Genomic DNA, 54,321 nt, shown 5'->3' with positions numbered 1-54,321 from the left:
CGGCCGCGTCCGCGGACAGGGCTGATCCGTGGCAGGGGACGAGGACAAGGAGAGCAAGACCGAAGCTGCCACCGAGCGGCGCGTCCGCGAAGCGATCGAGAAGGGCGACATCCCGTTCTCGCGCGAGGCGCCGGTCTTCGCCTCGACGCTGGGCCTGCTGATCGCGCTCGCCCTGTTCGCGCGCGGGCAGGCGGCGCAGCTCGCGGGCGATTTCGCGCCGATCCTCGACGATCCGCGCGGATTCTCCCTGGAGACCGGCGGCGACGCGATGCTGCTCCTGAGCCGCGTGGCGATGGCGGCGGGCCGTTTCCTCCTGCCGATCCTGCTGATCCTGGCGGTGTGCAGCCTCGCGGCCTCGCTGCTGCAAAACCTGCCGCGCCTCGTCGTCGATCGGATCACGCCGAAATGGTCGCGGGTCTCGCCGATGGCGGGCTTCTCGCGGATCTTCGGAACTTCGGGTCAAGTCGAGTTCCTGAAATCCGTCGTTAAATTCCTTGCGGTCAGTGTCGTCGCCCTTCTGCTCCTCCGCTCGGAGCGGACAAGAGCCGTGAACGCCATGTTCGTCGATCCGAGCCAATTGCCCGAACTGATCCTGACGGTCTCGATCCGGCTCGTCTCGGCGGTGGCCATCGCCACCATCGTGATCGTGGCAGGCGACCTCGTCTGGGCCCGCCTGCGCTGGCAGCGCTCGCTCAGGATGTCGCGCCAAGACATCAAGGACGAGCACAAGCAGACCGAGGGCGACCCTTCGGTCAAGGCGCGGCTGCGCTCGCTCGCACAGGACCGTGCCCGCAACCGGATGCTCGCCAACGTCGATCGCGCGACCGTGATCATCGCCAATCCGACCCATTTCGCGGTGGCGCTGCGCTACGAGCCCTCCGAGAACCCGGCCCCCCTCGTCCTCGCCAAGGGGCAGGATCTCATCGCCCTGCGGATCCGCGCGATCGCCGAGGAAAAAGGCATCGCCGTGATCGAGGACAAGCCTCTCGCAAGGTCGCTGTACGATGCTGTGCAGGTCGATCAGACGATTCCAGCAGAATTTTACCGCGCCGTGGCGCAGATCCTTTTCTTCCTTTTCGCGAGAGCCCGATGACCCCTCAGGTCCAACGTTTCGCGCCAGGGCCGTCGGCTGTCCCGCACGCCTATGCGGCCGCCGAGCAGATCTTTGCCGAGGCGCTGCGCGACTTCATCGGCGAGCTGTGCCTGCTCGACGGCGGCGTGCTGATCGGCTGGATCCGCGGCGAGCGGCACGGCAACATCGCCGACATCGTCTCCTCCTCCGCCGAGCTGTTCTTCAAGGAATCGGTCCTGACCTACGCGGATGCCGCCGACGTGTGCCTCGACTGGGGCCGCTCGATGCAGGTGGTCCTCGATCTCGAATTCGCCGCCGAGCCGATGACCGTGTTCTTCAAGCTGGTTCTCGACGAGGTGTTCGCGGGCGTCGCGATCCAGCGCATCGTCGCCGAGGATACCGGAGCCTTCTCCCTCGAAGGCTTCGCCCACGCCGTGCGGCAAGCCCGGGTCGGACACGCCTGAGGGCCGCGAATCGCACGCTTCCCCGCGACGGACGAGCCGCAGACGAGACGCCCATGACGGTTCCGGACCGGCGCTCAGCGGACAACTTTTGTCCATGTATGGAATTGTACATTCCGCTCGATTGACCCTCTCGCCGCCGCACTACATGACGGTGTCGGCAGAGCGACTCGAAGCCTCGCGGAGGACAGGGCCATGGCCTCCGAGAGGTGCCCAAAACCTGCCCAGATCGCAGAGCAAGGCCGGGACGATCCGGTGGGGTCAGGGGGATGGTCGTCGATGTATTTTCTGGTCGATCCGCGCGACACCGTGAACGCGGGTTACAAGGCCAGCTTCGAGCGCGAAGGGGTCTCCTCGTTCGCGCTCATGCCCGAGGAGTTCCTGGGCTGGCTCCAGGCGGCCTCCCGCAGCGACCTCGAAGCAATTCAGGGCTTCCTCCTCGGTGATTTCGAGGAGCGGGCGAAATGCGCGAGCGTGATCCGCAAGCAGTCCCAAGCCCCGATCATCGCACTGGCCGACCTGCGCTCCCTGGAGCAGACCGTCGAACTCCTGGAGGCCGGCATCGACGACGTGCTGCCCAAGCCCGTGCATGTCCGCGAGATCCTGGCCCGGTCCGAGGCGATCTGGCGCCGGGTCAACGGCGCCGTCCCGCAGGGCGAGCCGGAGGGCGCGAGCGCGAGCGAGGCCAAGGCGTCCGACCGGCTCAAGGTCTTCCACGACGGGCGCGATCCCGAGATCGACGGCGTGCCGCTCTCCCTGCCGCGTCGGGAGCGGCATATCCTCGAATACCTCGTGCGCAACCGCGGGCGCCGGCTCACCAAGACCCAGGTCTTCAACGTGGTCTACGGCGTCTACAGCAACGGCGTCGAGGAGAGCGTGATCGAGGGCCATGTGAGCAAGCTGCGCCGGAAGCTCACCGAGCGGCTCGGCCACGACCCGATCGAGGCCAAGCGCTACATGGGCTACACCTACATCGGCTGAGCTTGCCTACTGGCAGAATGCCTTCGCACCCGGCGTCCAGTTGCCGAAGCCGGAGGCGACCATGTTGGTGATGACCCGGCAGACATAGAGCTTCTGCGCCGGGTTGTTGTTGGGCCCGGCATGATAGCGGGCGACCGCCAGCGTCCAGCTTCCCTCGCGCTCCTTCAGTTCCTTCAGGAAGCGGGTCGCGTACTCGACGTTCTGGGCCGGGTCGATCATCGCCTCCAGCGAGGCGAACTTCGCCCGGTGATAGTGGTGGTTGATCTGCATGCAGCCGAGATCGACGAGGCGCACGCCCTCCTGCTGCGCCTGGGTCAGACGCTGCACCACGTCCGCCGCAGTGCTGCCGAAATAGGCCTTGCCCCCGATGTTCATGGCGTAGGGCTGGAGCGAGCCGCGATTGCCGCTCTCCGTCAGCCCGACCGCGTAGAGCATGCCGAGCGGAACGCCGTGTTTCGCGGCCGCCTGCGCCATCTGGCGCTCGCAGACGCGGGAGGCGCCGGCCATCGGGGGACGTTTGGAACTGCCCCTCGCGTCGCCGCCCATCGCGCTCGTCTGCGCGGAGGCGGCCTCTGCTGCGCCCTCGGCGGCGGTGGAATGCGCGGTCGCCGCATTCGGGCCGGCCGCGCTAGAGATACAGGCTGCCGTGATCGCGCCCGCGAGAATCCGTCTCATGGTTCTGCTCCTCGGTGGGCATGGCGGCCTCGTCCGCGCGAGGGGACGGGCGCCGGCCCGATTGATCGGGCGTCGCCGCGCCCGGCTGTCTGTCAGGCTGCCCGCCCTGCGATCTGGCGAAGGTGGCAAAGCCCTGGCCGCGCGATCCGGATTCACCGGGCCCGGCGCCGCCTGCCTGGATTGTCACGGTATCGGCCTCGTAGCCGGCCTCCCGCAGCAGACCGGAGAGCAGGTCACCCTCCTTGCGCAGGCGCTCGGCGGTTTCTTCTCGGCTCGTGCGCAGGCTCATCTCCAGCCGCCCGTCCTGCAAGCGCATCCGCACCAGCACCGTGCCCAGATCGGCCGGATGGAGTTGGAGCGTCAGGATCTTCAGCGGCCCGGTCTCGGTCGGGGCCGTCGACGGGCGGGTTTGCGCAGCGGAGACCGCCGCGGGCAATTGGGCGGTGACCGCATCGACGATCTGGCGCAGCGGCGCGGCCGGCACCGGAGCCGGCGCGCCCGCTTGCAGGACCGGTTCGGCCGGCATCTCCGAACGCGGCGCCCCGGTCGAAGTCCCGCCGCTCGCGGCGTCCGTGCCAACCTCCGCATCGCTCTTCGCGCGCGTCACCGACGCGGCGGCACGTTCCGCGGGCGTTTCAGGACGCGCGAGGCCGTCCGGCTGCTGCCGCACCGGCTCCGGATCGCGGTGGACCGGTTGCGTCGCACCGGCCTGGGCCACAGCGGCCGGCTCGGGGAGATCGCCACGGCTGAGGCCCTCGGCGGGCGGCGCCGACGCCGCGGCACCGGCTGGTTCTGGCCGGTCGCCGCGGGACACGGTGCGTCCGCGGCCTGCAGGCCCCCCGAGGGCATCGGGTGCGGCGGCGGGCCCCCGCGCCGTGCCGGCGGATCGGTGCGCAGGCGCTGCCGACACGGCAGCCGCGCCCGCGGCCCGGTTCTGGCCTTCATCGAGTGACGTCGGCTGCTGTGTCGCTGCAGCGGCGGCCGTCGCCGGTACTCCGGGCGGTGCTGTGATGGCGGGCGCCGGCCGCGTCGCGGCTGGGGTGACCGTCGAGGCGGATGGCTGCTCGACGGCCGCTTGCCTGGACGGTGCGGGACTGCCCTGAGCAGGGACCGCGTCATCGCTTCCGGCGGCGAGATCATGGACAGCGCCGCGCAGCGCCGCGAGCGACGATCGATCCGGCCCGGCGACGGGCGGCTCGGACACCGCTGCGGCCGGAGCCGGAGCGATCGAAGGGGACGAAAGCCGGGGCGCGTCGTCCCGCACGATCGAGGGCGAAACGTCGGCGTCGACACCGCCGGTCTCCGGGAGGACCGGCGACGCGATGGTTCCGTTCGCAACCGGCCCGGATCCCGTGGCTGGCGCGACCAGACCGGGCCGAACGGGCGCGAAATGCGTCTCTAATCCGACCTGGGAGATCGACAGGGCCGGCGCCGTGGGGAGTGGGCTCGGCCCGGAGCCGGCCCGCGCCGCGGCCCGCTGCACCATCGCTTCAAGGCCAGCCTCCGGGGTGGCGGGGGGAACCGGCCCGGCGGCGGGACCGGTGAGCGCCATCAAGGCTTGCAGGGCCGAGCCGGGCGCGGTCGCAACCGGCGCATCGGCGGGCAGCGCGGGCGGGCCGTCCGCACCGGCCTCAGTGGCGTCCGACGGAGCCTCTCCGGACGGCGCGGTCTCGTTCTCGAGCGCCCCGAGCATGGACTCGAAATCGGAAGCGCCGCCTGTGCGCGGATCCTCGCCGGTAGGCGCGCGGCCGGCCTCGGCCTTCGGCCGCATCGGGAGGAGGGTGTCGAGGGACCGCATCACGGGTCGATCGTCCGATGGTTGGAGAGCGGGAGGGTCTCAGGGCGTGCCGGTGACCCCGTCCATGGCGCGCTCGGCCCGGGCCAGGGCCTCCTGCGCCCGCAGGAGCGAGGCGGATTCGGGGATCGGCCGGCTCGCCGAGGGCGGCGGGGCCGGCGCGGCCTCGGCGGTCGGGGCGGGCGTGCGGATCTGCCGGGCGGCCGAGAGGGCCGAATCGAGGAGTTCGGCGTCAGAGACCGCGAGATCGGCGCGGTCGAGGCTGCGCAGGGCCTCGTAGCCCTCCTCGAAGCGCCCATCCGCCACGATCAGCGCCGCGCCGCGATAGAGCCGCGCCTGCGCCGCCGGCCGCGAATCCGGTGCGGCGAGACCCATCGCCCGCTCGGAGGCGAACAGGGCGGTCTCTCGGCGGCCCTGCTCCAGCCCGGCTCGCGCCACGAGCAGGTAGAGGTCGCGCCGGCTCTCCGGCTCGATCTCGTCGAGCATCCGCTCCAAGCTGGCGATGCGGGTGCGGTCGCTGTCGAAGTCGAGCCGGGTGAGCGCTCCGGCGAAACGCTGGCGGAAGTTGCCGGCATAGACCGAGCGGCGGAACCGGCGCAGGTACTGGATCGCAAGCGCCTCGAAGCGCCGCGCGTCGCCGCCCTGCGCGACCACGAAGATCTGGCGGCGCAGGGCGCCCTCTTCCACCAGTGTGCCGGGGGCCAGCAATCGCGCGAGGTCCAGCAATTCGAGCGATTTGGCCGGCGCCTCGCGCACCATCAGCGCCGATTGCGTCAGCGCGAGCTGGCCTGCAAGGCCAGCCGGCATCGTGCGCGGATCGATGCCGGAGAGCTTGGCCCGCGCCTCCTTTTCCCGACCTTCCAGATAGGCGAGCGCTCCGAGCGCCAGGGACTGCTCCGCCTCCGGCGCCTTGCCGGATCTGAGCAGCACCCGCAGGGCGGCCGGCCCGCCGCCCGCCAGCGCGAAGGTGACGGCCGCGCGCACGTTCTCCGCTTCCGTCCACGTCTTGGGGTCGAGGGCGATCAGCCGCTGCTCGATATGGCCGAGGAGCTGGCGCTGGGCGAGATGCGCCTGGGTCGAGCCGCGAGCGATGCGGTCCTGCAGGAGCTGGAGCGTGCGCGTCAGCTCGACCGGCAGACCGTGCGCCTTCACCGGCAGCGGTTCGATCGGCTTTGCAGGGGCGCCGTGCCCGCCGTGATCGCCGGCGGCGTGAGCGTCCGCCGGTGCATGGCCGTCGCCGTGATCGGCGGCGTTGGCCGGGGCGATGGCAAGGCAGAGGATGAGGGCGGACGCCGCGAGGACGCGGGGCCGGGGCGCCTTCCCCGGTCTCGTCGCGGGTGCGAGAAGAGCGGCGCGGCTGAACCGGGCCGGAGACTCCCAACAAAAGGACATCATTCCGGCAGGCCCCGCAGCAGGATCTCGATGCGGCGGTTCTCAGCGGCCTTCGGGTCGGCGGCGATGCGCGGCTGGCGGTCGGCGTAGCCTTCGATGCGCTCGATGCGCGCCTCGTCGAGGCCGCCGCGCACGAGCATGTAGGAGGCCATCTGCGCCCGCGCCGAGGACAGGCGCCAGTTGTCGTAGGTCTCCGAGCGGAACGGGCGTCCGTCGGTATGGCCACGCACGACGATGCGGCCGGGGCGGCTGTTGAGGATCTTGGCGATGCGCTCCAGCGCCTTGACCACCTTCGGCGTCGGCTCGGCCGAGCCGACGCCGAACATGCTGAAATTGATCTCGTCGGTGATGCTGATGAGCACGCCCTCGCCGGTGCGGCGCACCTCGACGTTGGGGGCGGGCGCGGTGTTGGGCAGAGACGGCACGGCGCGTGCGATCTCGGCCTTCAGGGCGGAGAGGGCGGCGGTCTCGGCCGCCTTCGCGGCCTGATCGGCTGCCGCCGGCGGCTCCTTCACGGGCGGCGCCTCCGCCTTGGCGACCCGCTGCGGCTCGGGCTGGGCCGGCTTTGCGTCCGGCACCTTGGTCTCGGGCACCTTGACCTCAGGCGCGGGCGCCTCCGGCCCTGCCTCCGCTGCGGGCTTGGCAAGTCCGATCGGTTTGGCGGCGTCCAGCGGCATCGGCTCGGCGGAGGCGAGTTTGACGCCGGCCTTCCGCATGGCCTCGTGCAGGCTCTGCCGGGCGACCTCCTTCGCGTTCTCCTTCCCGATCTCCTTGGGCGGCTCCTTCTTGACCGGGGCGCCGACCGGGGCCCGTGCGTCGAGGCGCGCCTCGGCCGGGGCGGCGGCGACGGTGTCGAGAGTCCCGGGATTGTCGGTCCGCTGGCGCGGCAGGTTCGCCACTTGCCAGTAGAGCGGGTCGAACGGGTCGCGTCCGGTCTCGCCGCCGGCCACGCCCGGCTGGCCCGCGTCGAGGGCCGAGGCATCCGCACTTGCGGCTTCCGGCCCGGTCTCGGCTTCGCCTGCGAGCTTGGCGAGCACGGCGTAGGGGTCCTGGAACAGGGCGGATTCGCGCGCGCGGCTGCCCGGCGCACCGGCCGCGTCGCCTTTCCCCTCGGCGCTGCCGCCGTCGCCCTTGCCCTTGCCGCTCGGTGCGGGATCGTTGGGGGTGTCCTGCGGGTCGTTCACGCCCTTGCGGTCGTGGGTGACCTCGGCGAGCTTCACCGGGTTGAAGTACTCGGCGATGGTCTGCTTCTGCTCCTTGCTGGTGGAGTTGATCAGCCACATCACCAAGAACAGCGCCATCATTGCCGTCATGAAGTCGGCGAGCGCGATCTTCCAGGCACCGCCGTGATGGCCGTCCTCGTGGTCGCCGTGGCGCTTGATGATGATGATTTCCTGGGCGTGCTCGGACATCTCACGCCTCGGCGACGGCGGCAGCGATCAGGCGGCTCCAGGCCGCCAGTTCGGTCTCGATCACGGTCTCGCCCGCGCTCACATTCACTTCCGGTCCCGCATCCGCCTCGAAGGCGATGCCGGTGGCGAGGCCGCCGAGCCGGGCCGACAGGGCCGCGATCAGATCCTCGGGTCCGCGCACCCGCACGGCCGGCCGCTGCGGTTCGGCCAGGATGCGCCGGAGGGCGGCGCCGAGTTCGTCGAGGGTCTGCCGTTGCAGGGCCTGACCCAGGACCGGCGCGATCAGCCGCGCGACGCGCTCCGACAGGGCCGCGTCGAGCGCTTGCATTGCCGCAGCGAAGGCGGCGGCCAGGGCCTCGCCCTGCGCCTCGCTCCAGTCACGGCGGGCCTGCGCCAGCCCCTCCTCGAACAGGGCCTGCTGCGCCGCGCGCTCGAGCACGGCCTGCACGGACGCCTCTTCCAGCGCCTCGGCGCGGCCCTGCTCGCGCCCGCGCGCCTCGGCGGCGGCGATCAGCGCCTCGCGGTCCTCCACCGGCCGCGCCACGGCGGCGGTGCGGGGCAGGATGGGTTCGATCTCAGGCTCGACATCGGCCCCCGTCACGGGCTCGACCTTGGATGCCGGCTGCGGCGCGGCCGGCGCCGGGATCGGCTCCAGAGCGGGGGCGCGGAACCACAGGCCGGAGAAATCCGGCTCGTCGGCGGCCGCCGCGGCGGGCGGCGGGGGCGCGGAAAAATCCGGTAGGTAGCGGGCGATCACCGCGTCCATCACGCCGGCTCCTCACGCATGAGCCAGCGCTTGAGCACGGCGGCCACCTGCTCCTCGTCGATGTCGATGAGCTGCTCCAGCCGCTTCTGCGGCGAGCGGGCCATCTTGTCCTCCAATTCCTCCAGCAGGCCGGCAACGCCGGGCGCGGGGAGCTTGGCCGCCTCGGTGGGACCGACCGTGCCGGGCAGCGCGGCGCCCGGCGCAGCGAGCGCCATCGTGCCGTCGGCGGCGATGCCTCCGGCCAGCGCCGGCGCCCCCTCGGGGCCGGCGAGCGCCGAGGCCTCGATCGCGGCGGTCTCCGGCGTCGCCAGGATGGCGCGCAGCGCCGGGCGCAGGCCGAACCAGATCAGCAGGCCGGCCACGACGAGGATGGTCGCCGCGTTGATGAGCGTGCCGGACTGTTTCATCATCACGTCGGTGAGCGAGAGCGGGGGCACCGGCTCCAGCGGCTGGCCGTCGTTGACGAAGCCGACCGCCGCGACCTTGATCGTGTCGCCGCGCTCCTTGCTGAAGCCGGCGGCCGAGCCGACCAGCTCCTCGATCTCCGCGATCTGCTTCTCGAGCGCGGCCTTGTCATCGGGGCCGGCAAGCGCGGTCAGGCGCGAGCGGTTGACCAGCACCGCCACCGAGAGACGGCGGATGGCGTAGCCGTCGCTCACCGTCTGAACGGTCTTCTGGGAAATCTCGTAGTTGGTGAGATCTTCCTTCTTCGAGCTCTCGTTGCTCGACTGGTCGTTGCCGTCCGAGCGGGTGCGCTGGTCGGGCAGGTTCTCCTGGGCGCTGGTCGGGCGCTGGCTGTTGCGGTTCTGCGCGTTCTCGCTCTCGCGCACCGAACGCACCGAGCGCTCGACGCGCTGGTCGGGGTTGAAGATCGTCTCGTTGGTCGAAGTCTTGTCGGTGTTGAGCTGCGTCGCGACGCTGACCTCGAAATTGCCGACGCCGAGATAGGGCGCGAGCGTGCGGCGGATGTTGTCCTGCATCTCGCGGCTCACCGACTTCTCCAGCGTCGCCATCTTGCCGGTGGGGGCCGTGCCGGCATCATCGCCCGCCAGCAGCACCGTGCCCTCGGAGCCGATCACGGTGACGCGGTCCGGCTTCATGCCGGGAATCGCCGAGGCCACGAGCTGACGGATCGCCTGCGCGCCGGAGACGTCGTCGGCGGGCTCGGTGCGCACCACCACGGACGCCGAGGCCGGCTGCTGGTCGCGGCGGAACGAGCCGCGGTCGGGCAGCACCAAGTGGACGCGGGCGGCGCGCACGCCCTTCATGCCCTGGATCGTGCGGGCGATCTCGCCCTCCAGCGCCCGCACGCGGGTCACCTCCTGCATGAAGGAGGTCATGCCAAGCGAGCCCAGATCGTTGAACAGCTCGTAGCCGGACTTGGAACTCTGCGGCAGGCCCTTTTCGGCCAGCAGCATCCGCGCTTGCGCCGTGTGGCCGAAGGAGACGAGCACCGCGCTGCCGTCGGACGACACGTCGAAGGGGATGCCGTTGTCCTTGAGCACGCCGCCGATGCGCGAAACGTCCTCACGCGACAGGCCCGTATAGAGCATCTCCTGCGCCGGACGGCTGAGATAGTAGGCGCCGATGCCGACGCCGAGAAACACAAGAAGGCCGACCAGCCCGAGGGCGATCAGCCGCCTCGCGCCGAGATCGACAATGTTGCTCCACAATCTTTCGGCTTGCTCGCGACCGAACATCCCCGGACCGATCCCGTTGGCGACCTGACATGCGTCGCCAGCCTGAATGCGGGCTCAGCCTTGCGCGGGGATTGCGACACGACGCGGCACGGACCGGTCCTCAAAATGCGGTGTCATGCTCTTCGCGCTTCCGGATGAGGCCTGGATGACCCGGGCCCGGCCACTTGGCCCCTTCCTGTGCGATGCCGCCTTCCGCATCGCCGATAGCCTCTATGTCGGCCCCGACTACGGCATCGGCCTGGGCGATTGGGAGCGGCTGCGCCTGACCCTCGATCCGCCCGATCTGCCGTGCCGCGTTGCCAATCTCGCTGCGGCGATCGATCTGCCGGGCCGTGAGGTGGCGCTGGTTGCCCATTACGAGAGGTTGATCGCCGAAGCCCGGCGGCACGATAAGCCCGCGGCGCTGGCGCATCCGTTCCCGTATTTCTCGGTGACGCCGCTGCTGATGGAGGCGGACCAGCCGGTCGTGGTCTTCCCCTGGACTGACGACGTACCGCAAACGAGCGCCGTCCTGACGGCGCTCGCCGGCGCGGGTCCCGACGGCGTGGTCTGGGACGATATCGACCAGGGCTGGTTCATGCGTATCGTCGCCCGGGACGGAGCGCTGTTCATCGCCGAGGGCGATCCGGACGAGGGGCCGGACGTCGTTCTCCGCGTCGAGGCCGGGGCGGTCGTCGATCAGGCCCGAGCGGCCCTCGCGCGTTTGAGGACGCTGCACACGTATCTGATTTGGGCGTTCGGGCGCGATCTCTGGTCCTACGGGCGTTGATCGGTCCGGACGCTGACCGCGTCCGACCTTTGCGGCGCCTCACCGCCCTGGCCGGACACCCCTGCGTCCTCCGTCCGCTGCGCCTTTTCCGGAGCCGGCACCGCGTCGCTTCGGAGCGCGAGCGCCCGGATCAAGGCCGGCTCCAGGCTGCCGAGTTCCTCAAGATGCGCCGCGGTCAGTCGGCGCAAAAGCGCCTCGGCTTCCGGAGTGAGGGCGAGTTCCATCCGCCGCCGGTCCTGCGCGCCGCGGCTCTTGGTCAGGAGACCGGCCGCGACCATGCGGGTCACGAGTTCGGCGGCGCTGTGCGGGGCGATCATCAGCCGCTCGCCGAGATGGCCGACCGTCGGGGGCTCCGGCCCGAGATGACCGGCGACGGTGAGCAGCGCCTGATGCTGTTGCGGTGGGAGTCCGGCCGCGTGCGCCGCCGCCTCGCTGAAGGCGAGGAAGCGCCGCAACTCGTAGCGGAAGGCCGCCAGCGCCGCGTAGTGCGACCGCGTGAGTTCCCCCGGTTTCTCAGCCGATGTCTCACCCGCCATGCGCCGCTCAATCCACCAATCTGATCTAGATTATATCGTAGTACGACATATAACGACCGCAGCCGATCCAAGGAGGTATGCGTGAGTCAGGATGCGCCGGTCCACCGGCCCGTGCCGAACCAGATCGTGCGGCGCCCGCTCGGTGATTTCTCCGCCGACCCCCGCATCCTGATCCTCGTGGTGATGGCGCTCGTCATCGGCGCGGGCGCGACCCTGGCGGCGGCTGGCCTGCTTCGGCTCATCGCGCTGGTGACGAACCTCGCGTGGTTCGGCACGCTCGACACCGTTCCGCGCTCGCTCGGCAGCGTGACGCCCTCGCTCTGGACGGTGCTGATCCCGATCGTTGGCGGCCTGGTGATCGGGCTGATGGCCCGCTACGGCTCGGAAAAGATCCGCGGACACGGCATCCCCGAGGCGATCGAGGCGATCCTGATCGGCAGGAGCCGGATGTCGGCGAAGGTCGCGGTGCTGAAGCCGCTCTCATCGGCGATTTCGATCGGAACCGGAGGCCCGTTCGGCGCCGAGGGGCCGATCATCATGACCGGCGGCGCGGTCGGCTCGCTGTTCGCGCAGCTTTTTCAACTCAGCGACGCCGAGCGGAAGACGCTGCTGGTCGCGGGCGCCGCGGCCGGCATGACCGCGATCTTCGGCACACCCGTCGCGGCGGTGCTGCTCGCGGTCGAACTGCTGCTGTTCGAGTGGCGCCCGCGCAGCTTCGTGCCGGTGAGCGCGGCGGTGCTCACGGCTGCGGCGCTTCGCCCGTTCCTGTTCGAGGCCGGACCGCTGTTTCCCTTCGCCAGCGATCCGGCTTTGCCCGGTTGGGGGCTGATCGCCTGCGCAGGGATCGGCCTTCTGGCCGGCCTGCTGTCGGGCCTTCTGACGACCCTGCTCTACCGTCTGGAGGATGCCTTCGAGCGGCTCCCGCTGCACTGGATGTGGTGGCCGGCCATCGGCGGCCTGTTCGTAGGCCTCGGCGGGTTGATCGAGCCGCGGGCGCTCGGCGTCGGCTACGACGTGATCGGCGACCTTCTCAACGGCGACCTCGCAATCAAGGCCGTGCTGCTCATCCTCGCGGTCAAGGCGGCGATCTGGTTGGTGGCGCTCGCCTCCGGCACCTCCGGCGGCGTGCTGGCCCCGCTCTTGATCGTCGGCGGGGCGATGGGCTGGCTCGCGGGCCTCGCCTTGCCGGGTGCCCACGGCTTCTGGGCGCTGCTCGGCATGGCGGCGATGCTCGGCGGGACCATGCGGGCGCCGCTCACCGGTGCCCTGTTCGCCGTCGAACTCACCGGCGATGTCCGTGTCCTCGGCGCCCTTCTGGCCGCGACGGTGACGGCCTACGCCGTCACCGTGCTGCTCCTGAAGCGCTCGATCCTCACGGAAAAGCTCGCCCGTCGGGGTCAGCACGTCACCCGCGAATACGCCATCGACGCCTACGCACTCACCCGCGTGCGCGACGTGATGACCCGTGATGTGGATACCCTCGATGCCGAGAGCGGCGTCGCCGAAGCGGTTGCCGCGATGGAGGCCGGGCGGCATCAGGCCTATCCGGTGCTCGACGCTGCGCGTCGCCCCGTCGGCCTCGCGACGAGCGGGCAGGCCCTGCACTGGACGCTGGAGGGCGGACACGGGGCGGAACGGCTCGGGGCGCAGATGACCGGCCTGCCGCTGGCGGTGGTCCATCCCGACGACGTGGTCGCCCACGCCCTCGACGTGATGACCGCGACCGGCCAGGGCCGCCTGGTCGTCACCGATCCCGAGAGCGGCGCTCTGGTCGGGCTCCTGACGCGGCGCGACCTGCTGCAGGTCCGCGCCACCACGGTGCAGGCCGAGACCGAGCGGCGGGCCTACCGCGCCATGCTGCGCTTCCGACGACTGAGCGCACCGAGCCGCTGACCGGCAGATTTCTACTTGAAAGCTGCGCCCCATTCTACGCGCTTCTGCTCCATTCGCTGATCTCGAGAGGCATATCCATGACCAAGCTGCTCGAACGGGCGATGGAACGTGCCCAGGCCCAGCCTGCCGCCGTGCAGGATGAGATCGCGCGTCTCGTCCTTGCCTATTCGGGTGAGGACGATGAGGTTCTCACGCTGACGCCGGTCGAAGAGGCCGACTTGCTCGAAGCGCGGGCCGAAATGGAGCGGGGCGAGTTCGCGACGGATGATGAGGTGAGTGCCGCCTTTTTCAAGTACTGCACAACGTGACGAGGCGCCCACGTCTGCCCCTCCGCTTCCAGAGGCAGGCGCTCTCGCAGATCGATACGGCGCTAAGTTAAGTTCGCGATCGCTCGCCGCAAGGGGCCGCCAAGATCGAGGCCCGTCTGACGCATCTGCTCCGATTGTTGCAAGAGCAGCCCCATCTCGGCGTCAGAACCTCGGTACGCGGCGTACGCCGTGTCTTCCTGACGCCATACCGATACCTGATCGATTGCTACCTCGGCGACGAGATCATCGTGCAAAGGTTTCGCCACACGGCGCGACAGCCTCTCGAATGACCGGTTCTGTCAGAAGAACGACCGCACCAGACCACTGACCAGCAGGTTCCAGCCGTCGATCAGGATGAAGAACAGCACCTTGAACGGCAAGGAGATCACGGTGGGCGGCAGCATCATCATGCCCATCGACATCACGATGGTGGAGACGATGATGTCGATGACGAGGAAGGGTAGCACGATCAGGAAGCCGATCTCGAAGCCCCGGCGCAGCTCGGAGATCATGAAGGCCGGGATCAGGATGCGCAGGTCGATCTTCTCGCCGGCTTCGGCCTTCGGGAAGTTGCGGCTCGCTAGGTCCGTGAACGTCTGAAGATCTTTTGGGCGCACGTGCTGGGTCATGAACTCGCGGAAGGGCTCGACGATCTTGGTGAAGGCCTCCTCCTCGCCGATGCGGTTCTCCTGCAGCGGCTTCACGCCCTCGTTCCAGGCGCGGTCGAAGGTCGGTGCCATGACGTAGAAGGTCATGAACAGGGCGAGCGAGACGAGGAACAGGTTGGCCGGCGTGCTCTGCAGGCCGAGCCCGGAGCGCAGGAACGAGAAGGCGACGGCAAACCGCGTGAAGCTCGTCACCATGACGAGCAGGCCCGGCGCCAGCGACAGCACGGTCAGCAGCGCGACGAGCTGGATGATGCGCCCGGATGCGGCGCCGTTGCCCGGCGGCAGCAGGGCATCGAGGCCGGGCACGCCGGTGACGCCGCCGGGCGCCGCACCCTGCGCCAGGGCGGCGGTGGCGGACAGGCCCAGGACGGCCGTGGCGAGTGTCAGGCGCCGAATCCTCCGCCTGCTCATTGCACCACCAGCGATTCGACGATGAGCTCGCGCACCGCCCCCTTAGTGCGGATCGCCACGCGCTCGTTGAGGTCCTCGCGCAGGTGCTGGAGGCCGTTGGCGCCCTCGATCTGCGCCATCGACATCGTGCGGAGATAGGCGAGCGCGTCGGCGCGGATCTCGGCCAGCGTCACGTCGGGGTTCGGCAAGGAGCCGGTCTTGAAGACGACCGAGGATTCGATCCGCACCCAGGAATCGGTCGGCTCGGCGAGGTTGGCCACCACGGAGCCGACGCTGCGCAGGGAGAGGTCGCCGGTATAGTTCAACACCTTCACTGCCTTGTCGGCTTCCTCGCGCTTCTTGAGGTCGACCGATTTCTCGACGCTGCCGAGGAGGTAGACCCCGAGACCGCCGCCGGTGCCGACGGCGACGAGGGTGACGAGCGCGAGCGCCCCGATCCAGCCCTTGCCGACCTTCTTGCCGTCCTTCGCGTCCGCCAACTCGATCCTCCTGGGTTCGCTCGCATCGCTTCGCGGTAGGAGCGGTTTGCCGCAACGGCGGCGCGCCGTTCGCGCGAGCGCGCTCGGAGCGCGCCGTCAGAACGGCGCCACGGTCTCGAAGACGCGCTGGCCAAGCGTCGGGCCCTGCACGTCGGTGATGCGGCCGCGCCCGCCGTAGGAGATGCGCGCCTCGGCGATCTTGTCGTAGTCGATGGTGTTCTTGCGCGAGATGTCGCGCGGACGGACGATGCCGGCGACTTCAAGCACGCGCACCTCGTTGTTGACCCGCACCTCCTGCGAGCCCGAGATCACCACGTTGCCGTTGGGCAGCACCTCGGTGACCACCGCCGCCACCGAGAGGCTGAGCGATTCCTTGCGGTCGATCGAGCCCTGGCCCTTCGTCTCGGTGCCGGAGCGGATGCCGGTATCGGCCGTGGCCGTGTCCTTGAGCGCCGAGATGCCGTAGCCGAAATCGAAGCCGAGGCTGCTCTTCTGGCTGCGGCCGCGCTCGCTCGCGTTGTCGAATTGCGCCTTGTCGTTGATGGCGATGCTGACCGTGATGACGTCGCCGACGTCGCGGGCGCGCGGATCCTGGTAGAGGGCGGCGCTCGCCGGGCTCCAGGTCGAGTGGTAGCTGTGGCGCGGGCTGAGCGCGCCGAAGGAGGTCGGCAGCGGCTCGCGAGGTGCGTTGAGGCCGGTGCCGATCGGCGTCAGCACGGGCGGCCGGCCGATGCGATCGAGATCGCTCTGGCAGGCGCCGAGCGAGAGGGTGAACAGGGCCGCCGCGGCGGTGGCAGGGATGCGCATCACGACCTCTGGTTCTTCTTCGCCGCCGGCGCGGTCGCGTCTTTGCTGCCGGATTCCGTCATGGCGCGGGCGAGCCTGGCGGCCCGCGCGGCTTCCATCTCCGACAGGATGGCGCTGGCCGTGCGGGCGTTGAGCTTGGTCAGCAGGGCGGCGGCCGCCTCGTCGGGCATGTTGGCGAGCTGGAGCGCTGCCGCGTCGGGCCGCATCTTGGCGTAGACGGCGACCACGCTCTCGTCGGCCTTAGCCAGGAACTCGTTGCGGCGCTTGAGCCATGCCTCGTATTCGGCCCGCTTCTCTTCGAGGAGCTTGATCCGCTCTTCGACCTGCCGCTCCATCACCGCGAGCTGCTCCTTCTGCCACGCGAAGCGGGCATCCGCCGCGGCGTCGGCGATGTTGGCGCAGTAGCCGGTCTTGGCCGGCTCCTTGGCGACGAAGTCCTGGGCCGAGACGTCCTTCGGCGCGTCGCGGGCGGCGAGCGCCCGCATCGCCGCTTCTTTGGCCGGGTCGGCCTGCTCGCCGCCGGCGGCGAGAGCCATACCGGAGAGGGCGAGCCAGCACAGGGCGGTGCGCAGCGTCGTCTTCATCACTGCACCACGAGCTCCGCCTGGAGGGCGCCGGCGGTCTTCACCGCCTGCAGGATCGCGATGATGTCGGTGGGCTTCAGCCCGACCTGATTGAGGCCGCGAACCAGCGTCTGCAGGTCGGAGCCGCCGAGGATCGCGAGCTTGCCGCGCTCCTCCCGCGCCGTCACCTCGGTGCGCGGCACCACGACGGTCTGGCCGTTGGAGAAGGGCTCCGGCTGCGACACCTCCGGCGCTTCGGTGACGCGCACCGTCAGGTTGCCATGCGTGATCGCGACCGTGGAGATCGTCACGTTGCGCCCGATCACCACCGTGCCGGTGCGCTGGTCGACGACGACGCGGGCCGGGGTGTCGGGCTGGATCGTCAGGTCACCGATCTGCGCCACGAGCCGGGTCTGGGCCATCTGGCGGGAGCGCATCACCACGACCGCGCGCTGGTCGCGGGCGCTGGCGATGCGGCGGCCGAAGGCGCCCAGCGACCACGCGTTGATCGCATCCGAGATCTGGATCGCGGTCTTGAAGTCGGGGTTCTTCAGCTCGAACACCAGTTCGGGCAGATCGCGGAAGGTGCCGGGCACCTCGCGCTCGATCAACGCGCCGTTGGGAATGCGGCCGGCCGTCGGCACGCCCTGCGTCAGCTGTTCGGCCTGCCCCTGCACCGAGAAGCCGGAAACGGCGAGCGGCCCTTGCGCCGCGGCGTAGACGAGGCCGTCGCCGCCGGTGAGCGGCGTCATCAGCAGCGTGCCGCCGCGCAGCGAGGTGGCATCGCCCATGGAGGTGACGGTCACATCGATGCGCGAGCCGGTGCCGGTGTAGGGCGGCAGGTCGGCGGTCACCATCACGGCGGCGATGTTGCGGGTGCGCAGGCGCGCGTCGCGCACGTTGATGCCGAGCCGGTCGAGCAGCGATTGCAGCGACTGCTCGGTGAACTGCGCGTTGCGCAGGGTGTCGCCGGTGCCCTGCAGGCCGGTGACGAGGCCGTAGCCGAAGATCTGGTTGTCGCGCACGCCCTTCAGTGTGGCGATGTCCTTGATGCGAGTGCCGGCGGCGAAGACCGGACCGGTCATGACGGCGAAGCCCAGGCCGGTGAGCAGGCCGAGCAGAACCGCGAGAAACAGGCGGCGGAGGGGGGTCATTGCGCGCCGATCCGGATGCGGCCGTCGGCCATGACCGTGCCGAGGATGATGCGGTTGGTGTCGGTGTTGCGCACGCGGATGGTCTCGCCGAGCCCGCCGTTCTGAAGCGGTGCGCCGATCGCGGTGATGACGAGGCCGTTCTCCTCGAAGATCATCTGCGTCGGAGCGCCCCGGCTGACGAGGCGGGGGTCGTCGACGGCGTTGACCGGCACCGGCTCGCCCGGCAGCAGCATCCGCCGGGCGGTGCGGCCGGCGATCGCGGCGGAAGCGTCGATGACGGCCGTGCGCGCCCGGTAGGTCGCGGGATAGGCTTGCATCCGCAGCATCGAGTCCTTGATCGTGTCGCCGGGATAGATCGTGACGGTGGGCACCGGCAGCATGAGCTCGGCATTCGCCATGCCCTCGGCGGCGCGCGCCGGTGCGGCGACGACCGGGCCGGCAGCGAGGGCGGCGAGCACGAGGCCGCGGACGAAGGTCTTGCGGGGCATGGAAGATCGCGCCGGAGGAGGGGAAGGGAGGAACGTCGCGCAGGACGCAGCGGGCGCTAGCGGATGCCCTTGGAGACGGTGCCGGCCATCTCGTCGGCGGCCTGGATCACCTTCGAGTTCATCTCGAAGGCGCGCTGGGCCGTGATCAGGCTGGTGATCTCCTTGACCGGATCGACGTTCGAGCCTTCGAGGTAGCCCTGCTGCAGCCGGCCGTAGCTCACGTCGCCGGGATTGCCGACGACCGGCGCGCCGGAGGCCGGGGTTTCGCGGTAGAGGCCGTTGCCGAGCGGCTCCAGGCCGGATTCGTTGGCGAAGTTGGCGAGCGTGAGCTGGCCGATATTCTGCGGCGCCACCTGGCCATCGATCTTGGCGAAGACCTGACCCGATTCGTTGATCGTCACCTGGGTGGTGTTGGCCGGGATCAGGATCGCCGGATCGACGGCGTAGCCTTCCATGGTCACGAGCTGGCCGGCGTTGTTCTTATTGAATGAGCCGGCGCGGGTGTAGTTGATCTCGCCGGCCGGGCTGGTGATCTGGAAGTAGCCGCGCCCGTTCACCGCCAGATCGAGCTGGTTGCCGGTGTTGGCGAGCGACCCCTGCCGGTGCAGGTTGCGGATCGCGGCGGCGCGCACGCCGAGGCCGAGCATCGCGCCCTCCGGCACCGCTTCCTGACCCGCCTGGTTCGGCACGCCCTGCTGCCGCTCGGCCTGGTAGAGCAGGTCGGTGAACTCGGCCCGCGCGCCCTTGAACCCGGTGGTGTTCAGGTTGGCGATGTTGTTGGCGATGACTTCGAGGTTGAGCTGCTGGGCGGACATGCCCGTGGCGGCGATGGCGAGCGCGCGCATGGCGAGGATTCCTTGAGGTGACCGATCAGATCGGCATGCGGCTGAGTTCGAGGTAGGCGGCGACGACCTTGTCGCGGATCGCCACCACGGTCTGGAGGCTCTGCTCGGCGGACATCACCGCCTCGACCACCTGCTGCGCGGTAGCCTTGCCCTGGATGCCGGAGATCGCCGTCGCCTCGCCGGTGCGGATGGCGTCGCGGGCGCTGGCCGCGACCTGGGCCATCACGTCGCCGAAATCGGTGGGCGCCGTGGTGGCGGGCCCGGCGATGCCGGAAACGGCGGCGGGGCTGAACGCGGCCTTCTGGGTCGGCGCCGTCTCGGCGAACGAGGTGCCGGCGATCTTGTCGAAGGCCGAGAGGGAGGAAAGAGCTTCGATCATCGCGGGCGGTCTCAGGACTTCAGGAGATCGATGACGCTGGCGACCATGGCCCGGGCCTGCTTGATGACCTGGAGGTTCGCCTCGTAGGAGCGATTGGCCTCACGCATGTCGGCCATCTCGACGAGCATGTTCACGTTGGGCAGCTTGACGTTGCCGCTCTCGTCCGCTGCCGGGTTGGCCGGGTCGTGCTCGGTGCGGAACGGGGCGGTGTCGGTGCCGATCTCGCGCAGGCGCACCGAGGCGAGGCCCGCCGCCCGGTCGAGTTCGGCTCGGAAGGTCACCGTCTTGCGGGCGTAGGGGTCGGCCCCCGGCGTCGAACCGGTCGATTGCGCGTTGGCGAGATTCTCCGAGACGACCCGCATGCGCAGCGATTGCGCTTCAAGGCCGGCGCTGGCGAGCCGCGAGGCGGAGAGCAGGGGATCAATCATGACCCGCTCCGCACCGCGGCCATCAGCATGCGATGGAACGACTTGACCACCGCCGTATCGAGATTGTGCTCGCGGGAGACGGTACCGGCCTTGAGCATCTCCTGCTCCAGGCTGACCGCGCTCGATGATTCGAGCACTTCCCAGTTCCCCGTGGACGCGCCCTCGCGCACGGGGATGCGGTTGCCCTGAGCTTCGAGATGGGCGGCGCTCGTAGAGGACATGTCGAGCCCGGTCCGCGCCAGAACCTGGGCGAAGGGGACCACGTCCCGTGCCTTGTAGCCGGGAGTGTTCGCGTTCGCGACGTTGCCGGCGATGGTGGCCTGCCGCGTCGCGAGGTAGCGCGCGTGCTGCGAGGCGAGGTCGAACAGGTAGACGCCGGTTGTCATGGCAACGCCCCCATCCCAAGGGCTCCGGAGAAACACGGGACGCGGGGCATGCCCGGATGGTGGACCCTGCGTCGGATGGGAGGTTTAGGTAGGCAATCTTGCACGAGGCTGGCTCGTGCCTTGACAGGCGCGGTCCTCGCGTTAGCGCCTGCAGGTGATGGACCAGATCGATCAGCGGGCCGGTGCGACGGCCTCCGAAGCGGATGACGGCGCCTTGGGCGCGACCCTGCTTCTGCCGGCCCTAGCTCGCTATGCCGGGGGCGCCGGGCCGGGGGGAGGCGAGGGGCTGCACCGCATCACCTCCAACAATCGCTTCTCGCGGGTGGGATTGAGTTTTTCCGATCTCGCTCCCGGCACCTGGGCCTGCCTGCAATTCGGCCTCGCCTTCGCGGACGACGAGGAGGCGGCGCTCGCCGTCGATGCTATCGCCGCCGGCTTCGACTTCCTGGCAGCGGACGGCTCCAGCCTCGACCTCGATCACGTGCCGGGGCTCGCCCGCAGCCTGCTCGACCCGCAGGTCGCCTGGATTCCGGGACCGTCGCTCGTCGATGCCGAACCCTTCCGGATCGCCTTCCGCGTGCCCGATCAGGCGAGCGGCGTCAGCGTCACCCTGCGCTCGTGGAAGAACAGCCGCGACGTCGTCATCACCGAACCGGTGCTGCGCCCCGGTCCGCCTGATCTCGTGCCGGGACCGCGTCGGCGCCCGCTGGCCGGCGACGGGATGAAGCTGACTTATGTCCTGGCCGAGGAGCTTGCCCTGGTGCTGCGCGGGCAGATCTACGCGGCGCGCGTCGACGAGCATGCCGCCCGCGTGCGGCTCCTCTACCGGGACCGGGCGGGCACGGAGATCGCGCCGCCCTACGCCGACGCGGTCTCCGTGCCGGGGCTCGGGGCGGTCATCAACCTCTCGGCCCAGCCGCAGGCCCGTCGCTTCACCCTGGCCCTGCGCCCGCCGCCCGGTGCCGCCGCGGTCGAACTGGATTTCGGCGTCTGGGAAGACGCGCCGGAGGCGGCCGATGTCGAACTGATCGGTTTGCTTGAACTGGCGCTCGAGGACGATTTCCGCCTCGAGAGCCTGTGCGACGACGACCTTCTCGATGCGCCGGCCTTCCTCGCTCGCCTCGCCGACCGGCTCGGCCTGCCCGAGGGGGTGCCCGCCGCGTGGCTGGCGGGCTCCGGCGCGGAAGCCGCGACGATCCTCGTCCGAGCCCGCGCGCTGCGCGACGGACCGGACCGGAGCGCGCGCATCGAGGGCGACGGAGTGATCCTGAGCCTTGCCGGTCTGCCCGACTGGACCCTGCCCGCGGCGCCCGATTGGAGCGAGGACCCGTTTCGCTCGGTGGCGTGGCGCCTCGCCTACCAATCTCTGTCCTGGCTGCTGCCGCTCGCCGCGCTTCCCGGAGGCGGGATGCGCGCGCGCAGCCTCGCCGCGGCGTGGTCGCGGGCCAATCCCTGGGGTCAGCCGGCGGACGGGTTGAGCCTGCACCCGGCGGCACTCGCGCCCCGCGGCGGCGTGCTCGCGCGCCTCATCGCGGAGGAGGACGAGCCCGCCCGTGCCGAGACTGCGGCAGAGGCCGCGAGGCACGGCTTCGCACTGGCCGAGATCGTCGGGCAGAACACCCTGGCCCGCGCCCTGCACGGCCTTCAGGCGGCGGCTGCCCTTTTCGCGCTCGCGCGGGCGCTTCCCGGCTTCGCCTTCGCCGCGCATTGGGACAGGCTCGCCCGCGACAGTCTCGCCCACGGCTTCGACGCGCTCCTTCCCGAAGACGGGGCCTTCGCCGAAGCCTCACCGGTGCGGCGCCTCGATCTTCTGAGTCTCGGGCAAGCGATCGCTGCGGCGCTGGGCGAGACCGAGCCCGGTCCGACGATCCGCCGCCGTGTCGAGGCGGCGCTGCCTGGGGTGGCCGGGCTGCTCGATCCGGGCGGACGGCTACCGCCCTTCGGCGACGCGCCCGCCGGCCTCGACCATGCCGCCTGGATCGCCCGACTGACAGCGCAGGACCGCGATCTCGTGGCGGAGCGCGACGCGGCCTCGGCTCCGCAGGGCCGCACCGCCGGCCTGCTCGCCCTGCGCCACGACGGGCCGGAGCGCGGCTGGGGCCATTTCGCCCTCACCTACGCGGCGCAGTCGCCGCACGGGCACCGCGACTGCACCTCCTTCACCTTCGCCACCGGCGCGCGGCGCTGGATCGTGGAGGGCGGGGGCGCCGAGGGCGTCGAGGTCGGCCCGGCGCGCCACCACCTGCTCTCGGCCCGTGCCCACAATGTCGCCGTTCCGGACGGGCGCGAGACGGTGGCCGGGTCGGGTCTGCTGACGGCGCATGTCGCGCTCGATGGGGCCGAGGCGCTGCGGCTCGCCACCACGGTGCACGGGCCCGACTATGCCCATGCCCGCCTCTTCCTCGTGCTCGACGACCTGAGCGGGATGGCGGTGGTCGACCGCTTCGCCCGGCCCGGCCGGGCCCTCTCGTTCGAGGGGCGGCTGCATCTTGCCCCCGATACGCTCGTCGCCCTCGCGAGCCCTCGCCGGGCGCTGGCGCAAGGGGAGGGGCGGCGCCTGGACGTCTTCGCCGTGCCGCTGAAGGGCCAGCCCGCGGGCTTGGAGGCCGCCATTGGCCGCAACGACCGGCCGGGCGCGATGCAGGGCTTTTGCGCGACGGGAACGGGCGGCCTGAGGCCTGTGCCGGTGCTGCGCTACGCCTTTACCGGCCGCGACACCGTTTGCGGCGGTGTCGTCCTCGCCGGGGATGCCGCGGCGGAGCAGAGGCTCGTGCGGCTGCTCGCCGAGGATGCGGTCAGGAGATTGGTGGAGGGGTGAGGAGTCACCGCATTTCGTTGGAGCGAGCACGATCCCACGTGCGCGGCGCATTCCCATTGTTCCGCCGCGGCAACACCCGTAAGATAGCATAAAGTGCTATCTTCGAGGGTGGCGAGGGTCCTGCCATGGCATCGAGCTACACGTTGGGAGACCATTACGAGCGATTCGTGAGGAGCCTTGTCGCCAGCGGCCGCTACGCTTCCGCGAGTGAAGTCGTGCGTGATGGTCTGCGGCTGATGGAGGAGCGCGAGCAGACGCGTCTCGCCAAGCTGGAAGCCTTGCGTCGGGACATTCAGGACGGGCTCGATAGCGGTCCGGCGGAACCGCTCGATATGGATGCCATCAAGGCCGAAGCCCGCGCTCGGCGACGCGCCGGAAGGACAAACGCTGCGCGTGGCTGACGTCGTTCGTCGGCCCCTTGCGCGGCAGGATCTCCTCGATCTGTGGGATTACATCGCCGATAGGGATGAGACCGCAGCCGACGGTGTCCTCGATCGAATCGAGGCTGTCTTGGCAATGCTGGCCAATCATCCCGAGGCCGGGCGACTTCGGGCTGAGTTGTCCGACGATCTGCGGAGCTTCCCCGTGGGAAGCTCCGTGCTGTTCTACTGTCCGAGACAGTCAGGAATTGAACTTGTCCGCGTCCTCAGCGGGTACCGCGATATCGGGCGCGAGGATTTCGACACGTGAGCGGGATCCTCAGAACCCGACGCTGATGACGGCGACTGCCCGGTCGATCGACAGGTAGAACACCCCGAAAGCCACCATCGCCGCGGCGGCGAATTCGAGCGTCTGGTTCGGCAGGGTCTGGAAGCGGCGCATGGTCTCGCGGCCGAAGTAGGCCGAGGCCCAGGCCAGCGTCAGCACGGCCGGCATCACGAACAGGTAGGAGAGCGTGCTCTCGATCCGCACCGGGCCGGTCGGGTCGATCAGAGCGCGGATGTTGCGCACCCACGGCGCCGAGGCCGCCGCGTAGAACGTCGTCAGCCACGCGAGGCTGACCGCCACGCCGAGGTGGAAGGTGAACAGGCGATGCAGGCGCGAGAAGTCGTCGCGCGCGTCGTCGAGCGTCATCCGGCAAACCCCCAATTGTACCGGCCGCTGATTCTTGTCCGATCCGGCCATGAATCGGGAGATGCCGGGCAAGGTGGGGTTTTTTGTGACGAGGCCGGGAACGGCGGCGCTGGGCCGCCGTTAAAGCCTGTTACGCCACTGTCTTGGGCCGGTTCTCGCGCATCAGCTTCACGAAGCGCTCGAACAGGTAGTGGCTGTCGCGGGGGCCCGGAGAGGCCTCCGGGTGGTGCTGCACCGAGAAGGCCGGGCGGTCGGTGAGCGAGAGCCCGCAGTTCGAGCCGTCGAACAGCGAGACGTGGGTCTCGACCGCTGTCTCGGGCAGGCTTTTCGGATCGACCGCGAAGCCGTGGTTCATCGAAACGATCTCGACCTTGCCGGTGGTGTGATCCTTCACCGGATGGTTCGCGCCGTGGTGGCCCTGGCCCATCTTCACCGTGCGCCCGCCGAGCGCGAGGCCCATCAACTGGTGGCCGAGGCAGATGCCGAAGGTCGGCACCCGCTCGTCGAGCAGCTTGCGGATCACCGGCACGGCGTATTCGCCGGTGGCGGCCGGGTCGCCGGGGCCGTTGGAGAGGAACACGCCGTCCGGCTTCAGCGCCAAGATGTCCTCGGCCTTGGTCGTGGCGGGCACCACGGTGACATCGCAGCCGGCTTCCGCCAGCAGGCGCAGAATGTTGCGCTTCACGCCGTAATCGATGGCCACGACCTTGAGGCCCTGGCCCGGCGCGCGCGAGCCGTAGCCGCCCTTCACCGCCCAGACGGTCTCGGTCCAGGCCGTGGTCTCGCGGGAGGTCACCGGCGGCACGAGGTCGAGGCCCTCCATCGGCGCGAGCGCGGCGGCGCGGGCCTTCAGCGCCTCGCGGTCGAATTGTCCGCCGGGATCGTTGGCGATGACGGCATTGGGCATGCCGCGATCGCGGATCAGCGCGGTCAGGGCGCGGGTGTCGATGCCGGTGATGCCGACGATGCCCCGGGCCTTGAGCCAGCCGTCGAGATGCGAGGAGGAGCGCCAGTTCGACGGCTTCGTCACCGCCGAAGCGATCACCGCGCCGCGCACACCGGAGGCCGGTGCCGCCTCGAGGCTCTCGAGATCCTCGTCGTTGGTGCCGACATTGCCGATATGCGGGAAGGTGAAGGTGACGATCTGCCCGGCATAGGACGGGTCGGTCAGGATCTCCTGATAGCCCGTCATCGCCGTATTGAAGCAGACCTCGCCGTCGGCAACCCCGGTCTGGCCGATGCCGAAGCCTTCGAGCACGGTGCCGTCGGCGAGCACGAGCAGGGCCGTCACCAGCGGCTCGCTCCAGGGCTCGGGGGCCTTGGGCGCCGGGTTCGTGCGCGCGGGATCGGCGCGCAGGGTCGCGGGTTCGTCTTGCAGCATGGGTCCGATCCGGCTTATGTCCGCCGCCTCGCGCGGCCGCATACCGGGCCGCGGGGCAAGGCGATATCTCGCGGGGCTCATAGCGAGCCGGCCGCGCCCGGGTCAATCTGGGCGCGGAGGCCGCCCTGCGCAATGCCCTGGACAAGCAGGGCAGACACGCCGAATCATCTGACTGGAGCTCGATCACCATGCTGCGCGCGCGCATCACCGCCGAGATGAAGGAGGCCATGAAGGCCGGCGAGAAGCAGAAGCTCTCGACGGTGCGCATGATCCAGGCGGCGCTCAAGGACCGCGACATCGCTGCGCGCGGCGAGGGCAAGGGCGAGACGAGCGAGGAGGAGATCCTCGCGCTGCTGCAGAAGATGATCAAGCAGCGCCAGGAGGCCGCGGGCGTCTACGAGCAGGGCGGTCGCCCCGAACTCGCCGAGAGCGAGCGCGCCGAGGCCGAGATCATCCAGACCTTCCTGCCGCAGCAACTCGACGAGGCCGAGACCCGCGCGGCGATCGCCGACGCCATCGCCGAGACGGGTGCCGAGAGCCCGAAGGACATGGGCAAGGTGATCGGCGCGCTGAAGGGCAAGTATACCGGCCGCATGGATTTCGGCCGCGCGAGCGCCCTGGTGAAGGACGCGTTGGCAGCAAAATAGGCGATCGCTCCGTCATCACGAGGCGGAGCCGAGGTGATCCAGGGCGCGCCTTTTCAGGAAGGGTCGCGGTGCTGGATCGCTTCGCGGACACTCGCGATGACGGTGGAACTGAACCCCCTCACGCCGGCCCCGCGTCGATCCGCATGCGGAAGATCGCGTAGGGCGGCTCCTGCCGGTCGATGCCGCCGTTGTGCTCCGGGCGGCGGTTGGCCTGGGCGGACGACAGGTAGAGCCAGCCGTCGCCGGTGATCCAGAACGTGTCGGGCCAGATCAGCCGCCGATCCGTGGCGAGGACCTCGATCCGACCGTCCGGATCGCGTCGGCCGATGCCGTTGAATTCTTGCAGGCTCAGGTAGATCCGATCGCGGGAATCGGCGATGAGACCGCCGGTCAGGCCCTTCTCACCGAGATCCATCACCGTCGCCGCCACGGCGGCGTCGTCCTTGCGGGCATCGAGGAGGGCGGCGGTCTCGACCGCATAGAGGCGCCGGCTCATCAGCGGCGTGTAGTACAGCCGCGCACCGTCCGGGCTCAGCGCGATGCCGTTGACACCGCCCTTGATCGGGCTCGTCGTGCCGTCGGCCTCGCGCTTCATCAGCACCCGGCCCTCGACGATCTTCAGGATACCGTCGACGGATCGCGTGCTGGCATGCGCCGCGAGCCGGCGTACGGCCCGTCCGCTCACGAGATCGACGGCGATCAGCGCGCCCTCGCCGGTCTGGCCCTGATCGGTGATGTAGGCCGCCTCGCGCCCCGGCCGCACATCGACCCGCAGGTCGTTCAGCGAGGAGGTCTTCGTCACGACCGATTGCAGCGGGATCGTGCGCACGATCGCGTTCGTTGCCGGATCGATGCAAACGAGCTTGGCCGCACCCGGGACCGGCTCGCCGGAGGAGGCCATCAGCCCGGCGTCGAGCAGCCAGAGGCGGTTTGTCCGGTCGAACACGCCGTTGGGGACGTGGAACAACGTCTCTGCGGGCCGCGCCGGATCGGGTCGGTTCGCCGCCTCGCTCGGATAGGGCACGACCCGCCCGTCCGGAAACACCTCGCCCGCCGTGAACACCGTCTTCTCGTCGAAGCGCGGCATGAACAGGAACATCCGGCCCTCGGTGGAGAGCGTCAGTCCGGTCGGCGTCGTCGGCGCCCGCGCGGCGACGACGAGTTCGAGGGCGCCGAACGGACCGGTCGCCGGTTGCGCCAGACCCGAGCGCACCGCCATCGCCGGCGCGAAGGCGGCAGCGGCGACGCCGGTCAGCAGCGTCCGGCGCGCGAGTCGGTTCGTCATCGTCGTCTCCTTCAGGTGCGGACTGCCGCGCCGCGAACCCTTGTCTCGACCGCGAGCACCCGCTTGCCGGCGCAGAGGAACAGCCTGCGCCCGTCCGGCCCCCCGAAGGCGATGTTGGCGCAGGGGCCCTCGGTCGGAATGTGTCCGAGCGGGCGGCCATCGGCCGACCAGATCCGCACGCCGTCGCCGGTGCCGGCATAGACCCGTCCATCGGTATCGACCTTCACCCCGTCCGGGACGCCCTTCGCCACGCGGGCGAAGACGCGCTCGTTGGCGAGCCGGCCGTCGGCGACATCGAAGGCGCGGATCTCGCTCGGCGCCTTCTCTCCGGCCGCGGCGCCCGATTCACAGACGTAGAGGACCCGCTCGTCGGGCGAGAAGGCGAGGCCGTTGGGCTGCACGAAGTTCGAGGTCGCGACCGCGAGGGTCCCATCGGGCGCGAGGCGGAAGACGTGGCGCCCCTTCTGCTCGGTGGCGCGCGGCGTGCCCTCTTCGGCCTGGGTGATCCCGAACGTCGGATCGGTGAACCAGATCGCGCCGTCGCGCGCCACGACCACGTCGTTGGGCGAGTTGAGCCGGCCCCCATCGAAGCGCTCGGCCAGGACGGTCAGGGCGCCGTCGTGCTCGCGCCGCACCACCCGCGAGGTGCGGTGCTCGCAGGTGATCAGCTGCCCCTGCCCATCGACGGCGTTGCCGTTGGCGTTGTTGGAGGGCGCGCGAAACACCTCCGCGCCGCCACGCTCGCGGATCAGCATCATCCGATTGCGCCGCACGTCGCTGAAGACGAGGCCGCCGAGCGCGGGGGCCCAGACCGGCCCTTCGCACCATTCGCCTTCGTCGTAGAGGGTTTCGACCCGTGCCGCAGGATCGAGCACCGCGGACATGTCATCGTCGGCCCGTGCCCTCGAGAGGCATGCCCCGAGCAGGACAAGGCCGAGGAGGGGACGGCGGGCGATGCCGCGGCGGGGAGCAGGCGAGGCGTTCGTCATCGCGCCGCCAACGCATCGCTCGTGCGAAAGCTCCGCGCGGAACCTCTCATACGGCGTCTGCCTCGTTGCTTCGGGGGCCTCTCCGTCATTGCGAGGCGAAGCCGTGGCAATCCAGGGCGCAGCCCAATCCGGAGAGGTCGCGCCCTGGATCGCTTCGGCTCCGCCTCGCGATGACGGCAAGGCATGGAACCGACGTGATCAACCAGAAACCGCATCACATCGCGATGCTCCGCAAACGCCCGATGGCCGGCTGCCACACATCTTCCGGTGACTCGTCGTCACCGCCGGACGGCATTAACAGTCGGTCAGGCGCCCCCGCGCTAAACTGCACCCCGCAAGGCCGGTCCTCGTCGTCCACGCGATCCGCTTCAAGCAGAGCCCCCGTGCGCTACCCGCCCCACATTCTCGAAGAGATCCGCGCCCGGGTGCCCGCCTCCGAGGTGGTCGGCCGCCGCGTGCGGCTGAAGAAGGCCGGCCGCGAGTGGCGCGGCCTGTCGCCGTTCAACGCCGAGAAGACGCCCTCGTTTTACGTGAACGACCAGAAGCAGTTCTACCACTGCTTCTCGTCGGGCAAGCACGGCGACATCTTCAAGTTCGTCATGGAAACGGAGGGCCTGAGCTTCCCCGAGGCCGTCGAGCGGTTGGCCGGCGAGGCCGGCGTCACCCTGCCGAAGATGACGGTGGAGAGCGAGCAGGCCGAGGAGCGGCGCAAGGGCGCTCTCGAAGTGATGGAGCTGGCCGCCGCCTATTTCGAGGAGCAGTTGCGCGGGCCCGCCGGGGCCGAGGCGAGGGCCTATCTCGACCGACGCGCCTTGAGCGAAGCCACGCGCCAGAAATTCCGGCTCGGCTATTCCCTGTCGGGGCGCTACGCCCTGCGCGACTTCCTCGCGGGCAAGGGCGTCGATCGCGACCTGATGCTGGAACTGGGCCTGCTCGCCGCGCCCGAGGGGGTGAACGTCCCCTACGACAAGTTCCGCGACCGGATCATGTTTCCGATCCTCGACATCCGCGGCCGGGTCGTCGCCTTCGGCGGCCGGGCTATGCAGGCGGAGGCCAAGGCGAAGTACATGAACTCGCCGGAGACGCCGCTCTTCCACAAGGGGCGGATGCTCTACAACCTCCATGCTGCCCGGAAGAGTGCGCATGACCGGAGCCGGATCATCGCGGTGGAGGGCTATGTCGACGTCATCGCCATGACGCTCGCCGGCTATCCGGAGACCGTGGCGCCGCTCGGCACGGCGCTCACCGAGGACCAACTCGCCCTGCTCTGGCGCCACGCCGACGAGCCGATCCTCTGCTTCGACGGCGACGGGGCCGGCCAGCGCGCCGCCTTCCGCGCGCTCGACGTCGCCCTGCCCATGCTGGAGCCCGGCAAGTCGCTTCGCCTCGCGAGGCTGCCGCAGGGCCAGGACCCGGACGATCTGATGCGCGCCGGCGGCCCCCCGGCGATCGAGGCGGTGCTCTCGAGCGCGCGGCCGCTGGTCGAGATGCTGTGGGCCCGCGAGACCGAGGCGGCCAGCCTCGACACGCCGGAGCGCCGGGCCGGGCTCGCCCGGACGCTGCGGGAGGCGGTGGCCGGCATCCGCGACGAGACCGTGCGCCGCTTCTATCGCGACGACATCGAGGAGCGGCTGCGGGGATTGACCGGCGGATCGGCCGGAGGATTTTCCGGCGGACGGTCAGAGCGCGCGGCCGGAGGGCGCCCGGCGGGGCCACGCGGCACGCCCTTCCAGCGCCGACCGCGCCCCGGCGATCCGCCGCCCTCGCCGCGCATCACCACCGGCTTCAATCCACTTCTGAAGATCGCGGCCATGGTGCCGGCCGCCGGCGGACGCGCCGCCAAGCGCGAGGCGATGATCGTCATGAGCCTGCTCGCGCACCCGGAGTTGCTCGGGATCGAGGAAGAGGCGCTCGCCGCCCTCGAACTCGTCAACCCGGATGCCAGCGCACTGCGCACCCTGCTGCTCGACCGGGCGGCGGAGGCCGGCACGCCGGAGCCCGAATTGCTGGAGGCACGCTTGCGCCGGGCCGGGCTCGAAGAGGCGCATGCCCGGCTGTTCTCTCTGGTCAATCCGGGCGACCGCTGGATGCTCGATCCGAACGCCGACCCGCAGCGTCTGGAACATACCCTGCATCAGGCCGTGATCTTGCACCGGCAGACGGGCGCGCTACATAGCGAACTCCACCAAGCTGAGAGAGCTCTTGCCGAGGATGGGTCCGAGGCCAATTTCGCTTGGCTATGCGACGTGCAGCAGCAATTGGCAGTGATCGCCGCGGCCGAGGCGGAAGCGGAGGTCTCTCAGGAGGAATGAATTCGTGCCGGCGTGACCGGAGGGTGACGGCGGCGGAAGGCCGACTTGGTTAACGGTCGGTCAACGCACGGCAAGTAAGAGCGAATGCAACGAGAATCGGCGCGGGCACTCGACAAGCGCGCCATTCCACGACATTGCGACGGGTCTTTCGCGGAGCGCGCAGGCTCAGCCTGCGGCGCCGCCACGAGAATAATAGGCTGAGCATGGCAACGAAGGCAACCGAGCGGGACGATGCGGACGCCGCCCAGGACCAACCGACGGACGGCCCGCTCCTTGACCTGACGGATGCCGCCGTCAAGCGGATGGTCAAGCTCGCGAAGAAGCGCGGCTACGTCACCTACGAAGAGATCAACGAAGTCCTCCCGGACGGTCAGGTCGACGGCGACCAGATCGAGGACGTGCTCGCGCAGCTCGACGACATGGGCATTCGCGTGGTCGAGGCGGAGGAATCCGAGGAGACCACGACCGAGGCCAAGGCCAACGGCGAGGCCGCCGAGGAGGAGGAGAGCACGGAGGGCGGCGAGGTCGCCGAGGCTTCCGGCTCGCGCGCCGTCGCGGTCGCAACCCCCACCACCCGCGAGCCGACCGACCGCACGGACGATCCCGTGCGCATGTACCTGCGCGAGATGGGCTCGGTCGAGCTGCTCTCGCGCGAGGGCGAGATCGCGATCGCCAAGCGCATCGAGGCCGGCCGCGAGGCCATGATCGCGGGCCTGTGCGAGAGCCCGCTGACCTTCCAGGCGATCATCATCTGGCGCGACGAACTCGTCGACGGAAAGGTGCTGCTGCGCGACATCATCGATCTCGAAGCCACCTATGCCGGCCCCGACGCCGCTCGCGGCGCGCCGGCGGAAGCGGAGAGCGAGAACGAGGAGTCGGAGGAGGGCGAAGGCGCTGTCCCGCCGGAAGGCGCCGACGACGAAGACGACATGGAGAACAACGTGTCGCTCGCGGCCATGGAGGCCGAGATCAAGCCGCGCGTTCTCGAAACCTTCGACAACATCGCCTCGAATTACCGCAAGCTGCGCAAGCTCCAGAACGAGGAGACCGACCTGAAGGCCGGCGGCGGCACGGTCACCTCCGCTCAGACCAAGAAGCAGGCCGAGCTCAAGGACATCGTCGTCACCGACGTGAAGTCGCTGTCGCTCAACGCCAACCGCATTGAGGCGCTGGTCGAGCAACTCTACGACATCAACAAGCGCCTCATCTCGCATGAGGGCCGCCTGATGCGCGCCGCCGAGCACCACGGCGTCGCCCGCGACGAGTTCCTGCGCCACTACCAGGGCTATGAGCTCGACCCGAACTGGATGGATCGCGTCGCCACGCTCGGCGGCCGGGGCTGGAAGAACTTCGTCGAGCGCGGCGGCCGGCAGGTCGCGGACCTGCGCGAGCAGATCCTGACGCTCGCCTCCGAGACCGGCCTGCAGATCGGCGAGTACCGCAAGATCGTCGCCATGGTGCAGAAGGGCGAGCGCGAGGCCCGCCAAGCGAAGAAGGAGATGATCGAGGCCAATCTGCGCCTCGTGATCTCGATCGCCAAGAAGTACACCAACCGCGGCCTGCAGTTCCTGGACCTGATCCAGGAGGGCAATATCGGCCTGATGAAGGCGGTCGATAAGTTCGAGTACCGTCGCGGCTACAAGTTCTCGACCTACGCCACGTGGTGGATCCGGCAGGCGATCACCCGCTCGATCGCCGACCAGGCCCGCACGATCCGCATCCCGGTGCACATGATCGAGACGATCAACAAGATCGTCCGGACCTCGCGCCAGATGCTGCACGAGATCGGCCGCGAACCGACCCCGGAGGAGCTGGCCGAGAAGCTGGCCATGCCGCTGGAGAAGGTGCGAAAGGTCCTGAAGATCGCCAAGGAGCCGATCTCCCTCGAAACGCCGATCGGCGACGAGGAGGATTCGCATCTCGGCGACTTCATCGAGGACAAGAACGTCGTCCTGCCGATCGACGCGGCGATCCAGTCGAACCTGCGCGAGACCACGACCCGCGTGCTCGCCTCGCTGACGCCGCGCGAGGAGCGCGTGCTGCGCATGCGCTTCGGCATCGGCATGAACACCGACCACACCCTTGAAGAGGTCGGCCAGCAATTCTCGGTCACCCGCGAGCGCATCCGCCAGATCGAGGCGAAGGCCCTGCGCAAGCTCAAGCATCCGAGCCGGTCGCGGAAGCTCAGAAGCTTCCTCGACAACTGATCCGGATCACCAACCGGCCGCCCCTCGGGGCGGCCGTTCTCGTTTCAGCGGGTCCTGCGTCGCGCCGGGCGCCAGGCGCGGCGGGCGAACAGGGCGGCCACGGCGCCGAGCCCGCCGACGGGCGCGTATACAGCCACGAGTGCGAACCCGAGGCCCGCCTCCCCGAACAGGTGGTCGCTGAGCAGCCCGACGAGGAGCGGCCCGAGGCCGAAGCCGGCCAGGGTGACGGTCGCGAGGAAGAGCGCGTTGACCCGGCCGCGCAGCCTCCGCGGGGTCAGGAGCTGGATGCCGGCGAGGCCCGGCGGGCTGCTGAAGCCGAGCAGCGCCACGAGGCCGGCAAAGCCGAGGAGCGACAGCGGCAGGTCGGGGCTCAGGCTCGCCAGTGCCGTCATCGGTACGGCCAGGATCAGGCCGAGCGCCAGGAGCATCGGCGCGGCATCGACGCGCCCGGCGCTGCGCAGCCGATCCAGGGCGAACCCGCCTGCCGCGTGGCCGAGCGGCGCGGCGATCAGCACCAGGAGGCCGAGGCGCAGGCCGCTCTCCGCCGGGCTGAAACTGAAAGCGCGGACGTAGAAGGTCGGCGCCCAGGCGGTGAGGGTCTGGGTCATCAGGACCGCGGCCGTCGCGGCAAAGGCATGGGGCAGGTACGCCCGCCGTCGCCGCGCGATCCAGGGCACCGCGCTTCGAAGCGGTGATCCGTGGGGCTCGCGCCTTTCCTGTCCTCGACGAGGCCCGATGCGCAGGATGAGGATGGCGAGAGGAAGGTTCGGCAGCGCCGCGAGCATGAGCAGGGCCTGCCAGGGGCCGAGCGGTTCGAGGCCGGGTAGGGCCAGCCCGCCCCGCGCGGTCAGCCATGCCAGCACGGCGCCGCCCGCGAGCAGGGCGAAGCTGCGCCCGAGTGTGGCTGCGGCGGTGAGCGCGGAGAGGCCCCGTCCAAGCCGGTCCGGGCGAAGATGCACGCTGATCAGCGAGAGGGCGGCGGGCCCGAACCCCGCCTGACCCAGCCCCAGCGCGAGCCGCGCGGCGAGCAGCGCGACGAACCCGCCTGCGAGCCCGCTGGCGAAGGTCGCCATCCCCCAGAGCGAGAGGCCGGCCAGGATGAGCCCGCGCTGATACCCACGGTCGGCGACGATGCCGAGCAGCGGCAGGGCGAGCGCGTAGGGCAGGGCGAAGGCGGAGCCCTGAAGCAGGCCGAGCTGCGTATCGCTCAGCCCCAGCGACTGCTTGAGCGGGGTGGCGACCAGGGTGAGGAGGAAGCGATCGGCAAAGGCCGCGAACTGGATCGCGGCCAGCAGCGTGACGAGCGGCCAGCCCGTGAGACCGGCCCGCTCGGGCACCGCACCCGGCGGGGAGGTGATGGGAGCGGAGGAGATCACACGGTCAGGCGAGGGTGCGCGACCATGCGGACATCAGGCTCGCGGCGCTCGCGCCGGGCAGCGGTGCGCTCGATGCGCCGCCGCGCGAATGGCGCATCTCGGCGCGATAGCGGCCCGGCGGCAGACCGAACGTCGCGCGGAAGGCCCGGCTGCAATGGCTCTCGCTGGCAAAGCCGTGATCGAAAGTGAGGGTGGTGATCGAGCGCATCTCGACCGGGTTGCGCAAAGCGGCACCCAACCGTTCGAGGCGGCGGGTCCGAATGTGGTGGGCAACGCCGCCCGTCGGCTCGAACAGGCGGTAGAGCGCGCTGCGGGACAGGGCCGCGCCGCGAGCCACCGCATCCGCATCGAGGGACGGCTCGTGCAGCCGCGCCTCGATGAAGGCTTCCGCTCGGCGCCGACGCAGGTCGGCGAGGATCGCACGCGCGGCCTCGTCTCCGGGCCGGACCTGACCGAGTACCCCGGCGAGCAACTCGGCCAGGGCGCGGGCGGTACTCTCCGTGGTCTTCGCGGTGGCGACGGCGGCGCGCCGGGCGAGCGAGCCCATCAGGTCGCCGAGGAGGCCCGATACCGCCTCCGGCAGCACCTGCCCGTGGAAGCGTCGCGCCTCGGGCGCCGCCCGCTCCACCAAGTCGCGGGGAAGGCTGACGGTGACGGTCCGCGCGGCATCGAAGCGCGAGCGCTGCGGCCGGGTGAGGTCGAACAGGATGATGTCGCCGGGAGCCAGACGGCGCTCCGCATCGGGGCCGCCGCCGAGGAAGCTGCCGTCGCGCAGGAGCTGGAGCGTGAAGTGGTCGAAGCCGTCGCGGCGGACGCGAGCGGGATCGCGGCTATGTTCGACCCCGCTCACGTTCCGCTCGAACACGTTCATCCGGCCGAAGCGATACCCCTCCACCTCGGCACGGAACGCGGCTTGCGTCGCCATGACATCCGATCCGGCGGCATACAGCGTCCGGTAGCCGTCGAAACCGTTGGCCTCGTTCGTCGAGGTGAAGGTGAAGGACTGGGTCGCCACGGGTAGAAGCCGATGAACTCCTGCCTCCCTCGTGGGACGGCACGCGCTCTTATCAGGATGGTTGCGCGCAATCGCAAGCAGGTTGCTCCACCAGATCGTCGCGCTCAGTGCCTCTCGACTGGGCAACGTTCGCCGTGGCCGCGCAGGACGGCCGTCTCCGCTCTCGCCCTGCGCGACTATGACTGAGAAACCGATGCCACTTCGAAGCGCGTCTCGCCGGCCTTGCGGTTCCAGTACAGGGCCACACGGCTGACATGGCACAGGTTGACGCTGCGTCCCGATCGCTTGATCCGGCGTCTCGATCCGATGCATGCTCGCTGGGCCGCCGCATCGCGTCCCGGCCTTCCGTCCCGATGCGGCCAAGCCGATCCCCTGCGCCGCCCGGCCAGGGCAAGACCTTCCCCGGTCGCGGACGTCGCGCACGTCTCGTGACGGGTGCGAAGCCTTGCTTTGGCGACCCGAGGACCCACCTTCCCCCGATGCGCGACGCGGACGCCCCGAGACCAATGCCGACGGCCCTCGCCGACGGATCGGAAGCCGAGGACGTCCCGTTCGGAGCACTTCAACCCTGCGTTGGCATCCGCGACTGGTTACTCGGCGAGGGCGCTCGGCTGCCGAAGGCCGACGATCTGCTCGCGGGGTTGGCCGAACGTCTCAACGCCATCGGCGTACCGATCGACCGCGCCTCCACCGCCATCGACACGCTGCATTCCGAGTATTCGGGCGTCGGCCGCGTCTGGACGCGGGGTGCCGGCTCCACGGTGCGGCTGTTTCCCCACGGCGAGGTTTCGGCGAAAGCGTATCAGGCGAGCCCGTTCTACGCCGTCCACGGATCCGGCGAGTGGCTGAGCCTCGATCTCGCGAAGACCCCCGACAATGCCTTCGCGATCATTCCCGAACTGAAGGCCGCCGGGTACACCCACTACCTCATCGCTCCGCTGATCTTCACCAACGGCACCAAGAACGGCATCACCTTCGCCACCCGCGCCGAGGGCGGGTTTCGCGACGACGACATCGCGATCCTGCGCTTTGTGATGCCCGCGCTCGCCGCGGTGATGGAGATGCGGTTGCTCAACAAGCAGCTCGATACGGTGCTTCGGATCTATGTCGGCGACGAGCCGCACCGGGCGATCCTGTCCGGCGACATCCGGCGCGGGCAGGTGCGCCGCATCCGCTCGGCGATCCTGTTCGCGGATATGCGCGACTACACCCGCCTGTCCGCCGACCGGACGCCGGAGGGCGCGGTCGATCTCCTGAACGCCTTCTTCGACTGTCTCGTCCCGCCGATCGAGCGGGAGGGCGGCGAGGTGCTGAAATATCTCGGCGACGGCCTGCTCGCGATCTTCCGCGAGTCGGGCGACGACCTCGGCGGCGCGGCCAAGAGCGCGCTCACGGCCGCCGAGGCGGCGCTCGCCGCGCTCACCGAGGCGAATGCGGTCGGACGCTTCGGCGAGGGCGAGCCGGCGGTGGATGCCGGCATCGCCCTGCATCACGGCGAGGCGGCCTACGGCAATGTCGGCTCCGGTACCCGGCTCGACTTCACGGTGATCGGCCGGGACGTGAACCTCGCAAGCCGCCTCGCGCGGCTCAACCGCACGCTTCAGGAACCGCTCCTGATGTCGAAGCCGTTCGTGGACTTCCTCTGGGGCGATCCGGAGCCGCTGGGGAGCCATGCCCTCGACGGCTTCGAGGAGCCGATGACAGTCTATCGCCCCGGTCGCCGGCCGGCCGCGAAGGCCGCAGCCGCCGAATAATTCTTTCGAGAATGCGCCGCCGGCCACCGGCCCGTGCACGGCTGACGGTGCGGTGCGTAGGCTGATTTGTTCGATCCCAATCCGGAAGGGATTGACCGCGCGACCGACTGGGCCCACATCCGGGATGTTCCAGGGAGATCCCCGACAAGGGGCTGAGAAACCGCTATCGCCGTCACCGGCAGCGCGGAAATCCTTCGAACCTGATCCGGCTCATACCGGCGTAGGGATTGGACCTGAGGGTCGCTCATTCGAGCGGACCCCCGCTTCTTCGAGAAGCACATGGTGCCGGTTCCTGCGGGCAGATCCGCGGAAGGCCCGTTTTTTCGATGTCCGACTTGCTGACCTCGCCGATCGGCCAGCGCCGCTCCCTCGCGATACGCCCGCGCACGGCCGCGTTGCCGCAGCGCGCCGACATTGCGGTCGTGGGGGCCGGGCTGATCGGCCTGTCGATCGCGTGGCGGCTGGCGCAGGCCGGGCGCTCGGTCACCGTGGTGGAGCGGGGACGCGTCGGCAGCGGTGCGAGCCTCGCCGCCACCGGCATGCTCGCTCCGGCCGCCGAGCACGAGCCCGGCTCCGACCTGCTGCTGCCACTGGCGCTCGAATCCCTGCGCCGCTGGCCGGCCTTTCGCGACGCGCTCCAGGCGGCGTCCGGCCAAGTCATCGATTACCGCGCGGACGGTACGCTCGTCATCGCCATCGGCCGCGACGAGGTGGAGCGTCTGCGTTTCCGCCACGACCTGCAGAGGCGCTCGGGCGTCGCCGCCGAGTGGCTCTCCGGTCCGGAGGTGCGCGCCCGCGAGCCGCTGCTGCGCCCCAACGTCACCGCCGGCATCCTCTGTCCGCTGGATGCGCAGGTCGATCCCCGCCTCGTGATGGAGGCGCTGCTCTGCGCCTGCGAGGCGGCGGGTGTCGCCATCGTCGAGGATGTCGCCGTCGAAGGATTGGAGCGCCAGGGCGGGCGCGTCACAGGTCTACGCGCGGATGGCCGCGTGCTCGCAGCCGAGACGGTGATCTTGGCCGCCGGTGCCTGGAGCGGGGAGGCGGGCCTGCTGCCCGACGACCTCGCGCTTCCGGTGCGCCCGCTCAAGGGTCAGTCGCTGGCGCTGCGCACCACCCGGCGCACCGGCACCCTCTCCCGCATGGTCTGGACCGACGCCGTGCACATGGCGCCCAAGGGCGACGGGCACCTCATCGTCGGCGCGACCGTGGAGGATTGCGGCTTCAACAGCGGCGTCACCGCGGGCGGCCTATTCGCCCTGCTCGAAGGGGCGCGTCGCGTCTTGCCCGGCATCGAGGAGATGGAAATCGATGCGGTCTGGAGCGGTTTCCGCCCGACCTCGGACGACGACGCGCCAATCATCGAGGAGGCTGCACCCGGCCTCGTGGTGGCCACCGGCCATCACCGCAACGGCTACCTGCTCGCGCCCGCCACCGCCGACGCGGTCGCGGCCCTCGTCGGCGAGGGCGCGCTGCCGGATTTCGCCCGCGGCTTCGGCCGCGCGCGCTTCGCGTCAAACGAGAACCGGGGGAGGGCCGTGGCATGAGGCTGACCGTCAACGGAGAGCCTTGCGAGCGCGAGGTGCCGGACCTTGCCGCCTTGTTCGCGGCGGAAGCCGAGGAGCGGGGCATCGAGAGTTCTGAAGGCATCGCCATCGCCGTCAACGGCCGCGTCGTGCGGAAAACCGCCTGGGGCCAGACAGCCCTCAACGAGGGCGACCGCATCGAGATCGTCCGCGCCATGCAGGGAGGCTGAGCGCATGAACCATCACGACACCACCCTCGCCCAGACATCCGCTGAAGGGGACGACGCGCTGGAGATCGCCGGCGTGCGGCTTGCCTCGCGGCTGTTCATCGGCACGGCGGGCTATCCGAGCCAGGAGATCATGGCGCAGTCGGTGCGGGCCTCGGGCGCCGAGGTCGTCACCGCCTCGATCCGCCGGGTCTCACTCCAGGGCCACGGCTCGGACACCTTTCAGAAGTTGAAGGGCGCCCGCTTCTTGCCCAACACCGCCGGCTGCGAGACGGCACGCGACGCGATCATGACCGCCGAACTCGCCCGCGAGGCGCTCGGCACCAACTGGATCAAGGTCGAGGTGATCGGCGACCGCGAGACGCTCTATCCGGACGTGACCGAGCTGCTCGAAGCCTGCCGCCACCTCGTCGATGACGGATTCACGGTGCTGCCCTACTGCAACGACGATCCGGTGATCTGCGAGCGGCTGGCCGATCTCGGCTGTGCCGCGGTGATGCCGATGGGTTCGCTGATCGGCTCCGGCATGGGCATCGCCAACCCGGCCAATATCGAGCTGATCTGCCGCCGGTCAAAGGTGCCGGTGATCGTCGATGCCGGTATCGGCACCGCCTCGGACGCGGTGATCGCCATGGAACTCGGGGCGGCGGCCTGCCTCATCAATACCGCGGTCGCCAAGGCCGACGATCCGGTGCGGATGGCGTCTGCCATGCGCCACGCCGTCGAGGGCGGCCGCCTCGCCCACCGCGCCGGGCGCATCCCGCGCCGTGGCCGGGCCGAGCCGTCGAGCCCGCAGCTCGGCCTCGTCGGGTCGTGAGGGCAGGTGGCGCTTCCACCCCTCCTCGTCGTCACCGATCGCCACGGCGCCGACCGGCCGCTGCGTGAGACCGTCCGCGCGGCGGTGGCGGGCGGTGCCCGCTTCGTCTGGCTGCGCGACCGCGATCTCGGACGCGACGCACGGCTAGATCTCGCCCGCGACCTGATCGCGATCCTGGCGCCGGCCGGCGGCTATCTCGTCGTCGGCGGCGACGTGGATCTCGCGGCAGAGACGGGCGCACACGGTGTCCACCTGACGGGCTCGGGCGGGATCGAGGGGATCCACGCAGCGCGGCAACGTCTCGGCCCCGCTGCGCTGATCGGGTTCTCGGCCCATTCGGTTGCCGAGATCGCGGCGGCGGCGGCGGCGGCGGGCGCCGACTACGCCACCCTCAGTCCGATCTTCCCCACCGCGAGCAAGCCTGGCTACGGCCCCGCCCTCGGCCTCAATGCGCTTCGTGCCGCCTCGGTCCACCGCCTACCGGTCTTCGCGCTCGGCGGGATCGACGCGGATAACGCCCGCGCCTGCCGGGAGTCCGGATCTGCCGGCGTCGCGGTGATGGGCGGCGCGATGCGCGGACCCGATCCGCGGGGCGCGGCCGTCCGCTTCCTCGCCAGCCTCGGCTGAGGACGGCGCGCCCCACTCGGCGGTTCCTGCCGGATACCGGCCTTGCGCCGATCACCCCTGGCGCTGCGGCGCAAGGCGTATAGAAGCGCTGACAGATTTTTCTTCCAGCAGGGCCTCCTTACAGGGGCTGCGAGCCGACTTGCATGATCAACTCTCCCCTCATGACCGTCATGGTCGATGCCGTGCGCAAGGCCGCCCGTGGGCTCAAGCGCGACTTCGGCGAGATCGAGAACCTTCAGGTCTCCCGCAAGGGCCCCGGCAACTTCGTCTCGGCCGCCGACCGGAAGGCCGAGGAAGTGTTGCGCGACGCGCTGATGAAGGCGCGGCCCGGCTACGGCCTCATCATGGAAGAGAGCGGCAACATCGAGGGTACCGACAAGAGCCATACCTGGCATGTCGATCCCCTCGACGGCACCACGAACTTCCTGCACGGCATCCCGCATTTCGCGATCTCGGTCGGGCTGGAGCGCGACGGCCAGATCGTCGCCGGCGTGATCTACGATCCGGCCAAGGACGAGCTGTTCATCGCCGAGCGCGGCAAGGGCGCCTTCCTCAACAACCGGCGCCTGCGCGTCTCCGGCCGCCAGGACTTCGCCGACGCGCTCGTCGCCTACGGCACGCCTTATCTCGGCCGTGGCAGCCACGGCCGGCTGCTCAAGGAGGTCGCCGCGGTGATGGCGGTCTCCGGCGGCACCCGCCGCCTCGGCTCGGCGGCGCTCGATCTCGCCTACGTCGCCTGCGGACGGACCGACCTCTACTGGGAGCGCGACCTCCAGACCTGGGACATCGCGGCGGGCATCATCCTCGTGCGCGAGGCCGGCGGCTTCGTCTCCAGCGCGGATGGCGGCGCCGAGCCGCTCGCCGCCCGCTCGGTGGCCTGTGGCAACGAGGTGCTGCACCGCGAGTTGATCGGCCTGCTGCGCAAGGCCGCCTGACAGGACAGAGGCTTGGCTTCATGCCGAGCCTTCTGCTCTAACCGCCGCGATCTTCGAAAAGAATCGAGCGCCCCGCATGGAAGTCCGCCGCCACTCCGCCCTGAAGGACTCGATCCGCTCGATTCCCGATTACCCGAAGCCGGGCATCATATTCCGCGATATCACCACGCTGCTCAGCGATCCGCGCTCGTTCCGTCGCGCGGTCGATTCGCTGGTGCATCCTTATGCGGGCGGGCGGATCGATCAGGTCGCGGGCATCGAGGCGCGCGGCTTCATCCTCGGCGGCGCGGTGGCGCACCAGCTCTCTTCGGGCTTCGTGCCGATCCGCAAGAAGGGCAAGCTGCCCCACAAGACCGTCTCGACGGCCTACGCGCTGGAATACGGTACCGACGAGATCGAGATCCATGTCGATGCGATCAAGCCGGGCGACCGGGTGATCCTTGTCGACGATCTCATCGCCACCGGTGGTACCGCGACGGCGGCGGTGAACCTGCTGCGCCAGCTCGGTGCCGAGGTGATCGCCGCCTGCTTCGTCATCGACTTGCCGGAGATCGGCGGCGCCCAGCGCCTGCGTGACCTCGGCGTCACGGTCCGCACGCTGATGGAATTCGAGGGGCACTAAAGGCCGCCCCTGCAACCGGCTCTTTCGGCCCCGTTGAACGGGGCCGAGAAGCCTCAGGCCGCCAGGCTGTCGAACAGCCCCTTGCCGTCTGTGCCACCGACGAGGCCGTCCACGAAGTTTTCCGGGTGGGGCATCATGCCGAGCACATTGCGCGTCTCGGAATAGATACCGGCGATGGAGTTGAGCGAGCCGTTGCGGTTCGCATCCTCTGTCAGGGTCCCGCCGGCGTCGCAGTAGCGGAACGCCACGCGGCCTTCGCCCTCGAGGCGGTGGATCGTCTCGGAATCGGCGAAGTAGTTGCCCTCACCATGCGCCACGCAGACGTCGATCACCTGACCCTCGGTATAGGCCGAGGTGAAGCGCGTGTCCGTGCGCTCGACGCGCAGGAACTGCCGATGACAGATGAAGCGGCGGTTGACGTTGCGCATCAGCACGCCGGGCAGGAGGCCGGACTCGCACAGGATCTGAAAGCCGTTGCAGATGCCGAGCACGAGGCCGCCGCGGGCGGCGTGCGCGCGCACCGCATCCATGGCCGCCGCCCGGCCGGCGATGGCGCCGCAGCGCAGATAGTCGCCGTAGGAGAAGCCGCCCGGCACCACCGCGAGATCGGTGCCCGCCGGCAATTCGGTGTCGGCGTGCCAGACGCTGACGACCTCCGCGCCGGAGCGGCGGAGCGCGCGGGCCACGTCGCCGTCGCGATTCGAGCCCGGAAAGACGACGACGGCGGCGCGCATCAGGCGATCTCGACGGTGTAGTTCTCGACGACGGTGTTCGCGAGCAGCTTCTCGCAGGCGGCCTTTAGCGTCGCCTCGGCCTGTTCGCGGCTCTCGGAGGCGACCTCCAAGTCGAAGACCTTGCCCTGACGCACGCCGGAGACCTCCTCGATCCCGAACGACTTCAGGGCCGCTTCGATCGCCTTCCCCTGAGGGTCGAGAACGCCGGTCTTCAAGGTGACGACGATGCGGGCTTTCATGGCAGAAACTCGTTTGGAAGAGGCGCGGGTCGGACCGCAGGAGAGCTATGCTCGAGGAACCGGTGCCCGACCACGCGCGAAAAGTCCGAATACCGCGTCGCGGTCGGAACGCAGATGACAAACGGATCGCAGCAGAAGGAAACTCTATCGCGATTTCGTGATAGCGTCACCGCGACATCCTCCTCTATCGACGTTTCGCCGATCCGATCGGCTCGGCTTCCGTGGCACGGCGCCAGAGCTGGACCATGATCCAGGCGGCGACGAGGCTGAACAGGCCCATGAGGATGTGACCGACTTGGTCGCCCAGGTCGAGCAATCCGGCGAGGGCCCAGCCGGCAGCAATAGCCGCGGCGAACACTTCCGTGCCGACCAGCACCATCAGCCCCAGGATCGTGATGAGGTTCCGCATACGCGCGTAAGCCTGTTCAACTCTTCGAGCGGCGAAGTAGCCCGAGGCCGGTGTCCGGCGCAACTGCCCGTTCCGGCGCTCCGCCGCCTATGCGGCCAGCGGTCAGGACAAACGAGGTGGAAAACGAAACGGCCGGCGGTGTCCCGCCAGCCGCTCGGATCCCGCTCGTGCGGTCCTCTCCGTCAGCGCGGCGCGCGCTTGGCGAGGATGCGCTGAAGGGTGCGCCGGTGCATGTTGAGGCGCCGGGCGGTCTCGGACACGTTGCGCCCACACAGCTCGTAGACCCGCTGGATATGCTCCCACCGGACCCGGTCGGCCGACATCGGATTTTCCGGTGGATCGGCGCGCTCGCCCGGCTGCGCCATCAGCGTGCCGTGGATCTCGTCCGCATCCGCAGGCTTGGCGAGGTAGTCGAAGGCGCCGAGCTTCACCGCAGTCACGGCGGTCGCGATGTTGCCGTAGCCTGTCAGGATCACGCCGCGCGCCTCGGGGCGGCGCTCCTTGAGGCGGGCGATCACGTCGAGCCCGTTGCCGTCGCCCAATCGCATGTCGATCACGGCGAAGGCGGGCGCTTTGTTCTCGACCGCCGCGACGCCCTCGCTCACGCTCTCGGCCACATGCACCTCGTAGCCACGCGCCTCCATGGCCCGGGCAAGGCGGGTCGAGAACGGCCTGTCGTCGTCAACGATCAGCAGGCTGCGATCGCTGAAGGCGGCGAGAGGATCGGAATCGGAAAGAAAAGCGGTGTCCGAGCCTGGCACCGTCGTCCCGCTCTGCGTCAGCATGCGGCACTCCTCGTCGGTTCGTGTCATCTATGTGCATTATATGGGTGCGGCATCGCGTTCCGTTAGGGGTCGCAGAGAATTGTGCGCAACGCGATGGGGCGCAATCGCTTCCCTCTCGAAAACGTGACGTGCCCAGGTCACGCGCACCAGGGCGCCATGGGCTCCGGCTTCCGTGATGTTCGACAGGAGAAGCTGCGCGCCGGAGCGTTCGATCAGCGTCTTGGCAATAAACAGGCCAAGCCCGAGACCGCCGCCAGCCTCGTCGGGATTGCGTGAGCGACCAGGGCTCCGGGTCGTGACGTAGGGCTCGCCCGCGCGCAGCAGCACTTCGCTGGGAAAGCCCGGCCCGTCGTCGCGGATCGTCAGCGTCACGCGCTCGGCGGTCCAGCGGGCCTCGACCAGAACCCGCGACTCGGCGAAATCCACGGCGTTGTCGAGGATGTTGGCGAGCCCGAACATCACCCCCGCGTTGCGACGACAGACCGGCTCCGGCCCTTCGCCCTGCTTCGACACCTCGACGGCGATGCCCAGCGCGCGCTGGGGGGCGACCAGTTCCTCGACGAGGTGGCCGAAGGTGACGGTTTGCAGGAAGGTCTCCCCTTCCTCGGTCTCCTCCCCCATGGAGGTGAGCTTCGAGAGGATGCCGCGGCAGCGATCCACCTGATCGCGCAACAGGCTGAGGTCCTCGGCGATGGCCGGCGAAGCGGTGGGGCCGAGCTGCCGGTCGAGCTCCTTGGCGACGAGCATGATGGTGCCGAGCGGCGTGCCGAGTTCGTGGGCCGCCGCCGCGGCGAGGCCGTCGAGCTGCGACAGATGCTGCTCGCGGGCGAGCACCAGTTCGGTCGCCGCGAGCGCGCGGGCGAGCTGGCGCGTCTCCTCCGCCACCCGCCACGCGTAGACGCCGGTGAAGGCGGTGCCGAGGAGGATCGCGGTCCAGACCCCCGAGACGTAGAGGAAGGGCAGCTCGATCCGCCCGTCGGCGAACCAGGGCAGGGGACGGTGGACGAGGGCAAGCAGGGTGGCGAGCCCCACCGCCAGAAGCCCCAGCGCCAGTGTCCGCTCCGGCGGTAGCGCGGTGGCCGAGATCAGCACGGGGGCCAGGAACAGGAGCGAGAACGGATTCTGCAGGCCGCCGGTGAGGAACAGCAGGCCCGCGAGCTGGACGATATCGAAGGCCAGCAGGAGTGCGGCCGAATCGTCGCTCAGGCGGTAGCTCGCGGGAAAACGGATCCGCAGCGCGAGGTTGAGCCAGCACGAGGCGGCGATGACGAGGAAGCACCAACCGAAGGGCAGGTTGAGGCCGAGGCCGAACTGCGCGCCGACGACCGCTGCGCTCTGTCCGGTGAGCGCGAGCCAGCGCAGGCGCACGAAGGTGTCGAGGCGCAGGTGGCGGCCCGTCGGCGTGAACGTTTCGTGGGCCGCTTCCATCATGGTGCGGCTACGATAGGGCCGGCCTGGGGCGAGTCCACCGGCCTGTTCAAAGATGCCGCGGCCGAAAGCGTGGTCTTGCCGGATTTCTCCGCCAGCAACATACGATAAGATCGACTCGGTACCGGTCGATTGGCCGACCGGAACGGGGGAGTGCCGAAATGGATCTGGCGTATCTCTGGTACGAGACGGCCCGCGCGATGCTGACGCCGGCCCGCATCGCGGCGGATGCGACCCGACACAGTCTGGGCAATCCGAGCAACCCCCTGGCCTATGGTCCTTACGCCCGCTCGACGGCCGCCGCGCTCGAGATGTTCGAGCGCGTGACACGCCGCTACGGCAAGCCGGCCTTCGGTCTGTCGAGCACCGTGATCGACGGCCGGATCGTTCCGGTCTCGGAGCGTGTCGTCTGGGAGCGGCCCTTCGCGCGCGTGATCGCCTTCGACCGGGCGCTGCCGGCGGGGCACACGGAGCCGCAGCCCAAGCTTCTGATCGTAGCGCCGATGTCGGGCCATTACGCGACGCTCCTGCGCGGCACCGTCGAGGCGATGCTGCCCAACCATCGGGTCTTCATCACGGATTGGTCCGACGCGCGGATGGTGCCGCTGCTGGACGGGCGCTTCGATCTCGACACGTATATCGACTACCTCCAGGCGATGTTCCGGGACCTCGGTCCGGACCTGCACATCATGGCCGTCTGCCAGCCCGCCGTGCCGGTCTTCGCCGCCGTTGCGCTGATGGAGGCAGCCCATTCGGCCCATGTGCCGGTTTCGATGACCCTGATGGGCGGGCCGATCGATACCCGCCGCTCGCCGACCGCCGTGAACGGCCTCGCGCAGGAGCGCGGCATGGCCTGGTTCGAGAAGAACTGCATCACGGTGGTGCCCCCGCTCTATCCGGGGGCGATGCGCCGGGTCTATCCCGGCTTCCTGCAGCTCTCGGGCTTCATGGCGATGAACCTCGATCGGCACGTCACCGCGCATACCGACATGTTCCACCACCTCGTGACCGGGGACGGTGATTCGGCGGAGAAGCACCGCGACTTCTACGACGAGTACCTCGCGGTGATGGACCTTACGGCGGAGTTCTACCTCCAGACGGTGCAGACCGTGTTCGTCGACCATGCCTTGCCGCGTGGGCGCATGCGCCATGCCGGCCGGCTGGTGGATCTCTCGGCGATCCGCCGCTGCGCCATCCTCGCGGTCGAGGGCGAGAACGACGATATCTCCGGCGTCGGCCAGACCAAGGCCGCCCTCGACCTCACGCCGAACCTGCCCGATGCCCGCAAGGCCTATCACCTGCAGGAGAAGGTGGGGCATTACGGCGTATTCAACGGTTCCCGCTTCCGCTCGGTCATCGCGCCCCGCATCGCCCGCTTCCTGCGGGAGATGGAGGGGAGCGCCTGATCGCGGGCGAGCGCAGTGCTTGAGCATCGTCCTGGAAATCGATTCAGGACGATGTTCTCCTCTCTTGTTTTCGCATCGTCTTTTTCCGAAAGCCGGCGGCCACCTTTCGGGACGATGCTTGAGCGGGTGAATTTCCGGTGAGAGACGGATTGCTGGGATGGCTGAGCCGGCCGCCTGCGGCTAGGTTTGCCGCCATGACGCGCGCCCTGCTGCGACGGCCGGATCCGGATCACATCGAGATCGCCCATGAGGGACAGACCTTCCGCGTCGCCGTCCTGCGGCGCCCCACCGCGCGCCGGCTGACGCTGCGGGTCTCCAGCGCCACCGGCGCCGTGGTGCTGACGCTGCCGACCCGCTCGTCGCTCGCCACGGCGCAGAAATTCGCCCAGAACCACGGCGGCTGGATCGCCACCCGCCTCGCCAAGCTGCCCGAGCGCGTCCCCTTCGCGGCGGGCTCGGTCATCCCGTTGCGCGGCGTGCCGCACCGAATCGTGCCGCGCGAGGGCCGCGGCACGGCCGAGGCCGATCCCGAGAGCGGGACACTCGCCGTTCCGGGCGATCCCGCCCACATGCCGCGCCGCGTCCGCGAATTTCTGACGCGGGAAGCGCGGCGCGACCTGTCGCAATCGGTGGCGGCCTACGCGGCTCGGCTCGGCCAGCGGCCGGCGCGGGTTACGCTGCGCGACACGCGCAGCCGCTGGGGCTCCTGCACCGCCCGCGGCGAGCTGAACTTCTCCTGGCGGCTGATCCTCGCGCCCCCGGTGGTGCTCGACTATCTCGTCGCCCACGAGATGGCGCATCTGCGGGAGATGAACCATTCCCCGCGCTTCTGGGCGCTCACCAATGACCTCTGCCCCCATGTCGAGGAGGCGGAACGCTGGCTGAAGCGGCACGGCTCGGAGCTGCACCGCTACGGCTGAGGCGTTCGGCTCAGTACTTCGTCACGACCGCCCGGCTACGCGCGGCAGCCGGTTCGGCCGGCCAGGTCGGGCGCGGATCGACGTGGCCCGGCCACAGCGTGCGGGGCGCGACGTTCTCGCAGACTTCGCGCTGACGCAGGTAGGTTGGGCGGCCCGAGGCGTCGCGGCGCAGCACCGTGCCCCCGTCCCGGCAGAAGCCGGCGATGGCCGCCGCATCACCGCGCAGGCGACCGCGCGGGTTCCTCTCCACCGGCGGGTGCTCGATGGTGAGCGGCGCTTGATGGTTGAGCGAGCGCTCGACATAGGTCGTCGTCGCTTCCGGCGGCAGGTAGTCCGATTCCTCGAAGGGCAGGGACAGGGCGGAGGCGCCCCCCGAGCCCAGCGCGGCGAGGAGCGTCGCGAGGGCGAGGGAAGAGGCGAGGCGGCGCATGGCGGGTTCCTCGGATGATGGAGAGCTTGGCCTTAGTGTAGGGCAGTGCGGCGCCAAGCGGTAGCCGGTTCGCCTCAATCTCGACACACCCTCGCCGCGATCGCTTGACACCGGGGACCCTGCATGGTCCCAACGCCCCAGCCCGTGCGGCGCTTCCCACAGCCTCATTGCGCCAGCGCGAGGGGCACCCGCCCGGGACCGGACGCCGCCTCAGGAAGCGATCGATCGGAGTTCGTATGAGTCTGTTTGCGGGCGTGGTTCGCGCGGTTCGGCCGGAATCCGGTCGCCGTCTTGCGCTGGCGGCCGCGGCCATCGCTACGATCCTGGCCGGAGGCGGCGCCGCGCAGGCTCAGGGCAACGTGCGAAAAACCTTCGATGACTGGCAACTGCGCTGCGAAACGCCGGCCGGTGCCAAGGCCGAGCAGTGCGCCCTGGTGCAGTACGTGGCGGCGGAAGACCGGCCGAACCTCAGTCTCGTGGTCATCGTGCTGAAGCTCGCGGACAACCGCGGCTACCTGATGCGGGTGCAGGCACCGCTCGGGATCCTGCTGCCCTACGGTCTCGGGCTTAAGATCGACCAGACCGATATCGGCCGCGCCAGCTTCGTGCGGTGCATCACGCCGGGCTGCATCGCCGAGGTGGTGATGGACGAGGGCCTGATCAAATCGCTGCGCGGCGGCTCGCAGGCGACCTTCATCGTCTTCCAGACGCCGGAGGAGGGGGTCGGCATCCCGGTCTCGACCAAGGGGTTCGGCCCCGGTTTCGACGCGCTCAAGTAGGATCGTTCGGCTCCGGAGCGTTCGAGGGGACCGCCAGGGAAGGCAGGGAACGGTCAGACGATGCGCAGAGGCTTGATCATTTTCGCCGGGTTGGTGCTAGCCGTTCCCGGAGCGGCGCTGGCCGAATCCGGCGGCTTCTTCAAGAACATGTTCGGCGGGGGCGAGGGCGGGTCATCGTCCGTGACCGCGCCCCGCGCGCAGGACCCCGACGACGTCTATTGCCCGCCGGTCTTCGTGCCGGATGGCGGCGCCGCGATTCAGGCCTTTGCCGGAGCGGCAGGCGACAAGACCCGCCTTCGCCACCAGATCGTGTTCGCGCGGCTCAGCCGCGAGTGCAAGGCGCGGCCGGACGGCTCGGTGGCGGTCCGCGTCGGCGTCGAGCTGCGCGCCCTGCTCGGCCCGGCCGGCGCCGCCGGGCGCTTCGAGGCGCCCGTGACCATCGCGGTGAAGTACAACGAGCAGCCCGTCATGGCGCGCACCCACCGCGTCGCCGTCTCCGTGCCGGCTGGCGCCGTGCAGGGCGAGGCGACGGTGATCGAGAACGATCTCTCCGTGCCCGCCGACAAGGCGACGGGCTACGACATCGAGGTGACCCTGGCCGGTGCGGCGCGGGCGAAGCCGGCTGCGCGCCGCCGCAAGCCCGCGCCCGCCGTGGCGGCGGAGCAGAGCGAGGCACCGGCCGACCCATGATCGCGTCGCTTTCGCGCCACGGCACGGCCCATGCCGGAGGACGGCATCGCTCATTCTGATGCCTGGCGCGGGGCGCGGCGGAATCTCTGGCGAGGCCGGGAGACGCCGTTCTCGCTCGCGCTCACCGATGACCCGCTGTTCGACCGCCGTCTCCTCGTGCCGGATGCCTTCCGCAACCCGCAGAAGGGTCGTTGGCTCGTCCTGTCCTATACGCTGCCGGCGCGAGCCCGGCCGCAGCGGCCGCTGCTGCGCCTGCTGCGTGCAGGGGGGCGGCATGACAGCTTCGTCCTGCCCGGACTCGCCCTCGGCACGGCACACTGGCTCGGCTACCTGCCCGACGACTGCGAGCGCATCGAGATCGCCGCGGAACCGGGCTTCGTTCTGGAGCGGGTCGGGCTGCGTAGGAGCGCGAGCGTCGTCGCGGAAGCCCTGCTGAAGCGGCCCCTGCGCGCGGCCGCGGCCCTGCGCGCCGGGCTCGTTCGCGACGAGCGGCGGTGGCGCGACAGCCTGCGCGGAGCCTGCGCCGTGACGCCGCTCGGCCGCTACCCGGCCTGGAAGGCGGCGCGTCCGTCTCGATCGGGGCCGGCCGAGCCCGCATCGGGCGCCTCGATCCGCCTTGTCCTTCCCGCAACCTTCGCGCGGGCGGATGCCGTGGCGCGCAGCGTAGCGAGCCTGCTTGCACAGACGCATGCCGATTGGTCCCTCCTCATCGCCTGGACCGATGGCGATCCGCCCGGCAAGCCGGCAGGAACCGATCCGCGCGTGTCGTCTGCCACCTGGGATCCGGTTGCCACGCTCCGAGACCTCTGCGGAAACGTCGACCTCTTCGGACTGCTCCGCCCCGGTGACGTCCTGGCTCCGGAAGCGCTGGGCCTGCTCGCCGGCGGCTTCGAGACGGAGGCGGCCGAGTGGGTCTACGCCGACGAGGAGGTCGGCGGGCAGACGATCAGGCCGCGCCTCAAGCCGGATTGGAGCCCCGACCTTGCCCTCGTCACCGGCTATGTCGGCGCCCCCGCCCTGGTCGCGCGCACCTTCCTGGCCACCCTGCCGGCCGAGCCGGTGGGCTCATCCGAGAACGCGGCTCTCGCCCTGGATCTCGCGGCCGGAACCGCGGCCCGCGTCGCCCACATCCCGCGGATTCTGTGCCGCCGTGAGCCTTTCGCCGTCGACGCATCCGCCCGCGCATCGCACCTCGACCGGCATCTGCGCGCCGCGGACTCGCCGGCGCGGGCCATGTTCCATCAGGATCGCCTCGATCTGCACTGGCCGCGCCCCGAGCCGGCACCGCTCGTCAGCGTCATCATCCCCTCGCGCGACCGGCTCGAGCTTATTGCGCGCGTCACCGAGGGCGTCCTCCAGAAGACTGACTATCCCGCGATCGAGCTGGTGATCGTGGACAACGGCTCGACCGAGCCGGCGGTGCTCGCGCTGTACGACCGGCTGCGCGCCGATCCGCGGGTGCGGATCGAGCCTCATCCGCATCCCTTCAATTTCTCCGCGATGGTCAATGCCGGCGCGCGCGCGGCGCAGGGCGAGATCCTCGTGTTGCTCAACAACGACGTGGCGGTGCTGCGGCCGGATTGGCTCGACGTCCTCACGGCCCAAGCCGCCCGCCCCGAGGTCGGCGCCGTCGGTGCCAAGCTCCTCTACGAGGATGGACGGCTCCAGCATGCCGGCGTGGTGGTGGGACTCGGTGGAGAGGCCGGGCACATCCTGCGGCGGCGTCCCGCCGGCACACCCGGTCATCTCGATCGCCTGACCGTGGCGCACGAGGTCTCCGGCGTCACGGCGGCCTGCCTCGCCGTGACGCGGGAGAAGTATCGGGCGGTGGGCGGCTTCGACGAGGCGACCTTCCCGATCGACTTCAACGACATCGATTTCTGCCTGCGTCTCGGGGCGCGGGGCTGGAAGACGATGTGGACGCCGCACGCCGTCCTGTCCCACCTCGAATCAGTGAGCCGTGGCCGGCCGGTCGGCGCCGCGCGGGCCCGCTTCGAGCGCGAGGCGGCCGCCTTCACCGAGCGCTGGCGCGGCGTGATCCGGCACGATCCATTCTACCATCCGGCCCTGTCGCTCACGACGTTCGGCGAGGAGCTGGAATGAGCGCCGAGGGCCGGCCCGACATTTGGCCCGACGCGCTGCGCTTCGCCGCCGAGCCCGCGCCGGGACGCCTCGCGCTCGCCCTCCGCGCTCTGCGCCATCCGCGACGCCTGCTGCCGATCCTGCTCGCCCGCCTCTCTGGCCGGCGGCTGCGAGCGGCGCAGCGCTTCATCGCTCTGGCCGGTGCCCATCATCACCTGCGCTGGCCCGCCGACCTCGTGCCGTCCCCCGAGCCGCCCGCCGCCCTGGCCGCGGCCGGAATCGCCTGCGTCGCGCCCGATGCGGAGGGCGCGATCCGTATCGCGCCGGACGGACAGCCGATCGTTCTCCTCTCGACTGACGGCCAGCAGGTCGTGGCCGGCGCGTCCGCTGTCATTGCCGCCGCCTTCACCGATCCGGATCTCCACGCCCTGTACGGCGACGCCCTGTACCGCCGTGGGCCCAGGGGTCCCTGGCTCCCTCTGCTGCGCCCGGCCTTCGATCGGGATTACCTGCGATCGGTTGATTACCTCGGCCCCGTGATCGCCTTCCGTCGCGCCAGCCTCGTAGGTGCGGCGCCGATCGCCGGTGCTGCCCCTCTCGACCTCGCCTTGGGCGTCGCGGAAAGGTTCGGCTCGACCGCCGTGCGCCACCTCCCGCGCATCCTTTCCCTCGGACACTTCGAGGGGGAGGGGGGCGGACGAGAGGAACGCCGCCATGCCCGCTTGAGAGCCGTCGAGCGCGATCTCGACCGTGCGGGGGAGGGGGGCACGCCCGTCCTCCTCGAGCGGGGCGGGGTGATCCGGCTCGACCGATCTTTGCCGGAGCCGCGCCCCCTCGTCAGCCTGATCGTGCCGACCCGCGACCGGCTCGACCTGCTCCGGCCCTGCATTGAGAGCCTGCGCCACCGTACCGACTGGCCGGCCAAGGAGATCCTGATCTGCGACAACGGCAGCTGCGATCTCGCAACGCTCGCCTATTTCCGCACCCTCGAGGAGCAGGACGCGGCACGGATCGTCGCCTGTCCCGGCCCCTTCAATTTCGCCGCCATCAACAACCGCGTCGCCGCGCAGGCGCGCGGACGCCTCCTCGCCTTCATCAACAACGACGTCGAGGCCGAGGCGCCGGACTGGCTGGAGCGCATGGTGCGCGAGGCGTTGCGCCCCGAGATCGGGGCGGTCGGCGCCCGCTTGATCGACGGCGAGGGGCGCATCCAGCACGGCGGCATCGTGCTCGGCACCGGAGGGCTCGCCACCCACGGCCACCGCCACTTTGCCGGGGACGCCGCCGGCTATCTCGGCGCCCTGCGCGCCACGCGACGCGTCTCGGCCGTGACCGCCGCCTGCCTCGTCATCGAGGCCAACAAGTTCGTCCGCGCCGGCGGCTTCGATACATCGGCCTTCGCGATCGACTTCAACGACGTCGATCTTTGTCTCCGGCTGAACGCGCTCGGGCTGCACACGCTCTATGTCGGCGGCGCCGTGCTTCACCACCGGGAATCGGCGAGCCGCCGGCCCTCGCCGGAGGCCGCCGCCCGCCATCGTCGCGAGGTCGAGGCGTTCAAAAAGCGATGGGGACCGCTGCTAGCGCAGGACCCCCATTATCATCCGGGCTTCGATCCGGACCTCTCGACCTATCTGCGCCTGCGCCGCGGCTGGACCGGCCTGGAGCCGGCCGCATTGCGCTAACGGTTTACTGCACCAGGCGCGGGCCGCCGGTCTGGACCTTCTCGTTCTCGGACATGATGCCGAGACGCTTGGCGACTTCCGTGTAGGCCTCGATCAGACCGCCGAGATCCTTGCGGAAGCGGTCCTTGTCGAGCTTGTCCGACGACTTGATGTCCCACAGCCGGCAGGAATCCGGGGAGATCTCGTCGGCAACGACGATGCGCATCAGGTCGCCCTCCCACAGGCGACCGGTCTCCATCTTGAAATCGACGAGGCGGATGCCGACGCCGAGGAAGAGGCCGGACAGGAAGTCGTTGACGCGGATGGCGAGCGCCATGATGTCGTCGATCTCCTGGGGCGTGGCCCAGCCGAACGCGGTGATGTGCTCTTCCGACACCATCGGGTCGTTGAGCTGATCGTTCTTGTAGTAGAATTCGATGATCGAGCGCGGGAGCTGGGTGCCTTCCTCGAGTCCCAGCCGCTGGGCGAGCGAGCCCGCCGCCACGTTGCGCACGACCACTTCGAGCGGGATGATCTCGACCTCACGGATCAACTGCTCGCGCATGTTGAGCCGCCGGATGAAGTGGGTCGGCACGCCGATGTCGTTGAGGTGCTGGAAAACGAACTCGGAGATCCGGTTGTTCAGCACGCCCTTGCCGTCGATCACCTCGTGCTTCTTGGCATTGAAGGCGGTCGCGTCGTCCTTGAAGTGCTGGATGAGCGTCCCCGGCTCCGGTCCCTCGTAGAGGACCTTCGCCTTGCCCTCGTAGATGCGACG

The 54,321-nt window shown here is 69.9% G+C and carries 55 protein-coding genes, 1 pseudogene and 1 riboswitch (1 of these 57 cut by a window edge); of the genes and pseudogenes, 26 read left to right on the top strand and 30 right to left on the bottom strand.

Going from position 1 to position 54,321, the window contains the following annotated elements:
• Positions 1-28: 28 nt before the first annotated feature.
• The 3 genes from flhB to LPC10_RS03300 all read left to right on the top strand — a co-directional run bounded on the left by flhB (position 29) and on the right by LPC10_RS03300 (position 2,514).
• A complete protein-coding gene (gene flhB, locus LPC10_RS03310; protein ID WP_231345448.1) occupies positions 29-1,093 on the top strand; it encodes a flagellar biosynthesis protein FlhB in 1,065 nt (354 codons plus the stop codon).
• Positions 1,090-1,536 (top strand): hypothetical protein, encoded by a 447-nt coding sequence (locus LPC10_RS03305; RefSeq protein WP_108938682.1) that lies wholly within the window; start codon positions 1,090-1,092, stop codon positions 1,534-1,536. The genes flhB and LPC10_RS03305 overlap by 4 nt, the downstream gene beginning before the upstream one ends.
• A gap of 276 nt (positions 1,537-1,812) precedes the next feature.
• Entirely contained in the window at positions 1,813-2,514 is a 702-nt protein-coding gene (locus tag LPC10_RS03300; RefSeq protein ID WP_231345447.1) for a response regulator transcription factor, read from the top strand.
• Positions 2,515-2,520: 6 nt separating this feature from the next.
• Here LPC10_RS03300 and LPC10_RS03295 read toward each other — a convergent pair whose 3' ends face one another.
• The 6 genes from LPC10_RS03295 to fliF are packed head-to-tail and all read right to left on the bottom strand — an operon-like array spanning position 2,521 to position 10,254.
• Positions 2,521-3,189, bottom strand: a complete 669-nt coding sequence (locus LPC10_RS03295; RefSeq protein ID WP_231345446.1) for a transglycosylase SLT domain-containing protein — start codon at positions 3,187-3,189, stop codon at positions 2,521-2,523.
• Complete coding sequence (locus LPC10_RS03290) at positions 3,143-4,987, bottom strand: flagellar hook-length control protein FliK (RefSeq protein ID WP_231345445.1); 1,845 nt, start codon at positions 4,985-4,987, stop codon at positions 3,143-3,145. The genes LPC10_RS03295 and LPC10_RS03290 overlap by 47 nt, the downstream gene beginning before the upstream one ends.
• 39 nt (positions 4,988-5,026) lie before the next feature.
• On the bottom strand, positions 5,027-6,379 hold the full coding sequence (locus tag LPC10_RS03285) for a chemotaxis protein (protein ID WP_231345444.1): 1,353 nt from the start codon (positions 6,377-6,379) through the stop codon (positions 5,027-5,029).
• A complete protein-coding gene (locus tag LPC10_RS03280) occupies positions 6,376-7,788 on the bottom strand; it encodes a MotB family protein (protein ID WP_231345443.1) in 1,413 nt (470 codons plus the stop codon). Before LPC10_RS03280 ends, LPC10_RS03285 begins: the two co-directional genes overlap by 4 nt.
• Position 7,789: 1 nt before the next feature.
• Entirely contained in the window at positions 7,790-8,554 is a 765-nt protein-coding gene (locus tag LPC10_RS03275) for a hypothetical protein (RefSeq protein ID WP_231345442.1), read from the bottom strand.
• Positions 8,554-10,254 carry a flagellar basal-body MS-ring/collar protein FliF gene (fliF, locus tag LPC10_RS03270; RefSeq protein WP_231345441.1) on the bottom strand — a complete coding sequence of 567 codons (1,701 nt, stop codon included), beginning with the start codon at positions 10,252-10,254 and terminating at the stop codon, positions 8,554-8,556. The genes LPC10_RS03275 and fliF overlap by 1 nt, the downstream gene beginning before the upstream one ends.
• Positions 10,255-10,399: 145 nt before the next feature.
• Here fliF and LPC10_RS03265 point away from each other — a divergent pair, with 145 nt between their 5' ends.
• Positions 10,400-11,023, top strand: coding sequence for a hypothetical protein (locus LPC10_RS03265; RefSeq protein WP_231345440.1), 624 nt, complete (start codon positions 10,400-10,402; stop codon positions 11,021-11,023).
• A gap of 119 nt (positions 11,024-11,142) precedes the next feature.
• Here LPC10_RS03265 and LPC10_RS03260 read toward each other — a convergent pair.
• Positions 11,143-11,559: pseudogene (locus LPC10_RS03260) on the bottom strand (MarR family winged helix-turn-helix transcriptional regulator); the annotation flags it as partial.
• A 183-nt stretch (positions 11,560-11,742) separates the two neighbouring features.
• Between LPC10_RS03260 and LPC10_RS03255 the strand changes: the two are divergent.
• The 3 genes from LPC10_RS03255 to LPC10_RS25660 all read left to right on the top strand — a co-directional run bounded on the left by LPC10_RS03255 (position 11,743) and on the right by LPC10_RS25660 (position 14,050).
• Complete coding sequence (locus tag LPC10_RS03255) at positions 11,743-13,452, top strand: chloride channel protein (protein ID WP_231346949.1); 1,710 nt, start codon at positions 11,743-11,745, stop codon at positions 13,450-13,452.
• 77 nt (positions 13,453-13,529) lie between these two features.
• Positions 13,530-13,760, top strand: coding sequence for a hypothetical protein (locus tag LPC10_RS03250; RefSeq protein ID WP_231345439.1), 231 nt, complete (start codon positions 13,530-13,532; stop codon positions 13,758-13,760).
• Positions 13,761-13,894: 134 nt separating this feature from the next.
• Positions 13,895-14,050 (top strand): hypothetical protein, encoded by a 156-nt coding sequence (locus LPC10_RS25660; protein ID WP_370644641.1) that lies wholly within the window; start codon positions 13,895-13,897, stop codon positions 14,048-14,050.
• Between the two features lie 9 nt (positions 14,051-14,059).
• Here LPC10_RS25660 and fliP read toward each other — a convergent pair whose 3' ends face one another.
• The 10 genes from fliP to flgB form a co-directional block, all read right to left on the bottom strand.
• Entirely contained in the window at positions 14,060-14,839 is a 780-nt protein-coding gene (fliP, locus tag LPC10_RS03245) for a flagellar type III secretion system pore protein FliP (RefSeq protein ID WP_231345438.1), read from the bottom strand.
• Positions 14,836-15,318: a flagellar basal body-associated FliL family protein gene (locus tag LPC10_RS03240; protein ID WP_231345437.1), complete on the bottom strand. Its 483-nt coding sequence runs from the start codon at positions 15,316-15,318 to the stop codon at positions 14,836-14,838. Before LPC10_RS03240 ends, fliP begins: the two co-directional genes overlap by 4 nt.
• A 96-nt stretch (positions 15,319-15,414) precedes the next feature.
• Positions 15,415-16,125 (bottom strand): flagellar basal body L-ring protein FlgH, encoded by a 711-nt coding sequence (gene flgH / locus LPC10_RS03235; protein WP_231345436.1) that lies wholly within the window; start codon positions 16,123-16,125, stop codon positions 15,415-15,417.
• Entirely contained in the window at positions 16,125-16,709 is a 585-nt protein-coding gene (locus LPC10_RS03230) for a MotE family protein (RefSeq protein ID WP_231345435.1), read from the bottom strand. Before LPC10_RS03230 ends, flgH begins: the two co-directional genes overlap by 1 nt.
• Positions 16,709-17,842: a flagellar basal body P-ring protein FlgI gene (gene flgI, locus LPC10_RS03225; protein ID WP_231345434.1), complete on the bottom strand. Its 1,134-nt coding sequence runs from the start codon at positions 17,840-17,842 to the stop codon at positions 16,709-16,711. The genes LPC10_RS03230 and flgI overlap by 1 nt, the downstream gene beginning before the upstream one ends.
• Positions 17,839-18,330, bottom strand: a complete 492-nt coding sequence (gene flgA / locus LPC10_RS03220; protein WP_231345433.1) for a flagellar basal body P-ring formation chaperone FlgA — start codon at positions 18,328-18,330, stop codon at positions 17,839-17,841. The genes flgI and flgA overlap by 4 nt, the downstream gene beginning before the upstream one ends.
• Before the next feature lie 56 nt (positions 18,331-18,386).
• A complete protein-coding gene (gene flgG, locus LPC10_RS03215) occupies positions 18,387-19,175 on the bottom strand; it encodes a flagellar basal-body rod protein FlgG (RefSeq protein WP_108938668.1) in 789 nt (262 codons plus the stop codon).
• 25 nt (positions 19,176-19,200) lie between these two features.
• Entirely contained in the window at positions 19,201-19,554 is a 354-nt protein-coding gene (locus tag LPC10_RS03210; RefSeq protein WP_231345432.1) for a flagellar hook-basal body complex protein FliE, read from the bottom strand.
• 11 nt (positions 19,555-19,565) lie between these two features.
• The gene (gene flgC, locus LPC10_RS03205) at positions 19,566-19,982 is read right to left on the bottom strand and encodes a flagellar basal body rod protein FlgC (RefSeq protein WP_108938666.1); all 417 of its coding nucleotides are present in this window, start codon (positions 19,980-19,982) and stop codon (positions 19,566-19,568) included.
• Positions 19,979-20,368, bottom strand: coding sequence for a flagellar basal body rod protein FlgB (gene flgB, locus LPC10_RS03200; RefSeq protein ID WP_231345431.1), 390 nt, complete (start codon positions 20,366-20,368; stop codon positions 19,979-19,981). The genes flgC and flgB overlap by 4 nt, the downstream gene beginning before the upstream one ends.
• 157 nt (positions 20,369-20,525) lie before the next feature.
• Here flgB and LPC10_RS03195 point away from each other — a divergent pair, with 157 nt between their 5' ends.
• The 3 genes from LPC10_RS03195 to LPC10_RS03185 all read left to right on the top strand — a co-directional run bounded on the left by LPC10_RS03195 (position 20,526) and on the right by LPC10_RS03185 (position 23,876).
• On the top strand, positions 20,526-23,186 hold the full coding sequence (locus LPC10_RS03195) for a heparinase II/III family protein (RefSeq protein ID WP_231345430.1): 2,661 nt from the start codon (positions 20,526-20,528) through the stop codon (positions 23,184-23,186).
• Between the two features lie 125 nt (positions 23,187-23,311).
• Entirely contained in the window at positions 23,312-23,587 is a 276-nt protein-coding gene (locus LPC10_RS03190; RefSeq protein WP_231345429.1) for a type II toxin-antitoxin system ParD family antitoxin, read from the top strand.
• Positions 23,580-23,876, top strand: a complete 297-nt coding sequence (locus LPC10_RS03185; RefSeq protein ID WP_231345428.1) for a type II toxin-antitoxin system RelE/ParE family toxin — start codon at positions 23,580-23,582, stop codon at positions 23,874-23,876. The genes LPC10_RS03190 and LPC10_RS03185 overlap by 8 nt, the downstream gene beginning before the upstream one ends.
• A gap of 9 nt (positions 23,877-23,885) precedes the next feature.
• On the opposite strand, the gene LPC10_RS03180 is transcribed toward LPC10_RS03185, so the two are convergent.
• Together LPC10_RS03180 and carA are read right to left on the bottom strand one after the other, a co-directional pair.
• Positions 23,886-24,260 carry a hypothetical protein gene (locus LPC10_RS03180; RefSeq protein ID WP_108938663.1) on the bottom strand — a complete coding sequence of 125 codons (375 nt, stop codon included), beginning with the start codon at positions 24,258-24,260 and terminating at the stop codon, positions 23,886-23,888.
• A 130-nt stretch (positions 24,261-24,390) separates the two neighbouring features.
• Positions 24,391-25,641, bottom strand: coding sequence for a glutamine-hydrolyzing carbamoyl-phosphate synthase small subunit (carA, locus tag LPC10_RS03175; protein ID WP_231345427.1), 1,251 nt, complete (start codon positions 25,639-25,641; stop codon positions 24,391-24,393).
• Between the two features lie 188 nt (positions 25,642-25,829).
• Here carA and LPC10_RS03170 point away from each other — a divergent pair, with 188 nt between their 5' ends.
• Positions 25,830-26,288, top strand: a complete 459-nt coding sequence (locus tag LPC10_RS03170; RefSeq protein ID WP_231345426.1) for a GatB/YqeY domain-containing protein — start codon at positions 25,830-25,832, stop codon at positions 26,286-26,288.
• Positions 26,289-26,406: 118 nt separating this feature from the next.
• On the opposite strand, the gene LPC10_RS03165 is transcribed toward LPC10_RS03170, so the two are convergent.
• Both LPC10_RS03165 and LPC10_RS03160 read right to left on the bottom strand, forming a co-directional pair.
• Positions 26,407-27,573: a major royal jelly family protein gene (locus LPC10_RS03165; protein WP_231345425.1), complete on the bottom strand. Its 1,167-nt coding sequence runs from the start codon at positions 27,571-27,573 to the stop codon at positions 26,407-26,409.
• An 11-nt stretch (positions 27,574-27,584) separates the two neighbouring features.
• Positions 27,585-28,562 carry an SMP-30/gluconolactonase/LRE family protein gene (locus LPC10_RS03160; RefSeq protein ID WP_231345424.1) on the bottom strand — a complete coding sequence of 326 codons (978 nt, stop codon included), beginning with the start codon at positions 28,560-28,562 and terminating at the stop codon, positions 27,585-27,587.
• A gap of 383 nt (positions 28,563-28,945) precedes the next feature.
• On the opposite strand from LPC10_RS03160, the gene dnaG reads away from it, so the two are divergent.
• Both dnaG and rpoD read left to right on the top strand, forming a co-directional pair.
• The gene (gene dnaG, locus LPC10_RS03155) at positions 28,946-30,874 is read left to right on the top strand and encodes a DNA primase (protein ID WP_231345423.1); all 1,929 of its coding nucleotides are present in this window, start codon (positions 28,946-28,948) and stop codon (positions 30,872-30,874) included.
• Positions 30,875-31,077: 203 nt separating this feature from the next.
• Positions 31,078-33,081 (top strand): RNA polymerase sigma factor RpoD, encoded by a 2,004-nt coding sequence (rpoD, locus tag LPC10_RS03150; RefSeq protein WP_231345422.1) that lies wholly within the window; start codon positions 31,078-31,080, stop codon positions 33,079-33,081.
• Between the two features lie 44 nt (positions 33,082-33,125).
• Here the strand turns inward: rpoD and LPC10_RS03145 are convergent, their stop codons facing one another.
• Together LPC10_RS03145 and LPC10_RS03140 are read right to left on the bottom strand one after the other, a co-directional pair.
• Positions 33,126-34,454: an MFS transporter gene (locus LPC10_RS03145; protein WP_370644712.1), complete on the bottom strand. Its 1,329-nt coding sequence runs from the start codon at positions 34,452-34,454 to the stop codon at positions 33,126-33,128.
• Between the two features lie 7 nt (positions 34,455-34,461).
• Entirely contained in the window at positions 34,462-35,472 is a 1,011-nt protein-coding gene (locus tag LPC10_RS03140; RefSeq protein WP_231345420.1) for a helix-turn-helix domain-containing protein, read from the bottom strand.
• A gap of 479 nt (positions 35,473-35,951) precedes the next feature.
• Between LPC10_RS03140 and LPC10_RS03135 the strand changes: the two genes are divergently transcribed.
• The 7 genes from LPC10_RS03135 (at position 35,952) to LPC10_RS03105 (ending at position 41,977) form a co-directional block, all read left to right on the top strand.
• Positions 35,952-37,226 carry an adenylate/guanylate cyclase domain-containing protein gene (locus LPC10_RS03135; RefSeq protein WP_231345419.1) on the top strand — a complete coding sequence of 425 codons (1,275 nt, stop codon included), beginning with the start codon at positions 35,952-35,954 and terminating at the stop codon, positions 37,224-37,226.
• 122 nt (positions 37,227-37,348) lie between these two features.
• Positions 37,349-37,471: riboswitch (TPP riboswitch) on the top strand.
• A gap of 81 nt (positions 37,472-37,552) precedes the next feature.
• On the top strand, positions 37,553-38,770 hold the full coding sequence (gene thiO / locus LPC10_RS03130) for a glycine oxidase ThiO (protein WP_231345418.1): 1,218 nt from the start codon (positions 37,553-37,555) through the stop codon (positions 38,768-38,770).
• Positions 38,767-38,979, top strand: coding sequence for a sulfur carrier protein ThiS (gene thiS, locus LPC10_RS03125; RefSeq protein WP_231345417.1), 213 nt, complete (start codon positions 38,767-38,769; stop codon positions 38,977-38,979). The genes thiO and thiS overlap by 4 nt, the downstream gene beginning before the upstream one ends.
• Before the next feature lie 4 nt (positions 38,980-38,983).
• Positions 38,984-39,793, top strand: coding sequence for a thiazole synthase (locus tag LPC10_RS03120; RefSeq protein WP_231345416.1), 810 nt, complete (start codon positions 38,984-38,986; stop codon positions 39,791-39,793).
• Positions 39,794-39,799: 6 nt separating this feature from the next.
• Positions 39,800-40,420: a thiamine phosphate synthase gene (locus tag LPC10_RS03115; RefSeq protein WP_231345415.1), complete on the top strand. Its 621-nt coding sequence runs from the start codon at positions 39,800-39,802 to the stop codon at positions 40,418-40,420.
• Positions 40,421-40,563: 143 nt separating this feature from the next.
• On the top strand, positions 40,564-41,355 hold the full coding sequence (locus LPC10_RS03110; protein ID WP_231345414.1) for an inositol monophosphatase family protein: 792 nt from the start codon (positions 40,564-40,566) through the stop codon (positions 41,353-41,355).
• 76 nt (positions 41,356-41,431) lie between these two features.
• Positions 41,432-41,977: an adenine phosphoribosyltransferase gene (locus LPC10_RS03105; protein ID WP_108938649.1), complete on the top strand. Its 546-nt coding sequence runs from the start codon at positions 41,432-41,434 to the stop codon at positions 41,975-41,977.
• Between the two features lie 53 nt (positions 41,978-42,030).
• Here the strand turns inward: LPC10_RS03105 and purQ are convergent, their stop codons facing one another.
• From purQ to LPC10_RS03080, 5 genes are all read right to left on the bottom strand, one after another.
• Positions 42,031-42,711 carry a phosphoribosylformylglycinamidine synthase subunit PurQ gene (gene purQ / locus LPC10_RS03100; protein ID WP_231345413.1) on the bottom strand — a complete coding sequence of 227 codons (681 nt, stop codon included), beginning with the start codon at positions 42,709-42,711 and terminating at the stop codon, positions 42,031-42,033.
• Complete coding sequence (gene purS, locus LPC10_RS03095; RefSeq protein ID WP_108938647.1) at positions 42,711-42,950, bottom strand: phosphoribosylformylglycinamidine synthase subunit PurS; 240 nt, start codon at positions 42,948-42,950, stop codon at positions 42,711-42,713. Before purS ends, purQ begins: the two co-directional genes overlap by 1 nt.
• A 184-nt stretch (positions 42,951-43,134) precedes the next feature.
• Entirely contained in the window at positions 43,135-43,359 is a 225-nt protein-coding gene (locus LPC10_RS03090; protein ID WP_108938646.1) for a hypothetical protein, read from the bottom strand.
• A gap of 182 nt (positions 43,360-43,541) precedes the next feature.
• A complete protein-coding gene (locus tag LPC10_RS03085) occupies positions 43,542-44,144 on the bottom strand; it encodes an ActR/PrrA/RegA family redox response regulator transcription factor (protein WP_108938645.1) in 603 nt (200 codons plus the stop codon).
• A gap of 36 nt (positions 44,145-44,180) precedes the next feature.
• Positions 44,181-45,575, bottom strand: a complete 1,395-nt coding sequence (locus LPC10_RS03080) for an ActS/PrrB/RegB family redox-sensitive histidine kinase (protein WP_231345412.1) — start codon at positions 45,573-45,575, stop codon at positions 44,181-44,183.
• Positions 45,576-45,733: 158 nt separating this feature from the next.
• Between LPC10_RS03080 and LPC10_RS03075 the strand changes: the two genes are divergently transcribed.
• Positions 45,734-46,978 carry a polyhydroxyalkanoate depolymerase gene (locus LPC10_RS03075; protein ID WP_231345411.1) on the top strand — a complete coding sequence of 415 codons (1,245 nt, stop codon included), beginning with the start codon at positions 45,734-45,736 and terminating at the stop codon, positions 46,976-46,978.
• A 194-nt stretch (positions 46,979-47,172) separates the two neighbouring features.
• Positions 47,173-47,898 carry a M48 family metallopeptidase gene (locus tag LPC10_RS03070; protein ID WP_231345410.1) on the top strand — a complete coding sequence of 242 codons (726 nt, stop codon included), beginning with the start codon at positions 47,173-47,175 and terminating at the stop codon, positions 47,896-47,898.
• 10 nt (positions 47,899-47,908) lie between these two features.
• Here LPC10_RS03070 and LPC10_RS03065 read toward each other — a convergent pair whose 3' ends face one another.
• Positions 47,909-48,328 (bottom strand): hypothetical protein, encoded by a 420-nt coding sequence (locus LPC10_RS03065; protein WP_231345409.1) that lies wholly within the window; start codon positions 48,326-48,328, stop codon positions 47,909-47,911.
• A gap of 236 nt (positions 48,329-48,564) precedes the next feature.
• Here LPC10_RS03065 and LPC10_RS03060 point away from each other — a divergent pair, with 236 nt between their 5' ends.
• Genes LPC10_RS03060 through LPC10_RS03045 form a run of 4 tightly spaced genes read left to right on the top strand, consistent with a single transcriptional unit; the run spans position 48,565 to position 53,564 of the window.
• Positions 48,565-49,107: an invasion associated locus B family protein gene (locus tag LPC10_RS03060; RefSeq protein WP_231345408.1), complete on the top strand. Its 543-nt coding sequence runs from the start codon at positions 48,565-48,567 to the stop codon at positions 49,105-49,107.
• Between the two features lie 60 nt (positions 49,108-49,167).
• Positions 49,168-49,797, top strand: a complete 630-nt coding sequence (locus LPC10_RS03055) for a hypothetical protein (protein WP_231345407.1) — start codon at positions 49,168-49,170, stop codon at positions 49,795-49,797.
• Positions 49,798-49,827: 30 nt separating this feature from the next.
• Positions 49,828-51,900, top strand: a complete 2,073-nt coding sequence (locus LPC10_RS03050) for a glycosyltransferase (RefSeq protein ID WP_231345406.1) — start codon at positions 49,828-49,830, stop codon at positions 51,898-51,900.
• Positions 51,897-53,564 carry a glycosyltransferase gene (locus tag LPC10_RS03045; protein WP_231345405.1) on the top strand — a complete coding sequence of 556 codons (1,668 nt, stop codon included), beginning with the start codon at positions 51,897-51,899 and terminating at the stop codon, positions 53,562-53,564. Before LPC10_RS03050 ends, LPC10_RS03045 begins: the two co-directional genes overlap by 4 nt.
• A 4-nt stretch (positions 53,565-53,568) precedes the next feature.
• On the opposite strand, the gene purC is transcribed toward LPC10_RS03045, so the two are convergent.
• Positions 53,569-54,321 carry the 3' portion of a phosphoribosylaminoimidazolesuccinocarboxamide synthase gene (gene purC, locus LPC10_RS03040; RefSeq protein WP_017487305.1) on the bottom strand. It continues 42 nt past the right edge of the window, so the window shows 753 of its 795 coding nt (coding positions 43-795); the start codon falls outside the window, past its right edge; its stop codon occupies positions 53,569-53,571.

This window comes from Methylorubrum sp. B1-46 (assembly GCF_021117295.1).
Classification (GTDB): Bacteria; Pseudomonadota; Alphaproteobacteria; order Rhizobiales; family Beijerinckiaceae; genus Methylobacterium.
Note: the sequence above shows the minus strand (reverse complement) of the source record. Positions and strands in the feature narration are given on the sequence as shown.

Bases quoted from the DNA above. Each gene is read 5' to 3' on its own strand.
- LPC10_RS03305 (WP_108938682.1), top strand. From the start codon at position 1,090: ATGACCCCTCAGGTCCAACGTTTCGCGCCAGGGCCGTCGGCTGTCCCG.
- LPC10_RS03300 (WP_231345447.1), top strand. From the start codon at position 1,813: ATGTATTTTCTGGTCGATCCGCGCGACACCGTGAACGCGGGTTACAAG.
- LPC10_RS03295 (WP_231345446.1), bottom strand. From the start codon at position 3,189: ATGAGACGGATTCTCGCGGGCGCGATCACGGCAGCCTGTATCTCTAGC.
- LPC10_RS03290 (WP_231345445.1), bottom strand. From the start codon at position 4,987: ATGCGGTCCCTCGACACCCTCCTCCCGATGCGGCCGAAGGCCGAGGCC.
- LPC10_RS03285 (WP_231345444.1), bottom strand. From the start codon at position 6,379: ATGATGTCCTTTTGTTGGGAGTCTCCGGCCCGGTTCAGCCGCGCCGCT.
- LPC10_RS03280 (WP_231345443.1), bottom strand. From the start codon at position 7,788: ATGTCCGAGCACGCCCAGGAAATCATCATCATCAAGCGCCACGGCGAC.
- LPC10_RS03275 (WP_231345442.1), bottom strand. From the start codon at position 8,554: ATGGACGCGGTGATCGCCCGCTACCTACCGGATTTTTCCGCGCCCCCG.
- fliF (WP_231345441.1), bottom strand. From the start codon at position 10,254: ATGTTCGGTCGCGAGCAAGCCGAAAGATTGTGGAGCAACATTGTCGAT.
- LPC10_RS03265 (WP_231345440.1), top strand. From the start codon at position 10,400: ATGACCCGGGCCCGGCCACTTGGCCCCTTCCTGTGCGATGCCGCCTTC.
- LPC10_RS03255 (WP_231346949.1), top strand. From the start codon at position 11,743: ATGGCGCTCGTCATCGGCGCGGGCGCGACCCTGGCGGCGGCTGGCCTG.
- LPC10_RS03250 (WP_231345439.1), top strand. From the start codon at position 13,530: ATGACCAAGCTGCTCGAACGGGCGATGGAACGTGCCCAGGCCCAGCCT.
- fliP (WP_231345438.1), bottom strand. From the start codon at position 14,839: ATGAGCAGGCGGAGGATTCGGCGCCTGACACTCGCCACGGCCGTCCTG.
- flgH (WP_231345436.1), bottom strand. From the start codon at position 16,125: ATGCGCATCCCTGCCACCGCCGCGGCGGCCCTGTTCACCCTCTCGCTC.
- LPC10_RS03230 (WP_231345435.1), bottom strand. From the start codon at position 16,709: ATGAAGACGACGCTGCGCACCGCCCTGTGCTGGCTCGCCCTCTCCGGT.
- flgI (WP_231345434.1), bottom strand. From the start codon at position 17,842: ATGACCCCCCTCCGCCGCCTGTTTCTCGCGGTTCTGCTCGGCCTGCTC.
- flgA (WP_231345433.1), bottom strand. From the start codon at position 18,330: ATGCCCCGCAAGACCTTCGTCCGCGGCCTCGTGCTCGCCGCCCTCGCT.
- flgG (WP_108938668.1), bottom strand. From the start codon at position 19,175: ATGCGCGCGCTCGCCATCGCCGCCACGGGCATGTCCGCCCAGCAGCTC.
- LPC10_RS03210 (WP_231345432.1), bottom strand. From the start codon at position 19,554: ATGATCGAAGCTCTTTCCTCCCTCTCGGCCTTCGACAAGATCGCCGGC.
- flgC (WP_108938666.1), bottom strand. From the start codon at position 19,982: ATGATTGATCCCCTGCTCTCCGCCTCGCGGCTCGCCAGCGCCGGCCTT.
- flgB (WP_231345431.1), bottom strand. From the start codon at position 20,368: ATGACAACCGGCGTCTACCTGTTCGACCTCGCCTCGCAGCACGCGCGC.
- LPC10_RS03195 (WP_231345430.1), top strand. From the start codon at position 20,526: ATGGACCAGATCGATCAGCGGGCCGGTGCGACGGCCTCCGAAGCGGAT.
- LPC10_RS03190 (WP_231345429.1), top strand. From the start codon at position 23,312: ATGGCATCGAGCTACACGTTGGGAGACCATTACGAGCGATTCGTGAGG.
- LPC10_RS03180 (WP_108938663.1), bottom strand. From the start codon at position 24,260: ATGACGCTCGACGACGCGCGCGACGACTTCTCGCGCCTGCATCGCCTG.
- carA (WP_231345427.1), bottom strand. From the start codon at position 25,641: ATGCTGCAAGACGAACCCGCGACCCTGCGCGCCGATCCCGCGCGCACG.
- LPC10_RS03170 (WP_231345426.1), top strand. From the start codon at position 25,830: ATGCTGCGCGCGCGCATCACCGCCGAGATGAAGGAGGCCATGAAGGCC.
- LPC10_RS03165 (WP_231345425.1), bottom strand. From the start codon at position 27,573: ATGACGAACCGACTCGCGCGCCGGACGCTGCTGACCGGCGTCGCCGCT.
- LPC10_RS03160 (WP_231345424.1), bottom strand. From the start codon at position 28,562: ATGACGAACGCCTCGCCTGCTCCCCGCCGCGGCATCGCCCGCCGTCCC.
- rpoD (WP_231345422.1), top strand. From the start codon at position 31,078: ATGGCAACGAAGGCAACCGAGCGGGACGATGCGGACGCCGCCCAGGAC.
- LPC10_RS03135 (WP_231345419.1), top strand. From the start codon at position 35,952: ATGCGCGACGCGGACGCCCCGAGACCAATGCCGACGGCCCTCGCCGAC.
- thiO (WP_231345418.1), top strand. From the start codon at position 37,553: ATGTCCGACTTGCTGACCTCGCCGATCGGCCAGCGCCGCTCCCTCGCG.
- thiS (WP_231345417.1), top strand. From the start codon at position 38,767: ATGAGGCTGACCGTCAACGGAGAGCCTTGCGAGCGCGAGGTGCCGGAC.
- LPC10_RS03120 (WP_231345416.1), top strand. From the start codon at position 38,984: ATGAACCATCACGACACCACCCTCGCCCAGACATCCGCTGAAGGGGAC.
- LPC10_RS03110 (WP_231345414.1), top strand. From the start codon at position 40,564: ATGATCAACTCTCCCCTCATGACCGTCATGGTCGATGCCGTGCGCAAG.
- LPC10_RS03105 (WP_108938649.1), top strand. From the start codon at position 41,432: ATGGAAGTCCGCCGCCACTCCGCCCTGAAGGACTCGATCCGCTCGATT.
- purQ (WP_231345413.1), bottom strand. From the start codon at position 42,711: ATGCGCGCCGCCGTCGTCGTCTTTCCGGGCTCGAATCGCGACGGCGAC.
- purS (WP_108938647.1), bottom strand. From the start codon at position 42,950: ATGAAAGCCCGCATCGTCGTCACCTTGAAGACCGGCGTTCTCGACCCT.
- LPC10_RS03090 (WP_108938646.1), bottom strand. From the start codon at position 43,359: ATGCGGAACCTCATCACGATCCTGGGGCTGATGGTGCTGGTCGGCACG.
- LPC10_RS03085 (WP_108938645.1), bottom strand. From the start codon at position 44,144: ATGCTGACGCAGAGCGGGACGACGGTGCCAGGCTCGGACACCGCTTTT.
- LPC10_RS03080 (WP_231345412.1), bottom strand. From the start codon at position 45,575: ATGATGGAAGCGGCCCACGAAACGTTCACGCCGACGGGCCGCCACCTG.
- LPC10_RS03075 (WP_231345411.1), top strand. From the start codon at position 45,734: ATGGATCTGGCGTATCTCTGGTACGAGACGGCCCGCGCGATGCTGACG.
- LPC10_RS03070 (WP_231345410.1), top strand. From the start codon at position 47,173: ATGACGCGCGCCCTGCTGCGACGGCCGGATCCGGATCACATCGAGATC.
- LPC10_RS03065 (WP_231345409.1), bottom strand. From the start codon at position 48,328: ATGCGCCGCCTCGCCTCTTCCCTCGCCCTCGCGACGCTCCTCGCCGCG.
- LPC10_RS03060 (WP_231345408.1), top strand. From the start codon at position 48,565: ATGAGTCTGTTTGCGGGCGTGGTTCGCGCGGTTCGGCCGGAATCCGGT.
- LPC10_RS03055 (WP_231345407.1), top strand. From the start codon at position 49,168: ATGCGCAGAGGCTTGATCATTTTCGCCGGGTTGGTGCTAGCCGTTCCC.
- LPC10_RS03050 (WP_231345406.1), top strand. From the start codon at position 49,828: ATGCCGGAGGACGGCATCGCTCATTCTGATGCCTGGCGCGGGGCGCGG.
- LPC10_RS03045 (WP_231345405.1), top strand. From the start codon at position 51,897: ATGAGCGCCGAGGGCCGGCCCGACATTTGGCCCGACGCGCTGCGCTTC.